Annotated in this window: 51 protein-coding genes (1 of these 51 cut by a window edge); 10 read left to right on the top strand and 41 right to left on the bottom strand. The window is 72.3% G+C overall.

Features of this window, described 5'->3' with window-relative positions; genetic code table 11:
* The 14 genes from ACQKM2_RS24500 to ACQKM2_RS24435 form a co-directional block, all read right to left on the bottom strand.
* Positions 1–2,168, bottom strand: partial view of an AAA family ATPase gene (locus ACQKM2_RS24500; protein WP_427713206.1) — the 5' portion only. Its footprint begins 739 nt before the window's first position; the window shows 2,168 of its 2,907 coding nt (coding positions 1–2,168); the start codon lies at positions 2,166–2,168; its stop codon lies off the left edge, out of view.
* A gap of 148 nt (positions 2,169–2,316) precedes the next feature.
* Positions 2,317–2,634 carry a DUF3311 domain-containing protein gene (locus ACQKM2_RS24495; RefSeq protein WP_427713203.1) on the bottom strand — a complete coding sequence of 106 codons (318 nt, stop codon included), beginning with the start codon at positions 2,632–2,634 and terminating at the stop codon, positions 2,317–2,319.
* Between the two features lie 113 nt (positions 2,635–2,747).
* Positions 2,748–4,004: an MFS transporter gene (locus ACQKM2_RS24490; RefSeq protein WP_427713200.1), complete on the bottom strand. Its 1,257-nt coding sequence runs from the start codon at positions 4,002–4,004 to the stop codon at positions 2,748–2,750.
* Between the two features lie 69 nt (positions 4,005–4,073).
* Positions 4,074–5,183, bottom strand: a complete 1,110-nt coding sequence (locus ACQKM2_RS24485) for a GNAT family N-acetyltransferase (RefSeq protein ID WP_427713198.1) — start codon at positions 5,181–5,183, stop codon at positions 4,074–4,076.
* A gap of 96 nt (positions 5,184–5,279) precedes the next feature.
* Positions 5,280–5,978 carry an aspartyl/asparaginyl beta-hydroxylase domain-containing protein gene (locus ACQKM2_RS24480; protein ID WP_427713197.1) on the bottom strand — a complete coding sequence of 233 codons (699 nt, stop codon included), beginning with the start codon at positions 5,976–5,978 and terminating at the stop codon, positions 5,280–5,282.
* A 105-nt stretch (positions 5,979–6,083) separates the two neighbouring features.
* Complete coding sequence (locus ACQKM2_RS24475; RefSeq protein ID WP_427713194.1) at positions 6,084–7,355, bottom strand: ATP-grasp domain-containing protein; 1,272 nt, start codon at positions 7,353–7,355, stop codon at positions 6,084–6,086.
* On the bottom strand, positions 7,352–8,626 hold the full coding sequence (locus ACQKM2_RS24470) for an ATP-grasp domain-containing protein (protein WP_427713192.1): 1,275 nt from the start codon (positions 8,624–8,626) through the stop codon (positions 7,352–7,354). The genes ACQKM2_RS24475 and ACQKM2_RS24470 overlap by 4 nt, the downstream gene beginning before the upstream one ends.
* Before the next feature lie 48 nt (positions 8,627–8,674).
* The gene (locus tag ACQKM2_RS24465; RefSeq protein WP_427713190.1) at positions 8,675–9,448 is read right to left on the bottom strand and encodes an SDR family NAD(P)-dependent oxidoreductase; all 774 of its coding nucleotides are present in this window, start codon (positions 9,446–9,448) and stop codon (positions 8,675–8,677) included.
* A gap of 6 nt (positions 9,449–9,454) precedes the next feature.
* On the bottom strand, positions 9,455–10,225 hold the full coding sequence (locus ACQKM2_RS24460) for an SDR family oxidoreductase (RefSeq protein WP_427713188.1): 771 nt from the start codon (positions 10,223–10,225) through the stop codon (positions 9,455–9,457).
* A 9-nt stretch (positions 10,226–10,234) separates the two neighbouring features.
* Positions 10,235–14,536 (bottom strand): amino acid adenylation domain-containing protein, encoded by a 4,302-nt coding sequence (locus tag ACQKM2_RS24455; RefSeq protein WP_427713185.1) that lies wholly within the window; start codon positions 14,534–14,536, stop codon positions 10,235–10,237.
* A 55-nt stretch (positions 14,537–14,591) separates the two neighbouring features.
* Positions 14,592–15,401, bottom strand: coding sequence for a 2OG-Fe(II) oxygenase (locus ACQKM2_RS24450; RefSeq protein ID WP_427713183.1), 810 nt, complete (start codon positions 15,399–15,401; stop codon positions 14,592–14,594).
* A gap of 812 nt (positions 15,402–16,213) precedes the next feature.
* Positions 16,214–16,405, bottom strand: coding sequence for a hypothetical protein (locus ACQKM2_RS24445; RefSeq protein ID WP_427713181.1), 192 nt, complete (start codon positions 16,403–16,405; stop codon positions 16,214–16,216).
* 5 nt (positions 16,406–16,410) lie between these two features.
* A complete protein-coding gene (locus ACQKM2_RS24440; protein ID WP_427713277.1) occupies positions 16,411–18,546 on the bottom strand; it encodes a carbon starvation CstA family protein in 2,136 nt (711 codons plus the stop codon).
* A gap of 15 nt (positions 18,547–18,561) precedes the next feature.
* Entirely contained in the window at positions 18,562–18,759 is a 198-nt protein-coding gene (locus tag ACQKM2_RS24435) for a hypothetical protein (RefSeq protein WP_427713179.1), read from the bottom strand.
* A 587-nt stretch (positions 18,760–19,346) separates the two neighbouring features.
* Between ACQKM2_RS24435 and ACQKM2_RS24430 the strand changes: the two genes are divergently transcribed.
* Genes ACQKM2_RS24430 through ACQKM2_RS24420 form a run of 3 tightly spaced genes read left to right on the top strand, consistent with a single transcriptional unit; the run spans position 19,347 to position 21,784 of the window.
* Complete coding sequence (locus tag ACQKM2_RS24430; RefSeq protein ID WP_427713176.1) at positions 19,347–20,867, top strand: sodium:solute symporter family protein; 1,521 nt, start codon at positions 19,347–19,349, stop codon at positions 20,865–20,867.
* Between the two features lie 15 nt (positions 20,868–20,882).
* Positions 20,883–21,515, top strand: coding sequence for an RNA polymerase sigma factor (locus ACQKM2_RS24425; RefSeq protein ID WP_427713174.1), 633 nt, complete (start codon positions 20,883–20,885; stop codon positions 21,513–21,515).
* Positions 21,512–21,784: a hypothetical protein gene (locus ACQKM2_RS24420; RefSeq protein WP_427713172.1), complete on the top strand. Its 273-nt coding sequence runs from the start codon at positions 21,512–21,514 to the stop codon at positions 21,782–21,784. The genes ACQKM2_RS24425 and ACQKM2_RS24420 overlap by 4 nt, the downstream gene beginning before the upstream one ends.
* Here the strand turns inward: ACQKM2_RS24420 and ACQKM2_RS24415 are convergent.
* From ACQKM2_RS24415 to ACQKM2_RS24405, 3 genes are read right to left on the bottom strand one after another with little or no spacing between them, the layout of a single operon-like run.
* Positions 21,765–22,778 (bottom strand): TIGR03842 family LLM class F420-dependent oxidoreductase, encoded by a 1,014-nt coding sequence (locus ACQKM2_RS24415; protein WP_427713170.1) that lies wholly within the window; start codon positions 22,776–22,778, stop codon positions 21,765–21,767. The two genes, ACQKM2_RS24420 and ACQKM2_RS24415, sit on opposite strands and share 20 nt — an antisense overlap.
* 24 nt (positions 22,779–22,802) lie before the next feature.
* Entirely contained in the window at positions 22,803–24,203 is a 1,401-nt protein-coding gene (hydA, locus tag ACQKM2_RS24410) for a dihydropyrimidinase (RefSeq protein WP_427713168.1), read from the bottom strand.
* 10 nt (positions 24,204–24,213) lie between these two features.
* Complete coding sequence (locus tag ACQKM2_RS24405; RefSeq protein ID WP_427713165.1) at positions 24,214–25,509, bottom strand: aspartate aminotransferase family protein; 1,296 nt, start codon at positions 25,507–25,509, stop codon at positions 24,214–24,216.
* A gap of 143 nt (positions 25,510–25,652) precedes the next feature.
* Between ACQKM2_RS24405 and ACQKM2_RS24400 the strand changes: the two genes are divergently transcribed.
* Positions 25,653–26,936 (top strand): RNA-guided endonuclease InsQ/TnpB family protein, encoded by a 1,284-nt coding sequence (locus tag ACQKM2_RS24400; RefSeq protein ID WP_427713162.1) that lies wholly within the window; start codon positions 25,653–25,655, stop codon positions 26,934–26,936.
* Here ACQKM2_RS24400 and ACQKM2_RS24395 read toward each other — a convergent pair.
* The 4 genes from ACQKM2_RS24395 to ACQKM2_RS24380 form a co-directional block, all read right to left on the bottom strand.
* The gene (locus tag ACQKM2_RS24395) at positions 26,912–27,754 is read right to left on the bottom strand and encodes a nitrilase-related carbon-nitrogen hydrolase (RefSeq protein WP_405977840.1); all 843 of its coding nucleotides are present in this window, start codon (positions 27,752–27,754) and stop codon (positions 26,912–26,914) included. The two genes, ACQKM2_RS24400 and ACQKM2_RS24395, sit on opposite strands and share 25 nt — an antisense overlap.
* 167 nt (positions 27,755–27,921) lie before the next feature.
* Positions 27,922–29,469 (bottom strand): hypothetical protein, encoded by a 1,548-nt coding sequence (locus ACQKM2_RS24390; RefSeq protein WP_427713159.1) that lies wholly within the window; start codon positions 29,467–29,469, stop codon positions 27,922–27,924.
* A 23-nt stretch (positions 29,470–29,492) separates the two neighbouring features.
* A complete protein-coding gene (locus tag ACQKM2_RS24385; protein ID WP_427713157.1) occupies positions 29,493–29,693 on the bottom strand; it encodes a hypothetical protein in 201 nt (66 codons plus the stop codon).
* Positions 29,694–29,832: 139 nt separating this feature from the next.
* A complete protein-coding gene (locus ACQKM2_RS24380; RefSeq protein WP_427713155.1) occupies positions 29,833–30,084 on the bottom strand; it encodes a helix-turn-helix domain-containing protein in 252 nt (83 codons plus the stop codon).
* 64 nt (positions 30,085–30,148) lie between these two features.
* Between ACQKM2_RS24380 and map the strand changes: the two genes are divergently transcribed.
* The gene (gene map / locus ACQKM2_RS24375) at positions 30,149–30,916 is read left to right on the top strand and encodes a type I methionyl aminopeptidase (RefSeq protein ID WP_427713152.1); all 768 of its coding nucleotides are present in this window, start codon (positions 30,149–30,151) and stop codon (positions 30,914–30,916) included.
* Positions 30,917–30,922: 6 nt separating this feature from the next.
* Here the strand turns inward: map and ggt are convergent, their stop codons facing one another.
* The gene (gene ggt / locus ACQKM2_RS24370) at positions 30,923–32,722 is read right to left on the bottom strand and encodes a gamma-glutamyltransferase (RefSeq protein ID WP_427713149.1); all 1,800 of its coding nucleotides are present in this window, start codon (positions 32,720–32,722) and stop codon (positions 30,923–30,925) included.
* A gap of 101 nt (positions 32,723–32,823) precedes the next feature.
* Between ggt and ACQKM2_RS24365 the strand changes: the two genes are divergently transcribed.
* On the top strand, positions 32,824–33,549 hold the full coding sequence (locus ACQKM2_RS24365; protein WP_427713147.1) for a hypothetical protein: 726 nt from the start codon (positions 32,824–32,826) through the stop codon (positions 33,547–33,549).
* Here ACQKM2_RS24365 and ACQKM2_RS24360 read toward each other — a convergent pair.
* The 5 genes from ACQKM2_RS24360 to murJ all read right to left on the bottom strand — a co-directional run bounded on the left by ACQKM2_RS24360 (position 33,509) and on the right by murJ (position 39,226).
* Positions 33,509–34,777, bottom strand: coding sequence for a cytochrome P450 (locus ACQKM2_RS24360; RefSeq protein WP_427713145.1), 1,269 nt, complete (start codon positions 34,775–34,777; stop codon positions 33,509–33,511). The two genes, ACQKM2_RS24365 and ACQKM2_RS24360, sit on opposite strands and share 41 nt — an antisense overlap.
* Positions 34,778–34,846: 69 nt before the next feature.
* Positions 34,847–35,365 (bottom strand): hypothetical protein, encoded by a 519-nt coding sequence (locus tag ACQKM2_RS24355; protein WP_427713142.1) that lies wholly within the window; start codon positions 35,363–35,365, stop codon positions 34,847–34,849.
* A complete protein-coding gene (locus ACQKM2_RS24350; RefSeq protein WP_427713140.1) occupies positions 35,362–36,807 on the bottom strand; it encodes an ATP-binding protein in 1,446 nt (481 codons plus the stop codon). The genes ACQKM2_RS24355 and ACQKM2_RS24350 overlap by 4 nt, the downstream gene beginning before the upstream one ends.
* A 3-nt stretch (positions 36,808–36,810) precedes the next feature.
* Positions 36,811–37,491: a response regulator gene (locus tag ACQKM2_RS24345; RefSeq protein ID WP_427713138.1), complete on the bottom strand. Its 681-nt coding sequence runs from the start codon at positions 37,489–37,491 to the stop codon at positions 36,811–36,813.
* A 40-nt stretch (positions 37,492–37,531) separates the two neighbouring features.
* Entirely contained in the window at positions 37,532–39,226 is a 1,695-nt protein-coding gene (murJ, locus tag ACQKM2_RS24340; protein ID WP_427713136.1) for a murein biosynthesis integral membrane protein MurJ, read from the bottom strand.
* A 312-nt stretch (positions 39,227–39,538) separates the two neighbouring features.
* Here murJ and ACQKM2_RS24335 point away from each other — a divergent pair, with 312 nt between their 5' ends.
* Both ACQKM2_RS24335 and ACQKM2_RS24330 read left to right on the top strand, forming a co-directional pair.
* Positions 39,539–40,771: an Ig-like domain-containing protein gene (locus ACQKM2_RS24335; RefSeq protein ID WP_427713135.1), complete on the top strand. Its 1,233-nt coding sequence runs from the start codon at positions 39,539–39,541 to the stop codon at positions 40,769–40,771.
* A 129-nt stretch (positions 40,772–40,900) separates the two neighbouring features.
* Complete coding sequence (locus tag ACQKM2_RS24330; RefSeq protein WP_427713132.1) at positions 40,901–42,487, top strand: CocE/NonD family hydrolase; 1,587 nt, start codon at positions 40,901–40,903, stop codon at positions 42,485–42,487.
* Between the two features lie 25 nt (positions 42,488–42,512).
* Here ACQKM2_RS24330 and ACQKM2_RS24325 read toward each other — a convergent pair whose 3' ends face one another.
* The 12 genes from ACQKM2_RS24325 to ACQKM2_RS24270 form a co-directional block, all read right to left on the bottom strand.
* On the bottom strand, positions 42,513–43,391 hold the full coding sequence (locus ACQKM2_RS24325) for an amino acid ABC transporter permease (protein ID WP_427713130.1): 879 nt from the start codon (positions 43,389–43,391) through the stop codon (positions 42,513–42,515).
* Positions 43,388–44,032, bottom strand: coding sequence for an amino acid ABC transporter permease (locus ACQKM2_RS24320; protein WP_427713128.1), 645 nt, complete (start codon positions 44,030–44,032; stop codon positions 43,388–43,390). Before ACQKM2_RS24320 ends, ACQKM2_RS24325 begins: the two co-directional genes overlap by 4 nt.
* 14 nt (positions 44,033–44,046) lie before the next feature.
* Positions 44,047–44,952, bottom strand: a complete 906-nt coding sequence (locus ACQKM2_RS24315) for a glutamate ABC transporter substrate-binding protein (RefSeq protein ID WP_427713125.1) — start codon at positions 44,950–44,952, stop codon at positions 44,047–44,049.
* Positions 44,953–44,963: 11 nt separating this feature from the next.
* Positions 44,964–45,707 carry an amino acid ABC transporter ATP-binding protein gene (locus tag ACQKM2_RS24310; protein ID WP_427713123.1) on the bottom strand — a complete coding sequence of 248 codons (744 nt, stop codon included), beginning with the start codon at positions 45,705–45,707 and terminating at the stop codon, positions 44,964–44,966.
* A 122-nt stretch (positions 45,708–45,829) separates the two neighbouring features.
* Positions 45,830–46,270, bottom strand: coding sequence for a DUF6278 family protein (locus ACQKM2_RS24305; protein ID WP_427713121.1), 441 nt, complete (start codon positions 46,268–46,270; stop codon positions 45,830–45,832).
* A gap of 63 nt (positions 46,271–46,333) precedes the next feature.
* On the bottom strand, positions 46,334–47,113 hold the full coding sequence (locus ACQKM2_RS24300) for an exodeoxyribonuclease III (RefSeq protein ID WP_427713118.1): 780 nt from the start codon (positions 47,111–47,113) through the stop codon (positions 46,334–46,336).
* Between the two features lie 30 nt (positions 47,114–47,143).
* Positions 47,144–47,776 (bottom strand): MBL fold metallo-hydrolase, encoded by a 633-nt coding sequence (locus tag ACQKM2_RS24295; protein WP_427713116.1) that lies wholly within the window; start codon positions 47,774–47,776, stop codon positions 47,144–47,146.
* 25 nt (positions 47,777–47,801) lie between these two features.
* Positions 47,802–48,401 carry a hypothetical protein gene (locus tag ACQKM2_RS24290; RefSeq protein ID WP_427713114.1) on the bottom strand — a complete coding sequence of 200 codons (600 nt, stop codon included), beginning with the start codon at positions 48,399–48,401 and terminating at the stop codon, positions 47,802–47,804.
* A complete protein-coding gene (locus tag ACQKM2_RS24285) occupies positions 48,398–49,567 on the bottom strand; it encodes an ROK family glucokinase (protein WP_427713111.1) in 1,170 nt (389 codons plus the stop codon). Before ACQKM2_RS24285 ends, ACQKM2_RS24290 begins: the two co-directional genes overlap by 4 nt.
* Positions 49,564–50,400 (bottom strand): ATP-binding cassette domain-containing protein, encoded by an 837-nt coding sequence (locus tag ACQKM2_RS24280; RefSeq protein ID WP_427713108.1) that lies wholly within the window; start codon positions 50,398–50,400, stop codon positions 49,564–49,566. The genes ACQKM2_RS24285 and ACQKM2_RS24280 overlap by 4 nt, the downstream gene beginning before the upstream one ends.
* Positions 50,397–51,434, bottom strand: coding sequence for an ABC transporter permease (locus ACQKM2_RS24275; RefSeq protein WP_427713106.1), 1,038 nt, complete (start codon positions 51,432–51,434; stop codon positions 50,397–50,399). Before ACQKM2_RS24275 ends, ACQKM2_RS24280 begins: the two co-directional genes overlap by 4 nt.
* A complete protein-coding gene (locus ACQKM2_RS24270; protein WP_427713103.1) occupies positions 51,431–52,441 on the bottom strand; it encodes a sugar ABC transporter substrate-binding protein in 1,011 nt (336 codons plus the stop codon). The genes ACQKM2_RS24275 and ACQKM2_RS24270 overlap by 4 nt, the downstream gene beginning before the upstream one ends.
* 142 nt (positions 52,442–52,583) lie before the next feature.
* On the opposite strand from ACQKM2_RS24270, the gene ACQKM2_RS24265 reads away from it, so the two are divergent.
* Entirely contained in the window at positions 52,584–53,588 is a 1,005-nt protein-coding gene (locus ACQKM2_RS24265; protein ID WP_427713101.1) for a Gfo/Idh/MocA family protein, read from the top strand.
* Between the two features lie 105 nt (positions 53,589–53,693).
* On the opposite strand, the gene ACQKM2_RS24260 is transcribed toward ACQKM2_RS24265, so the two are convergent.
* The gene (locus ACQKM2_RS24260; protein ID WP_427713098.1) at positions 53,694–54,608 is read right to left on the bottom strand and encodes a DMT family transporter; all 915 of its coding nucleotides are present in this window, start codon (positions 54,606–54,608) and stop codon (positions 53,694–53,696) included.
* A gap of 159 nt (positions 54,609–54,767) precedes the next feature.
* Positions 54,768–55,385 carry a dihydrofolate reductase family protein gene (locus ACQKM2_RS24255; RefSeq protein ID WP_427713096.1) on the bottom strand — a complete coding sequence of 206 codons (618 nt, stop codon included), beginning with the start codon at positions 55,383–55,385 and terminating at the stop codon, positions 54,768–54,770.
* A gap of 174 nt (positions 55,386–55,559) precedes the next feature.
* On the opposite strand from ACQKM2_RS24255, the gene ACQKM2_RS24250 reads away from it, so the two are divergent.
* Positions 55,560–56,294 carry an SDR family NAD(P)-dependent oxidoreductase gene (locus ACQKM2_RS24250; protein ID WP_427713093.1) on the top strand — a complete coding sequence of 245 codons (735 nt, stop codon included), beginning with the start codon at positions 55,560–55,562 and terminating at the stop codon, positions 56,292–56,294.
* Positions 56,295–56,358: the final 64 nt, after the last annotated feature.

The following is a 56,358-nucleotide window of genomic DNA, read 5'->3' as shown; positions in this document are numbered from 1 at the left end:
GTGGTGACGATCAGGTCGGTGAGGTCGCGGATCTCCGTCTTGATGTCCTCCAGACCGACCATGGCCGAGAGTTCGCCGAGGATGGTGTCCAGCTGCCCGGAGTCCCTGGCCTCCGCGAACCGTGCGCCCAGTCCGCGGTCGACTACTCCGTCGAGGTCCTCGGGCAGGAGCAGGACCAGTTCCTCGGCCGACGGGGTGTCCTCGCGGTCGGCCAGCCTGAGCGCCTGCTGTTCGAGGGCCGCCTCGAAGATCCGCCGGGCCTCCCGTCCGTTGCCGAAGGTCTCGGTGCGCCGGGCCTGCTGGAAGTGGGCCGCCAGGGCGGTCCGGGTCGGTTCGGCGAGCAGGAAGCCGTACTGCCCCGCCAGCCGCTCGAAGATGGCGACCAGTTCGTCCGGGCTGTAGTCCTCGAACTCGATGGTCCGGGAGATCCGCGACTGCAGGCCCGGGTTGGCGGACAGGAACTCGCGCATCTCGGCCGAGTAGCCCGCGAAGACGACGACGACCTCGTCCCGGTGGTCCTCCAGCAGCTTGACCAGCGTGTCGATCGCCTCCTGGCCGAAGTCGGCTCCGCTGCCGAACCGGCGGGAGAGGGTGTAGGCCTCGTCGATGAACAGCACCCCGCCGCGGGCCCTGTTGAAGACCGCGGTGGTCATCGCGGTCGTCTCGCCGAGGTGCGACCCGACCAGGTCGGCGCGCGAGACCTCGGTGAAGTGGCCGCCGGAGACCACGCCCAGCGCGGCGAGCAGCCGGCCGTAGACGCGGGCGACGGTGGTCTTGCCGGTACCCGGGGAGCCCGAGAACACCATGTGCCGTCCGATCACCGGCCCTTCGGGCAGCCCTGCCGCCCGGCGCTGTTCGGCGACCCGCAGGAACTTGACCAGCTTCCGGATCTCGTCCTTGACCTCCCGCAGCCCGACCATGGCGTCCAGCTCGGCCAGCAGGGCGTCCACCTCCCCGGCCGTCGCGGGCGTCACCGGCGTCGCGGGCGTCTCCGCACCGGCGGGCCCGGCCGGTGCGGGCGCCGCGGTCCCCGCCTCCGCGGTCCCCGCCTCCGAGTCCTGCACCGGCGCGTCCGTCCCCGCGGGCGGGACGTCCCGCTGGTCTTCGGCCTTGTTCCCCTCCGCCACCAGGTCCCGGATCTCGACGTGGGAGCCCTGTGCGGTGAGGATCCCCGGGCCGTCCGTATCCGTGATCCTGCAGCCCTGCAGCACCACCCGCGCCCCGGCGTCGACGGCGATGCCGAACCGGCCGCTGCGCGCCACCAGGGATCCGTTCATGATCAGGGAGCCGTCGCCGGTGACGCCCACCCCGATGTCGGACTCGGAGACCGCCCCCCTGACCAGGGCAGCCCGGCCCCCGTCCGCGGCCAGGATCCCGTACGCGCCGGCCCGCACGACGTCGCAGTCGGTGAGGGTGGCCGTCGCCCCCTCGTCCACCGAGGCACCGTTGCTCCTCGCGTCCCTGACGGTCATCCGCGTGGCGCTCAGGGTGCCGGAGCTCGTGCACCAGACGCCGTCGACCGCCGCGTCCGCGACGAGGAGGCCTTGGACATCGGCCTGCCCGCTGTCGCGGACCACCAGGCCGCACTGGGTCGAACGGTGGACCTCGCTGGCCCGGACCGCGGCCTGGGCATGCTCCTGGACCATGATCCCGGCCATTCCGGTCTCCTCGACCCGGCACTGTTCGATCAGCGCGTTCACTCCCGCGGCCACGAGGATGCCGTGTTCCGCGGCGCCCTGCACCCGGGTGTTGCGGACGCTGACCCGGCTGCCGTTCTGCAGCGTGACACCGCACAGGGAGGAGCCGATCACCTCGCTCCCCTCGACCAGGCCGGCGGCGTCGGAGTAGACGACGGCCCCCTCCCGTACGGTGCTGCGCTGGAGGAAGAGTTCGGACCCGCCCCAGGCGGTGACGGCGTGGCCGGACTTGGCGAGGAACTCGCAGTCCTCCACCACCGCCGTGCCGCCCACCACGCCCAGCGCCCGCCCGGTCTTGTGCCAGTTGCGCAGGACCAGGCCCCGCAGCGTCATATGGCCTTCGGCCTGGAAGTTGTACTCGGCGGCCCCGTCGATGACGACCGATCCGCGTCCGCCGAGCGCGGTGATGACGACCGTGCCCCAACAGCGGATCGCGTCGGTCCGGTAGTGGCCCGGTGCGACGTCGATCATGACCGGTCCGGGCGGCGTCTGCGCCTCAAGCGCGTCGGCGATCGTACGCAGACCCCTCGGATCCGTTTGCGACACCAGCAACCTGAACATCAGCACCCCGTTTACGCGACGACCCGCGCTCCTGATCGTATGTCAGGAAGGGGACTCCCTAGCCGCCGGTCCCGTGCGGCGGGAGGTCGCAGCCGCCGTCGTCCCGACGCGGCCCGGTGCCGGCTCCGGTCCTGCGGGAACGCTGGTCGCGTTGCCACAGCTTGTAGGCGATGAGGGTCAACGCACTGGAGATCAGGACCCAGGTCATCTGGTACCAGTAGAAGAACGGGATTCCTCCCAGCATGGGTTCGACCTTCGCGTACGAACCCACCCAGAACATCGCCGCGAACGGCGCGAACAGGCACAGGGCGATGACCGCGCGGACAGGTGTCACTGCCGGTGGCTTCGTCTCAGGTGCCCCTGAGTCCGTTGCCATGGGCGTGCCTCCGTCCCCCGCCTGATCCCGCTGATCAGCTCTCTCCGTGGGGGCAGTTTAGTGCTCGGGCCTCCGCACCGGCCAACGGGTTCGTGAAGGGATCGCCCCGGAGCTCACCCGTCGACGTCACCGGTGCGGGCAGTGGCCCGCTCCCGTGTGCGCGGGACCGTCAGTGCCAGGAGCGCCGCCACCGCGCTTCCGGCCGCCAGGACCCACCACAGCACCAGGGGGAAGCCGGCCATCAACGTGGCCACCAGCAGCGGGGCGAGGGCCGTGGCACCACCCGCGAACAGCTGGTTGAACGCCAGGTAGGCCCCCTGCTCCCGCCGGGGCGGCAGGCTCGTCAGCATCACCATGGCGGCCTGGGAGACGGCCAGCTCCCCCAGGGTGTAGAGGGCCATGCCGGCGACCAGCAGGGCGACCTGTCCCCCGCGGGGGGCGCCCCCGGCCGACAGCGCGGACGCGTACAGCGCCACGTACGCCGTTCCCCCGACCGCCAGCACGGACCCGGGCCGGAACTTCTCCAGCACCCGGCTCAGGGGCAGCTGGAGCACGGTGAGCAGCACGGTGTTGACCGCGAACAGCACGCCCACGGTCCACGACGGCATCCGCAGCTCGCGCAGGACGAACACGGGCAGGGCGCTTTCCACTGCGAGGGCGGCCGTCAGGAGCACGGCGTTCGCACCCGCCGCCCGCAGGAACGGCAGGTCGCGCCAGGGTGCGGCGTGCCCGGCGCGCAGGCCCCGGCGCGGCGCGGGTTCGGTCGGCCGTCCCGGCGGAACCCGGAGGTAGAGCAGGGCCGTGAGGGCGAACCCGGCGGCGTTGACGACGCCCAGCACCACGAATCCGGAGGCCGTGTCCACGACGAACAGGCTGGCCAGGAGGGCCCCTGCCCCGATCCCCGCGTTGAAGGCGACCCGGGTCAGTGCGAGCCACTGGCCGCTCTGCCCCTCCGGGGCCAACCGGATGGCGAGCAGCGGACTCGCGGCCTGTTCGGCCCGGTTGCCGAGGGCCAGCAGCAGGGTGCACAGCACCAGCGGGACCAGGCCCCGGAAGGAGGCGATGCCCGCGAAGCACGCGACGCGCGCCAGTGCCGCCGCGATGAGCACGGGCTTCGGGCCGACCCGGTCCACCAGGCGGCCGACCGCGAAGAGCCCCGGCAGCACGGCGAGCGCCGTGGCGGTCAGGACCAGACCGACCGAGCGCAGGGACTGTCCCGAGAGCTCGGTGAAGAACAGCAGGGAGAAGGGGTAGAAGAAGCCCGTGCCCAGGGCCTTGACCAGTTCCGACAGGCCGAACCAGACGACACCCGGCCCGCGCGGGAGCACCGGAGCGGGCCCGCTCGCGTCCTTCACAGCAGTGGATGTCATGTCACGGAGTCCTTCGGGTGCCTGCGGCGCCGGGTCGGTGGGGTGGGGTGGCGTGGCGTGGGCGGAGGGTCACAGCCGGAGCACGTGGCAGCGCTGCTCCGTGGCCGTGCAGCCCCGGGAGCGCTTGGCCTGCTCGCTCCCGAGCCCGTAGTGCAGCGTGGTGGCCCCGGCGGCGGCGGCTTCTTCGAGCAGGCGGTAGTAGAGGACCTCGAAGTACAGGGGCAGCCCGCTGCGTTCCTGGTAGGCGTAGTCGTAGCCGGTCTGGCGTGCGTACCAGTGGTCGCCGTGGCGCAGGATCAGGCCGTAGCCCCGGACCTCGCCGTCGCCGTGCGCCGTGATGGCGAACGCGTCGTCGCCGAAGCAGTCGCGGACCTGCCGGATCTGGGCGAGGACCTGGTCGGGGCGGATGTCGATGCCGTACTTGGCGAGCAGGGCGGACTCCAGCTCCGCGCAGCGGGGCAGGTCCACCGTGGCCAGCGGCTCGACCGCGATCCGCGCCTGCGACTCCCGTACGCGGCGGCGTTCGGCCGCGATGGACACCCGGCGCTTGCGCGGCAGGGAGGCGAGGTAGCCGTCGAAGCCGTCCTCCGGGACCCGCAGGGTGCTGTAGCGGCCGGTCGTGTACGACAGGTAGCCGCGGGTGTCCAGGGTCGCCGCGACGTCCGCGTCCTGTTCGTCGAGGTAGAGGAAGCACACGGAGGCGAGCCCGGCCTCCCGGGCCAGGGTCTCGGCGGCCGCGACCAGGGCCCCGACGTCCTGCGCGGTGGCGTCGGGGGAGCGCAGGAGGCGCGTGCTGCCGACGTGGCGGCCTCCTGCCACCAGTGCGGGCATCAGGGCCCGCGACGGGTCCGCCCCGAGGCCGGTCAGCAGCGCACCGGCGCCGGGCAGTCCGGCCTCGGCGCTGTTGCGCAGGACGACGTCGGGTCTGCCGAGGGCCCACGGCACGGACGTGGTGGCGGTCGCGGTGGCCAGGCCGGCGACGGGCCGGCCGTCGCGCTCGGTCCACAGGTAGGTCATGGGGACCCCGGCGGTCGCCTCGACGACGTCGAGCCAGCGGCAGGTGAGGAAGATGTCGGACGGTCCCGCAAGGGCGTCCCAGCCCTCCCTGGGCAGGTCGGCGGCCCGCTCGACGGCGTGGACCCCGCCGGGCAGCCGTGGGGTCGTCGTGGGGGTGGGCACGGGGCGTCCTCCTGGGATCGCTGGGTCAAGGACATCGGCCGGGGGGTCGGCGGCCGCGGGGGCCGGGGCGTCGGCGCCCCGGCCCGGCAGTGCGCGTCAGTGCATGACGTCGTACTTGGCCGCCTCGATGAACTGCGGCGCGAACTTGCGCTTCTGCCACAGGCAGTAGCGGTTGAGCAGGCCGGCGAGCGGGCCCATGGGGCGGCGGAAGTCGATGATCACGATCACCCGCGGTTCACTGCTGTCGTTCACGACCTCGTGCTCCAGGGAGACGTCGAGGACGACGCCCTCGCCCTCCTTCCACTGGTGGTACTCGTCTGCGAGGCGGATGCGCGGCGGGTTGTCCGTGGGGATCCGGATGCCCAGGTGGTAGCGGAGGATGCCCGCGTACGGGTCCTGGTGCGGGGGCAGCGTGACGCCCGGCTCCAGGATGGAGACGAAGGCGTTGACCACGTTCGGGGTGGACTGGGCGAACGACAGCAGGGTCGGGAGGTCCTGCTTGGCGAGTTCGTTGGTGTTCCCGAACATGTACGCGTAGTAGAGCTTCCACTCCTCGGACACCTGGGCCGCGCGCTCCGGGTCGAAGGTGTCGTACGTCGGGATGCTGCGGCTCGCGAGCAGCGCGTCGACCTCGGCCTGGAGCTCCGGGAACCGCCGCTCCAGCTCCCAGACCTCGGGGAAGACGGCGTGCGAGGGGATGATGCGGCGGCGGTTCCTGCCGCCCGCCTTGCGCAGGAAGATCCAGTTGTTGAGGGCCCGCACGCGCGGGTTGTTGAGGTAGGGGGAACCCTTCAAGGCGTACTCCTGGTCGTGTCGGATGCGGGTGTGCGGTGGAGTCGGTGGAGTCGGTGGGGTCGGCGGGGTCGGCGGGGTCGGCGGGGTCGGCGGGGTCGGCGGCGTCTACCCGATGCGCCTCATCGCGCCGCGGCGCGCCTGCCAGGCGCTCGTACGGCCGTCGGGCTCCGTGAAGGTGAGCCTCAGATGGGCGAGCGCCCGGTCGATGGTCTCCAGCATCGCGCCGTGGTCGGGGGCGCTCCCGAGCAGGATGTCCATGAAGAAGGAGGTCGCGGGGGGAGGGAGTTCCCCGCCCACGGCCAGGCGCTGCCAGTGCCCGACGACGCCGGGTTCCTTGAGCATCACCTCGATGCCGTCCACCCGGTCCAGGACGCCGCCGCCGGGCAGCGGGGAGAGGCCGAAGTACTGGAACTCCACCGAGGCCACCACGGGTTCGGCCACGTCCACCGGGAGGCCGCAGGCCGCCCGGATGCCCAGTTCGTGGAGGTCGATGCCCATGGCGCGGCGGTACATGTCGGCCAGGAACCCGCCCAGGCGGCCGTTGACCTCGATGATCCTCGGGCCCTGGGGGGTGAGCTTGATCTCGGTGTGGACCAGGCCCTGCCGGATGCCGAGGGCGAGCGCGGCGTCGTTGGCGAGCCGGGCGACGCCCGCGTGTTCGGCCGGCCCCAGGTGAGAGGGCACGAACCCGCCGTGCTCGCGGAACGGCGGCATCAGCGGGAACTTGCCGGTGACGCCGAGGGTGTGGGCGGTGCCGTCGACGACCAGGGACTCGACCGAGACGTAGTCCCCGAACTCCCCCTCGTCGCGTCCGGCGAGGAACTCCTCGACTACGAAAGGCCGCTCCGGGGTCGGTGTGAGGTCGGCGGGGAAGTCGGCCGCGCTCGCCACGAAGTGGGTGTCGATGCTGCTCTGACCGCGTACCGGCTTGACCACGGCGGGGCCCGGCCACTCTCCCAGGAGCGCCAGGGCCTCGGCGCGGCTGGTCACCGCGGCCGACCGGACGGCGTCCACACCCCGCTCGGCGAGGCACTGCCGCTGGGCACGCTTGTCGGTGAGCCGGACCACGGTGTCCTGGTCGTGGTAGGGCAGGCGGAGCAGGTGGGCGAGCCGGGCGGTGAACGGCACCAGGCCCTCGCTGAACGTCGTCACGCCGGACGGGGCGTGGGCGCTCAGCGCCGCTGCCGCGAGCTCCGGTGCGTGCTCGTCGGACTCGATGACGGGGCCGAGCGCCGCGTACTCGGCGTGCTCCCGCTCGTCGAGGGCGCCGGTCAGCGCCACGTACACGGGGGAGAGCCCGCACGCGCGGGCCGCTCCGGCGATGTCGTGCGGCCGTACCCCCGAGTTGGGGAACACCACGACGGCGACCGTGCTCATTTCCCACCCGCATCCGTGTCGCGGAGCCGGTAGATCCGGTCCTTGATCTCTTCGATCCGCCGGCGGTCGCGGTCGATCCGATCCATCGAGGTCGCCGACATGAAGATCCGCAGCGTGCTCGAATACAGGTCGACGGTCGGGCGGACGGTGCCGCCGGGCTCGATCTTCAGGTCGAACCGGTCCACGGTCTCCAGGGCGGAGAGCTCGGCCACGGCGTCCTGGTCGATGCTCTCGACGGTCCCGGACCGCGTCGTCGAGGTGGTGCAGCAGACGGCCTCGCGGACCTTGTCGTAGCGCCGCCCCCCGTAGCGCTCGACGAAGCGCGCCGGCTCCAGGTAGGCGAGCGCGGTGAGCGCGGCCTGGTTGCCGCCCGCGCAGGCGTCGTGGAACCCGGGGTGCATGTTCCCGGCGATGCGCGTGCCGACCTCGACCAGGGCCGGACCCTGCGGGGTGACGATGACCTCGGCGTGGGTGGGCCCGAAGCGGACGCCGAGGGCGTCCAGGGCCTTCTCCACGTAGGCCGTCAGCTCGGGCGCCGGCCCCTCGTCGGCGGCCAGCAGGCGCTCGCGGTCGTAGATGTTGCGCCCCGAGGGCAGCAGGCGCTTCTCGTACTCCCAGACACCGCAGACGTACCGCCGGCCTCCGTAGGACACCATGTCGACCACGTACTCGGTCCCCTGGAGGTAGGACTGGGCGAGCGCCTCGGTGTTCGTGTCACCGTAGATCGTCTCCGTGCCCAGGATCCCTTCGGCCGCGGCCCGCACCGCTTCGGCGTCGGTGCATATGAACACCCCGTCGCCGGCGGCCGAGTTGAGCGGCTTGACGACCACCGGGTACCTGCCGGCCTCCTCGGCCCACCGTACGAGGGCGTCCGCGTCGCGGCTCTTGAGCTGTTCCGCGCAGTGCAGGCCGGCGGCCCGCAGCGCCTCGCCCATGAGGTACTTGTCGCGCCGCGCCTCGGACAGGGTCGTGCCGTTCGTCGGCAGGCCGAGCCGCTCCGCGAGCCGGTCGGCGAGGACCACGCCCGGCTCCTGCCCGGCCAGCACGCACAGCGGCGCGTACTCCTCCAGCCGGACCAGCGTCTTCTCCAGGTCCTCGTGCACCAGCGCGGCGCGGTAGACGCCCAGGTCGGGGGCGGGCATCGAGCTCATGAACTCGGGGGTGCTCTGGACGTGCACCAGATCCGCGCCCAGGGCGGCGAACTCCGGGGGCAGGTACTTCCCCGACGTGTACGCGTCGACCAAGACGACGACCGGTCTGTTCCGGGACAACGGGACTCCTCATCTGGTGGGTGCTGCGGTTGCGGCCGGCGGGGCCGGTCAGGTGGACGAGAAGCCGCCGTCGACGAAGAGCGTCTGGCCCGTCACGTAGGCGGAGGCGTCGCCGGCCAGGAAGACGGCGACCCCGGCGAAGTCCTCCAGGAGGCCGTTGCGGCCGGTCATCGTGCGGCGGGCCATGGCACCGGTCCGCACCGGGTCGCGGAAGACCGCTTCGTTGAGCGGGGTGTGGACGAATCCCGGGGCGATGGCGTTGGCGCACACCCCGCGCGCGGACCAGGCCTCCGCCTGGGAGCGGGTCAGGGCGGACAGGCCCGCCTTGGAGACGCCGTAGGCGCCGCTGTTGCCGAAGGCGCGGACCGACTGCTGGGAGGCGATGTTGACGATGCGGCCCCAGCCCTTCGCCGCCATCTTCGGGCCCAGGCGCTGGCCGAGCACGAACGGGGCGTCGAGGTTGGTGCGCAGCGTGCGGTCCCAGTCCTCCTCGGTCAGCTCGTCCATCGGCGGCCGGATGTTCACTCCGGCCGAGTTGACCAGGATGTCCGTCGTGCCGTGGCGTTCCTCCAGCCGGTCGGCGAGCCGGTGCACGGCGTCGCGGTCGCCGAGGTCGGCGCTGAGCCACGAGGCCGTGCCGCCCCCGGTCGGCATGGCGGCGACGGTCTCGCGCAGCGCCTCGGGCCGGCGTGCGACGACCACGACGTCGGCGCCCGCACGGCACAGGGCCTCGGCGATCGCCCGGCCGATGCCCGAACTCCCGCCGGTCACCACGGCCCTGCGGCCGCGCAGGGTGAACAGCGAGGTGAGGTAGTCGTCCACGGGGCCTCAGGCCTTCTGGCGGGTGGGGCGCAGCCGGATGTCGTCCAGGTGCACGTGGGCCGGCCGGCCGACGACGAACCCGATCACGTCCGCCACGTCGTCGGGCACCAGGAGCGGCCCGTTCTGCTCGGCCACGGACTCGAACCACGCGGTGTCGTAGCCCGCCGCCTCCTGGAAGCCGGAACGCACGAAACCGGGTTCGATCAGCGTCACCCGGATGTTGTGCGCGCACACTTCTTGGCGCAGCGCCTCGACCAGTGAGTGCACCGCGAACTTCGTGGAGCCGTAGACCGGGTTGGCCGCCGACACCTGGCGTCCGACGGTGGAGCCGATGACGACGAGGTCGCGCACCCTGCGGCCGCCGTCCGCCTCTGCCTGCTTCACGAACTCCGCTGCCGCCGCGCGCAGTTGGCGGAGGACGGCGAGGTAGTTCGTCTCGACCAGCTCCTGCCACCGGCTCGGGTCCGAGTTGAGGACGGTGCCGGGCAGGCCCTGCCCCGCGGAAGCCACGAAGATGTCGGCGGGGGCGAATTCCCGCTCGGCCGCGGCCAGCAGCTCCTCGGTGTACGCGGGCCGGTTCACGTCCCCGGGGAACGGGTGCACGGAGCCGGGCAGGCCGGCCGTCTCGGCCTGCAGGGCGGCCAGCCGGTCGGCCTTGCGCCCGGCGGCCACCACGTCGATGCCCGTCCGGGCGAAGGCGGCTGCGACCGCCCGGCCGATCCCCGAGGTAGCCCCGGTGACGACGGCGACCCGTCCTTCGGTGATTGCGCCTGTCATGTCGAACCCCTAGTCCTCGTGCGTGTCGTGCGGGTGGTCGGCCGGGGCGAGCTCACCCTGCTGGATGAGTCCGGCGAAGTACGTGCGCAGCCAGGCCCGGTCCTGGGGCGCGAACTCCACGCCGAGGTGGGCGAGCAGCCGCCGGGTGCGCGTGTGGTCGTAGCGCACGTTGCGCTGCGGACGGCCCGCCCAGAAGCGGGCGAGCGAGATCTGCTCGTCGCCGGTGCCGGCGTAGGGGCCGAAGAGCGTCGCGAAGTCGGGCGCCCCGTCCTCCCGGAGGTCGCAGCCCAGTTCCCGCAGGGCCGCGAAGACCTCGTGGTAGGTCACCTCGTGGTGGGTGTCGACGTGGAAGGTGCCGCCGCGCACCCGGGTGCTGCGTGAAATCTCCAGGATGCCCTCGGCGACGGTGTCGACGGGACTGAGCGCGAGGGTCTGGGAGCCGACGCGTGGCACCCGCCCCAGGCGTACGCAGGCCCGCAGGAGCTGGACGAGGCGGTTGTCGCCGCCGTTGCGCTGGAACCTGCCGGTGAGCGAGTGGCCGGTGACGTTGCCCGACCGGTAGATGAACCCGCTGCCGCCCCCCGCCGCGAACTCGTGGACGAGGCGTTCCGCGTCGTACTTGCTGCGCTCGTACTCGTTGAGGAAGCGCTGGCCGATGTTGAGGCTGTCCTCCGAGAAGACCGCCGGCTCGCCCTCCGTGCCCGTGCCGCAGACGGCGAGGGTGGAAACGTAGTGGAGGTCCTTGGGGCGTCCGGTCTCCGCCAGGCGGATCATGGCGCGCACCGGTTCGGTGTTGTGCCGGTCGAAGGAGTCCCGATCGCCGACCAGCCGCGTGTCACTGGCCAGGTGGTAGACCGCCTCGACCTCGCGGGCCAGCGTCGCCTGGGCCTCGTCGGAGAGCCCGAAGCCCGGTTCGGCCAGGTCGCAGGCGTGGACGGTGACGCGGTCGCCCCAGCCCGCCAGGTCTTCGTCCGGCCGGTACCAGGCGTACGCCTCCCGCAGCCGCTCGAAGGCCGGCCGGTCCGGGTGCTCGCGCACCAGGCAGTGGACGTGCCCGGTGGTACGGGTCAGCAGCAGGTGCAGGAGGTGGGCTCCGATGAACCCGGTGGCGCCGGTGAGCAGGACGGCCCCGTACTCGCGGGTGGCCCGGGCGGGCGGTTCGCAGTGCAGGGCGCGCGGCACCTGCGCGAGCAGGCCGGTGCTCGACCCCTGCTGGTCGACGAACTGGCCCTCGGAGCGGGGCAGTCGGGCGGACGCGAGGAGGTGGGCGCGGGTGGCGCGGGCCACCTGGAGCATCCGCTCCGGGGTGTGGCGGCGCGGTGTGTAGGAGAGGTCGGCGACGAGCTGTCCGTCGTGGAGGCGGGCGGTGAGCTTGAGGCCGTAGCCGCGGTCGTTGCCGGCGCCGCGCACCGGACCGACGGCGTGCCGTGAGAGCGAGGGACGCAGGTCGTCGCCGTAGGGCAGGGAGAACGCGCCCAGGTAGTTGAAGCAGACGTCCGCACGCTGCGGCTCGTCGTGGAGACCGTAGGCGATCCCCAGGTGGGGCACCTCGTGCAGGGCCTTGGCCGCCGACTTGCCGGTGGCCGCCACGTCGCCGTCGACGACGGCGACGCGGACGGGGAAGGTGGAGGTGAACCAGCCCACGGCGCGGGAGACGTCGAACTCGTCGCCGAACGGTTCGCGCCCGTGGCTCTCCACGTCGGCCACCAGCTCGTCCAGACCGTCGGCCTCGCCGAGCGCCTGTGCGAAGGCCGCGAGGAGGGCGGCGTGGGGCGGCGTGCCGGTGCTGGCCGCGTCCGCACGGGCGAGGCCCTCCGTTTCGGCCCGGCTGATCCGGAACCACACGGACCGCGCGTCGCCCTCGCGGTTCGCGTCGTCGCCGGGCACGGGGGCCAGGTGGCTCAGCTCGCCCCAGTGGCCGAGGTCCGCGCGCAGGGCACCCGCCTGGTCCCGGAGGTGGGTGGCCCACTCGCCGAACCCGGTGGTGCTGGCTGCGGTCGTGGGCGTGCGGCCCTTCAGCCGCTCGGTGTAGCAGCGGCTGAGGTCGTTGACGGCGATCCGCCAGGAGACGGCGTCGACCGAGAGGTGGTGGCAGATCAGCAGGAGGTGGGCCTGGTCGGCGCCGTGGAAGAGGTGCGCCTTGAAGACGGTCCCGTCGGCGACGGAGATCTCGGCCTGCCGGGCGGCCGCCACGTCCCGGATGTGCCGGGCGGCGGCAGCGTCGTCGGCGGGCAGTTCCGAGCTGGTGAAGGCGCGGCCCGGGTGCACGACGTGGCGCCGGTGGCCCGTGCCCTCGCGGCGGAAGGCGGTGTGCAGCAGCGGGTGCAGCGCGACCAGGTCGGTGACGGCGGCTTCCAGGGCGTCGGCCCGCACCGCGGGGTCGATGTCCAGCAGCAGCGCCTGGTTCCACTGGTCGGGCTGGGCGAACTCGTTCCGGAAGAACCACCGCTGCGCCGGGGAGAGCGCCGTTTCGTCCTCGACGACCGTGCCGTTCCGGGCCCCGGGAGGGGAGGTCCGTTCGGTGCCCGCGCCCTCGCCGATGCGGGCCGCGAGCGCCGCGACGGTGGGTTCCGCGAAGAACGCGGCGGCCGACACCTGGTGGCCCTTGGCCTGGAGGTCGGCGACGACCTGGATGGCGTCGATCGAGTTGCCGCCGGCGAGGAAGAAGTCGTCGTGGACCCCGAAGTCGCCGTGGCCCAGGTGGCGGCGCCAGGCGGCGAGGACGCCGGTGAGGACCGGGTCGTCCCGGTCGACGTCGTGCGTGCGCTCGGCCCGGTCGCCCAGGCGGTCCTCGACGAGCGCGCGCAGTGCGGCCTGGTCGGTCTTCCCGTTGGCGTTGCGCGGGAAGCCGTCGAAGACCTCGATGCGGTCCGGGACCATGTAGGAGGGCAGGGTGTCGCGCAACCGCTCGCGCATCAGGGCGGGTCGGACCTCCTCGGCCGTGCCCGCGGCGGTGACGGCCGCGACGAGCGCCGGCCGCTCCCCGGTCAGGTGGAGGGCGAGGGCGTCGGTGACCGCGGGCAGCCGGCGGAGGCCCGCCTCCACGTGCCCGAGCTCCACGCGGTAGCCGCCGACCTTGACCTGGCGGTCGCCGCGGCCGAGGAACTCCAGGACGCCCCGGCCGTCGGCCCGCACCGTGTCACCGGTGCGGTAGGCGGTGCCCAGTCCCGGGAAGGCCTCGTCGAGGTCGCCGGTGAACGCCTTGGCGGTGGCCCCGGCGTCGTTCCGGTAGCCGCGGGTGACCGAGGGCCCGGCGACGTAGAGCTCGCCGACCGCGTCGCGCTGGTGGAAGCGCCCGTCCTCGGTACGCACGAACAGGCGGGTCTCGCCGAACGCGGTGCCGATGGGTACGGACGCGGCCTCGCCGATCCCGTCCAGGGCCGCCTCGTCGCGCAGGACCTGTACCGCGACGCCCACCGTGGTCTCGGTGGGGCCGTAGTGGTTGACGAGGGCGCGGGTGACACCCGAGGCGAGGACGCGGCGTGCCAGGGACACCGGCATCAGCTCGCCGCCGAGCAGCAGGACCCGCAGCTCGGGCCGGGTCGTCGGGTCCTGGCCGAAGGCCCGGAAGAGGACTCCCCAGTGCGAGGGCGTCGTCTTGAGCACGTCGACGCGCTCGGTGTGCAGATGACGCAGCAGGCCGACGGGGTCGCGGCGCGTGGCGTCGTCGACGAGGTGCAGGGTGCCGCCGGTCCACAGCGCCAGGAAGAGGCAGGTGTTGCCGAGGTCCGCCGCCAGCGTGGTGACGTGTGCGTAGGAGAGCGGCCCGGTGATGTCGAGCCGGTCCAGCAGTGAGGCGGTGTAGTGCCGGATGTTGGCGTGGGTGACCATGACCCCCTTGGGGACGCCGGTCGAACCCGAGGTGTGGAGGACGTACGCGACGTCGTGGGGGTCCGGCTCGGCGAGCGGTGCCGGGGTGACGGTGCCGGTGTCGGCCCCCTCCCCGCCCACCACCAGGACGTCGAGCCCCGCCCGGGTGAGCTCGTCCTGGTGGTGCCGGGAGCCGAGCACGAGGCGGGGGTCCGCGGCGGCGAGCCTGCCGGCCCCCTCCCCCACCGGTTCGGTGGGCTCGACGACCGTGTAGGCCGCACCCGATCCGAGCACGGCGAGGAGCGCCACCACCGCGTCCGGGGAGCGGTCGAGGTGGACGCCCACGAGAGAGCCACGGCCGACGCCCCGGCCGCGCAGCCGGTGGATCAGCCGGGACACCTGGTCGTCGAGCTGCGCGTAGGTCAGGCGTTGCTGACCCACGGCGACGGCGGTTCGGTTCGGATGGGCCGTCGCGTGCGTGCGAACCAGAGCCGGGAGCATGCCGTAGTCCTCTACGTGTGGGCGGTCGGTCGGAGGGGGTGCCGGTGGGCCGGGATCAGCTCCAGAAGACGAGCGGCTCCTGCGGGCCCTTGGTCGCGATGAACGCGGCCGCGCCGACGCGGTGCTTGCCGTGTCCGGCGGTCACGGCGTGCAGCATCCGGGGGCTGAAGATGATGAGGTCGCCGGCTTCGGGGTGGATCGTGTGCACGGGCTCCTCGACCGAGTCCGGCTCCAGGCCCTCGACGTCGAGGATGGTCCTGGTCTCGTCCTCGGTGGGCTCGCGGAGCCAGAGCTGCAGGTTGCCGCCCTCGTCCGGTACCTGGAGGTAGATGTTGGCGACGAGCTGGTTGAGCACGCCCTCGATCTCGGGGGCGTCGCTCTCCTGGTCGATCGCGTCGTTGTGCGGGTAGAACTCGGAGGTCGAGGGCTGGAAGACCCGGAAGGCGCCGACGAAGCAGGCCCGCCCGCGCAGGCGCATCAGGTTCGCGCCCGCGGGCCACAGCTCCTGCAGCTCCAGGCGGACCCGGTCCACCGGGGAGAGGTAGGGGTGGAACATCGAGCGGACGTCCTGGATGGCCGGCAGGGCCTGCTCGTGGTACTGGTTCGTCAGCTCCGCGTCCCACTTGGTGTCGATGTGCGGCATGTAGACGCGCCCGACGCTGCTGGTGTGCTGCTTGTGGTAGTTGCCGAGCGCCTGGTGGTTGATGGCCTTCTGCGCGACGTCCTGGGCGATGTCCACGGGGTAGTAGCCCCGGACGTGGATCGCGCCGATCTCGCGGTTGGCCAGCTTGAGCAGCGTCTCGGTGGTGAGCTCGGTGGCGATTTCGTCCGTCAGGGACCTGACGACGTGCGTGGTAACGCTCACGAAGGGGCTCCTCGGGTTGAGAGGGGGCAGGAGTGCTCGGACTCGACTCACTGCACGGGTGAACCTGCACCGGTTCGGAGAATTCTCGAAGACGGAATCCGAATTCCGCCAGGGGGAAAGCTAGGCGACTCGACCGCCGGGGTCAAGGCGGTAATTCATTCCTGGAATTGACCCGAAAATGGGCATGCCGAACCGGCCCTCCGATTGGACGGAGGGCTGGAATTACCCTGGAAGAACGACCCCTGGCCTCACGCGCCGAGGCCTTGCCGGGCGAGCCGGCCGATCGCCGGACCTGCCGCCGATAGGACCCTCAGACCCTGAACGCAATGAAGCAGTGGCAGGCAATTTCACGGAGGTGCGGGAATTCCGCGGCCGTCGTGCGTGAATTCGCGTGACGGCGGTTCACCGGAAATCTGGTGCGAAGGCAGCCGGAAAGGGTTCCGGAGGTGTTCGGATCAATACGAGACGCACCACGGAAAGGCGCGCCCCCCGGAGCTCCGGCGACATCGGCGGCATCGGCCGCGACCACCGTGCCCGCCGCGTCCGCCGGAAGGGCGCGCGAGGACCGCTGACGGACCCCCACCCACCCCCGGCACCTTCACGAGCCGCACGGAACCCCCCTCGACCGGTACTCCGCGCGGGTCGCGGGCCGGCGGCCCGCGCGGAGTGCGTGTACGTCTTCCCGGAGGCTCTCCGGAACCGTGTCCGGCAACCCCCTCACCCACACAGTTGCCCGGCGGGGCCGCCAGGGTTACGCGTGGCCGCGGAAACTTGATGTGACCTGGGCCACGCCCCGGCCGTGCGGCGGTCCGTCAGCAGCACCGGCTCGTCGTGCGGGCCGTGCGCCGCGCATGGGTGCGCCACAGGCTCCGGCGCTCCCTCGCCGTCAGCCGCCCCCCTCCGGGACCGGCGTGCGCATCGCACACCCGCCGGAACTCGGCCTGCCCCGAGACCTCGTCGAGGTAGCGCAGGACCCGGGCCCACAGCCGGAGCACACCCGTCACGGCGTTCAACCCGCCCGCCCGGCCACGACCCGCGTCTCCTCGGCGGGCAGGGCGCGCGGCTGCGGAGGGGTCTCCGAGGTGGGCAGCGGCACCGGGGAGCGCAGGGCCTTGCCCCAGACCCTCACCACATCGGCCATGACGACGAGGACGAGGAGGACGAACACCGCCGCGAGCGTGCCGTCCACGGTGGAGTTGGTGACGATCTGGCGCATCTCCTCCGCGAAGTGGGCGGGTGCCAGCACCTTGCCCTGCTCCAGAGCGTCGGCGTAGCGCTCGCGCTGGGCGAAGAAGCCGACCCTGGGGTCGTCGGAGAAGATCTTCTGCCAGCCGGCGGTCAGCGTCACCGCGACGTCCCAGAGCAGCGGGACGCCGGTCACCCAGGCCCACCGCAGCCGCCCCTGCTTGACCAGCACGGTGGTGCACAGTGCCAGTGCGAGGGCGGCGAGCAGCTGGTTGGCGATGCCGAAGAGCGGGAAGAGCTGGTTGATCCCGCCGAGCGGGTCGGTCACTCCCGCCAGTAGGAAGTAGCCCCAGCCCGCCACCATGAGCGCGCTGCACAGCCAGATGCCCGGCTTCCAGCCCACGTCGCGCATCGGCTTCCAGACGTTGCCGATCGCGTCCTGGAGCATGAACCGGCCGACCCGGGTGCCCGCGTCGACGGTCGTGAGGATGAACAGGGCCTCGAACATGATCGCGAAGTGGTACCAGAAGGCGCGCATCGCCTCGCCGCCGACGGCTTCGGACAGCATGTGCGAGAGACCGAGGGCGAAAGTGGGCGCGCCGCCCGTACGGGACTGCACGGACTCTTCGCCGATGGCTGCCGCGACCTGGCGCAGGGCGTCCGGGGTGATCGTGAAACCGAGCTCGCGCACGGCCTGGGCCGCGGATTCCGCCGTCGGACCGAGCAGCCCGGCGGGCGAGTTGACGGCGTAGTAGAGGCCGGGCTCCAGGACGCACGCCGCGATGAGGGCCATGACGGCGACGAAGGACTCCGTCAGCATGCCGCCGTAGCCGATGAGCCGGATGTGCGACTCGCGCTGGATCAGCTTGGGGGTGGTGCCGGAGGAGATCAGGGCGTGGAAGCCGGAGAGGGCGCCGCAGGCGACGGTGATGAACAGGAAGGGGAAGAGGCTTCCGGAGAAGACGGGCCCGGCGTCCCCGCCCGCGAACCGCGTCACCGCGTCCGCCTTCACGGCGGGGAGGGCGACGACGATGGAGACCGCCATCAGGGAGATCACGCCCACCTTCATGAAGGTGGACAGGTAGTCGCGCGGGGCCAGCAGCAGCCACACCGGCAGGACGCTCGCGAGGAACCCGTAGCCGATCAGCAGCCAGCTCAGCGTGGTCGGTGAGAGCGTGAAGGCGGCGGCCCACGCGGGCGAGTCGGCCACCCAGCTGCCGCCCACCACCGAGAGCACCAGCAGGACGGCACCGATGACGCTGGTCTCCACGACCCGGCCGGGGCGCACCACGCGCAGCCACAGGCCCATGAACAGGGCTATGGGCACGGTCATCGCGATGGAGAAGGTGCCCCACGGCGAGCCCGCGAGGGCGTTGACGACCACGAGCGCCAGCACGGCCAGCAGGATGACCATGATGGCGAGCACGGCGACGATGGCGGCGACCCCGCCGATGGGGCCGATCTCGTCCCGGGCCATCTGGCCCAGGCTCCGCCCGTCGCGTCGGGTGGACAGGAACAGGGTCGTCATGTCCTGTACCGCGCCGGCGAGGACCGCGCCGACGACGATCCACAGCACGCCGGGCAGATAGCCCATCTGGGCGGCGAGCACGGGCCCGACGAGGGGGCCGGCGCCCGCGATGGCCGCGAAGTGGTGGCCGAACAGCACGCCCTTGCTCGTCGGCACGTAGTCGACGCCGTCCTGGAGGCGTTCGGCGGGCGTCGTGCGGGAGTCGTCCGTGCGCAGCACGCGGCGGGCGATCCACCGTGCGTAGAAGCGGTAGGCGACGGCGTACGAGCACAGGGCGGCGACCAGCAGCCAGACGGCGCTGATCTCCTCCCCGCGGACCAGCGCGAGCACGGCCCACGCCGCGGTCGCCGCGAGGACCACCGCGCCCCACGCGGCGGTGCGCAGCGCGCGGCTGCCCGTCCGGGACCCTGAATCGGGGGCCGGGGGATTCATTGGTTCCATGGAGAACTACCTTTCGGCGGCGCGCAGGTCGAGCGGCTCGTCGGTGGTCGTGTCGAAGCGCTGCAGCAGCGCGGCCGCGCCCGCGCTCAGCAGGCAGACGGCGAAGTGGAGTACGTAGAACAGGGGAATGCCGAGCAGCCGGGGCCGGTCGGGCGGCAGTGCGAGCGTCGCCGGGGCGGCGGCCACCGGCAGGAGCAGCAGCACCCACCGGGCCGCGCGCCGCGATGGACTCCGTGCGCTCCGGGCCGACCCGCCCCCCGCGGCGTTCAGTGACAAGACGGCGACCCTCCGTGTCGTTGGCGGTGCCGGCGCCCCGCGGTCCGAGGCGGACGAGGCGGGGCCGGCGGGGAAGGCGGGAGTGCGCGAAGGCGGTCCGGCACAGGGCGGCGCGTGGGTGCGGACTCCCGCGGAGCAGGACGGCGGGAGCGTCCGAGCTCTCCGGCCGCCGGCTACGGGTGTTGGTTGCGCACCCCGGGCGGAGGGTTTACGCGGCGGCCGGTTCCACTGGGTGACGTGGGTCACGCCGCGGGTCGACGAAGCAGATATTTCATGAGGTAGGAGGCGCGCCCGAGCAAGCGGGACCTTTCGGGGCGGCCCCTCGATCATTCCTTGACCCCCGCTGGAGGGCGACCTAAGGTACCGCTCAGCAGAATTTAGTTTCCGGAATACGGAAAAGGGTGGGCAGGGGGAGCCTCACCGAGCGACTTCGGGCACGCAGCCGACCGGCCGGCGCGGTCTCCCGTAGATCCCTCGCCCTGAACCGGGGGGTCATCATCAGCCACGCCATCGCTGTGGGCTTCGTTCTCGTCATCGGCTGCGCCCTGCTGGCCGGGGTACGCCGCCCGTCCCGCGACGAACTGCCGCACCCCGCCGGCTGGGCGCTCGGCGGCCGCGGTCTGGGCACCGCCGCCACCTGCCTGCTGCTCGGCGGCACCATCTACACGTCGTACACCTACATCGCCGTGCCCGGCCTCATGTTCGGCACCGGCGGACTGGCGCTGTACGCCCTCGTCTACACCATGCTGCTCTCACCGCTGATCATGATCCTGCTGCCCCGGCTGCGCGACATCGGCGAGAAGCACGGCCTGATCACCGCGGCCGACTACGTCCGCGTCCGGCACGGCTCCCATCCGCTGGCACTCGCGACGGCCCTCACGGGCATGCTGGCCACCATGCCCTACCTGGGACTCCAGGTCGTGGGCACGGCAGCCGTGCTGCGTTCCATCGGCCTGCCCCCGGACGGGGCCGCGGGCTGCGCCGCCCTCGTCCTGCTGTTCCTGGCCTTCGCCCTGGTGACCCGGCCCGGGGGCCTGCGCGCGTGCGCCCGGATCTCCCTGGTCAAGGCCGTGCTGATCGGCGCCGCCGTCGTGGTGCTGCTCGCACTGACCGTCACCCGCCTCGGCACACCGGGGCACATCTTCGAACTGGCCGACGGGCGCGGCACGGGGATGGGCCAGTCCTTCGGCGTCCCGCCGCAGAACTTCACCGCGTACGCCACGCTCGCCCTCGGGTCCGCGCTCGCCCAGCTCATGTACCCCCAGGTCCTCCTGGTCGCCATGGCCAGCAGGTCCAAGGACACCCTGCGCGCCGCCACCACGTTCCTGCCCGCGTGGAGCATGACGCTCGGAGTCTGGGCCTTCTTCGGGATCGCCGCACTCGCCGCGGGGGTGCGGACCACCGCCGGGCACGGCGAGCTGGCCGTGCCCACCCTCGTCCGCGAACTGGCCCCCGAATGGCTGGCCGGACTGCTCTTCGGCGCGCTCGCCGTGGCCGGACTGCTGCCCGCCGTCGTCATGGCGATGAGCATGGCCATGCTGTTCGTACGCAACGTCTACGTCGAGTACCTCAACCCCACCGCCACCCCCAAGCACGAAGTCCGGGTCGCCCGCGGCCCCGCGCTCGCCATCATGGCCGGGGCCATCGTCTTCGCGCTGCTCATGCAGCCGCAGGACGCCGTCAACCTCCACCTGCTCGGCGGCGTCTGGATCCTCCAGGTCCTGCCCGCCGTCGCGGTGTCTCTGTTCACCCGCTGGTTCCACCGGCGCGCGCTGTTCCTCGGCTGGGCCGTCGGCATGGTCTCCGGAACCGGCCTGCTGGGGCTGCGCGGCTTCTCCACCGTGGTCGACGTCGGCGTCGGACCGGTCCACGCACCGGTCTACGTCGCGCTGATCGCCCTCGCGCTCAACCTCGCCATCGCCGCCCTGCTCACGCCGCTGCTCGACGCACTCGGCGTGCCCCGGGGCACGGACGGAACGGCCGGCGCAGGGGCGTTCGAACGCCGCGGATCCAAATACGCCTTCGTCGTCGAATGAGTGAGGAACCCACCCGTGAAACCCCTCCTGCCACGACATAGCGACCGCCTCCGGTACCCGTCGGCTCCGGTCCCGCCGCCCCTCGACGGCACGGCCCCGCCCCTCGCCCCTCCGGAGGCGCTCGATGAGGAAGCCACGCTCGACCTGCGCGACGCCGACCGCGATGTGGCGATCGCCCACCTCTTCGACCAGCACTACGCCCGGCTGCTGCGCCTCGCGGTCCTGCTCGGCGCCGAACAGGACGCGGAGGACCTCGTCTCCGAGGCCTTCTACCAACTCCACCGGCGGTGGGCGAAGCTGAAGACCCCCGAGGTCGCCGCGAGCTACCTGCGCTCCATCGTCTGCAACCTGGCCCGGATGCGCATACGCCGCATCAGGGTCGCCCGCCGCCACACCTACCCGGTGCCGGAAGACCTCGTCCGCTCCGCCGAGCAGCAAGTACTCCTCAACCAGGAGCAGCGTGAACTCGTCGCCGCATTGCGTACGCTGTCGTCCCGGCAGCGGCAGGTCCTGGTGCTGAAGTACTGGCTGGACCTCAAGGAGGCCGAGATCGCCGAGACGATGAAGATCTCCGTCGGAGCCGTGAAGTCCCACACGGCCAGGGGCATGGCGAAGCTGACGGGTCTCATGAAGGGAGTAGCCAGGTGAGCACGGAGACCGAGGAGACCGAGGACCTGCTGCGCAGCGTCCTGGTCGGCCTCGCCGCGGCGGTACCGGACGGATCGGCGACGTCGTACCGCAAGGAGCAGGCCCGCTGGCGCCGGCGCGAGTACCGGCGCCGGTGCGTCGTCGCGGTCCTGGTCCTCCTCATCGTCGCCGTCGTCTGCGCCATCGGTCTGATGACCCTCTCCAACGCGTCACCGGACACGCACGTGATCTTCGACAACGCCATCGGCGTCAGTCGAACGCCGGAATGACCGTCGAGCCGTACGCGTCGATGGTCGCCTCCCTCGCGTCGTGCATGTCGTAGACGGCGAACTGGTCGACACCGAGGGCCTTCAGGTTCCTCAGCTTCTCGATGTGGGCGTCGGCCGGGCCCAGCAGGCAGAAGCGGTCGACGATCTCGTCCGGGACGAAGTCGGTGGACGGGTTTCCGGCGCGGCCGTGGTGGCTGTAGTCGTAGCCCTGGCGGGCCTTGATGTACTCCGTGAGTTCGTCGGGGACCATGCCCGAGTGCTCCCCGTAGCGGGAGACCAGGTCGGCGACGTGGTTGCCGACCATGCCGCCGAACCAGCGGCACTGGTCGCGGGCGTGGGCGAGGGCGGCCGGTGAGTCGTCGGCCGTGACGTAGGCGGGGGCCGCCACGCAGATGGTGATGGACGACGGGTCGCGGCCGGCCTCCGATGCGGCGTCGCGGACCGCCTTGACCATCCACTCCGTGAGGAACGGGTCGGCGAGCTGGAGGATGAAGCCGTCGGCCTTCTGGCCGGTCAGGGCGAGCGCCTTCGGCCCGTACGCGGCCATCCAGACGGGGAGTCTGCCGTCCTTGATCCACGGGATGCGGACCGGGTTGCCGTCCACGACCGCCTCGCGGCCTTCGGCGAGGTCGCGGATGGCCTCGATGGCCTCGCCGAGGCGGGCCAGGGTGTTGGGGGCCCGGCCGGCGACCCGCATCGCCGAGTCGCCGCGGCCGATGCCGCAGACGGTGCGGTTGCCGTACATGTCGTTGAGGGTGGCGAAGGTGGAGGCGGTGACCTCCCAGGTGCGGGTGCCCGGGTTGGTGACCATGGGGCCGATGTGGAGCTTGCGGGTGTTGGCGAGGATCTGGCTGTAGATGACGAACGGTTCCTGCCACAGCACGGCCGAGTCGAAGGTCCAGCCGTAGCGGAAGCCGTTGCGCTCCGCGCGTTTCATGAGGCTGACGACCTGGGAGGCGGGCGGGTCGGTCTGCAGGACGAGGCCGAAGTCCATGGCGGCTCCTTGCTGCTCGCGGGCTTACAGGTACTGGCAGGTGGAGCGGTGGACGAAGGCGCCGTGGCCGGCCCGGCCGGTGTACTCGCGCCGGTCGACGACGAGCTCACCGCGTGAGAGGACCGTGTCGACGCGTCCGGTGATCCGCCTGCCCTCGTACGCCGAGTAGTCCACGTTCATGTGGTGCGTCTCGGCGGAGATGACCTGCTCGGCGTGCGGATCGTAGAGGACGATGTCGGCGTCGGAGCCCGGCGCGATGGTGCCCTTCTGCGGGTAGACGCCGAACATCCGGGCCGGGGTCGCGCAGGCGATCTCGATCCAGCGGCGGCGGCTGATGTGCCCGTCCAGGACGGCCTGGTGGAGGAGGTCCATGCGGTTCTCCACCCCCGGCAGGCCGTTCGGGATCTTCGAGAAGTCCCCCCGGCCCAGCTCCTTCTGGCCGCGGAAGCAGAACGGGCAGTGGTCGGTGGAGACCACCTGGAGGTCGTTGGTGCGCAGGCCCCGCCACAGGGCGGCCTGGTGCTCCCGGGGGCGCAGCGGCGTGGAGCAGACGTACTTGGCGCCCTGGAAGTCCGGCTCGGCGAGGTTGTCGGTGGACAGGAAGAGGTACTGGGGGCAGGTCTCGCCGAAGACCGGCAGGCCCTTGTCCCGGGCCGCCGCCAGCTCGGCCACGGCCTCCTCCGCCGACACGTGGACCACGTAGAGCGGCGAGCCGGCGACCCGGGCCAGCTGGATCGCGCGGTGCGTGGCCTCCGCCTCCAGCAGCACCTTGCGGACCTCGCCGTGGTGGCGGGGGTCGGTCTCCCCGCGCGCCAGGGCCTGCTCGATGAGCACGTCGATCGCGATGCCGTTCTCCGCGTGCATCATGATCAGCCCGCCATTGGACGACGCCCGCTGCATCGCGCGCAGGATCTGACCGTCGTCCGAATAGAAGACCCCCGGATACGCCATGAACAGTTTGAACGAGCTCACGCCTTCTTCGACGAGGCCGTCCATTTCCTTGAGCGTGTGGTCGTTGACGTCCGACACGATCATGTGGAACGCGTAGTCGATCGCGCATTTGCCGTCCGCCTTGGCGTACCAGGCGTCCAGGCCGGCCCGCAGGGACTGCCCCTGCGACTGGACCGCGAAGTCGATGACCGTCGTCGTACCGCCCCAGGCCGCGGCTCGCGTCCCGGTCTCGAACGTGTCCGACGCGAAGGTGCCGCCGAAGGGCAGCTCCATGTGGGTGTGCGCGTCGACGCCGCCCGGGATCACGTACTTCCCGGTGGCGTCGATCGTGCGGTCGGCCGTCCAGGCCCCGGCGGCCGCCGAGCCGTGCGCGGCGAGGGCCGCCACCCGGCCGTCCTCGATCAGGACGTCCGCGTGGAGCTCGTCGGCGGCGGTGACGACCAGGCCGCCGCTGATCAGCGTACGGATGCTCATGTGCGTCCCCCTACTGGATGCTGCTCAGCGCCTGTTCGAGGATCCCGGCGCCCTCTTCCGCCTCGGCGACGGTGAGGGAGAGCGGCGGCGCGATGCGCAGCACGCTCGTGTTGTGCCCGCCGCCCTTGCCGAGGAGCAGCCCGCGCTCCCGGGCGGCCTCCAGGACGGCGGCGGCCGCCTGCGGGTCGGCCTGGTCGGTGCCCGGCTTCGTCAGCTCGACGCCGGCCATCAGGCCCCGGCCGCGGACCTCGCGTACGGCCGGCACGGAGGCGGTGACGGCGCGCAGCCGCTCCAGGAGGAGGCCGCCGACGCGGCGGGCGTTGCCCTGGAGGTCGTGGTCGAGGAGGTAGGCGAGGTTGGCGAGGCCGGCCGCCATGGTGACCGGGGAGCCGCCGAAGGTGGAGATGGAGTTGGAGTCGAGGCAGTTCATCACCTCGGCGCGGGCCACGACACCGCCGATGGACATGCCGTTGCCGATGCCCTTGGCGAAGGTGAGGATGTCCGGCGGGCCGCTCTGGGCGTGGGCCTGCCAGCCCCAGAAGTTGTCGCCGGTGCGGCCCCAGCCGGTCTGCACCTCGTCGCTGATCCACAGGATGCCGTGGCGGTCGAGGACCTCGCGGAAGGCCCCGTACAGGCCGTCGGGCGGTGAGGTGAACCCGCCGACCCCCTGGACCGGTTCGGCGATGAGCGCGGCCACTCCGCCGCGCGCCTGGCCCAGTACGTCTTCCAGGTCGGCGACGGCCGCGGCGGTGAAGGCGGCGTCGTCGAGGCCGGCGAAGGGGCCGCGGGTGCGGACCGCTCCGTGGACGTAGTACGTCTGGAGCGGGGAGAGGCTGGTCGGGGACCAGCCCCGGTTGCCGGTGATGGAGACGGTGGAGAAGGACCGGCCGTGGTAGCTGTTGCGCATCGCCAGGATCTGGTTGGAGCGGCGGTACGTGGTGGCGAGCAGCAGGGCGGTGTCGTTGGCCTCGGTGCCGGAGGTGGTGAAGAAGACCCGGGCGTCGGGGATGCCGGACAGGGCGGCGACGCGCTCGGCCAGCTCGATCATGGGCCGGTTGAGGTACAGGGTGGAGGAGTGGATGATCCGCCCGGCCTGTTCGGCGACGGCCTTGGTGACCTCGGGCAGCGCGTGGGCGGTCATCGTGGTGAGGATGCCGCCGAAGAAGTCGAGGTAGCGGTTGCCGTCGGCGTCCCAGACGTGGCGGCCCTCGCCGTGGGTGAGCTCGATGGGGCGGTCGTAGTAGAGCGCGAGCCAGTCGGGCAGGACGGTGCGGTGGCGGCTGTGCAGCGGGATGGGGTTGGTCACCGGGCCCCTCCCTGGAAGCCGTGGCCTTCGGATCGGGAAGGGATACGGCCTCGGGCCATGGCCGCGAGGCGGCCCGGTTGTGTACGCATCTGCTCTGACCTTTGCTTTCTTCCGTTGTCAGTGCCGCTTGTTACGTTGCAGTCATGGCGACCGCCGCGAAAGCCCCCGAGGAAGTGTCCGGGCCAGCCCGGTACACCTTCCGGCTGCGCGTTTCGTCTACCGCACTCGCCCTCCTCGAAGGAGAGTGGGCGCGGTGTCGTTGGGTGTGGAACGAGTGCGTGGCGGTGTCCCGCAAGGTCCATGGCCTGACCATGACGGGCTCGGAGAAGCTCACGTGCGGGCCGGCGCAGCTCGACAGAATGCTGACGTCGGCACGGCAGACGATGTACTGGTTGCGTGAGGGTGCGTCGGTGCCGCAGCAGCAGATCATCCGTGACTTCGCGAAGTCCAGGTCGAAGGCGCTGGCGGACATCAAAGCTCGGCTGCCTGTGCCGCAGCGGGCCGGGATGCCGCGCATCAAGCGCAAGCGGGAGGCCCCGCCAAGCCTGAACTACACCGCCCGCGGGTTCCGTATCAAGGACGGCCGCCTGCATTTGGCCGGTGGGATCGTGCTGACCGTGGTGTGGTCGCGGGAGCTGCCCTCGCTTCCGTCGTCGGTGCGCGTGTACCGGGACGGCCTCGGCCACTGGTACGCGTCCTTCGTCGTGTCCGTCCCCGTCCAGCCTCTGCCTGCCACGGGCCGGGTGATCGGGATCGACTGGGGTGTGCGGGAGACCGCCACCACCACCTCCGATGCCCATGACCTGCCCCACACCGGGCGCGGGAAGGCGGCTGCCTCGAAGCTGGCCCGCTACCAGCGGATGATGGCCCGCCGTGCCACTCCGAAGAACCGGCCCGACACCCGCGGGTACAAGGAGGCCCGCAAAGCGTCGGCCAAGGCATCGAAGAAGATCGCCCGGCAGCGGCAGGACGACGCCCGCAAGTGGGCCAAGCGCGTCGTCCGCGACCACGACGCGCTCGCCGTCGAGGACTTCCGACCCAAGTTCTTGGCAAAGACCACCATGGCCCGCAAGGCGGCCGACGCCGCCATCGGCGTGGTCAAGACGTCCCTGGTCGAGATGGCCCGCAAGCACGGCCGGACCGTATACCTGGTCCATCCCGCGCACACCACCATGGAGTGCGCACAGTGCGGAGCGAGAACCAAGCACGCACTCCCCCTCTCCGAACGAACGTACACGTGCACCGCGTGCGGAACTGCGTCCCCCAGGGACAAGAACTCCGCCCGCGTCATGCTCACCCGGGCTGGTCTCAACCCGGCTGGCGCTGATCTCGTAAGACCTGTCACCTGCTGGGTGCCAGGCGAAGTGAGCCAGGAATCCCCTCCTTGCGGGGAGGGGAGGATTCAAGGCTGTACGAGTCCTCCGTAGGCGTCGGGGCGGCGGTCGCGGTAGAAGGCCCACTGGTCGCGGACCTCCTTGATCAGGTCGAAGTCCAGGTCCCGGACGAGGAGTTCCTCCTCCTTGTCGCTGGCGACCTCGCCGACGAACTGGCCGCGCGGGTCGACGAAGTAGCTGGTCCCGTAGAAGTCGTTGTCCCCGTACTCCTCCTGGCCGACGCGGTTGATGGCGGCGACGAAGTACTCGTTGGCCACGGCGGAGGCGGGCTGTTCCAGCTGCCACAGGTACGCCGAGAGGCCGCGGGAGGTGGCGGAGGGGTTGTAGACCAGCTGGGCGCCGCCCAGGCCCAGTTGGCGCCAGCCTTCGGGGAAGTGGCGGTCGTAGCAGATGTAGACGCCGACCTTGCCGACGGCGGTGTCGAAGACGGGCCAGCCGAGGTTGCCGGGGCGGAAGTAGTACTTCTCCCAGAAGCCCTTGACCTGCGGGATGTGGTGCTTGCGGTACTTGCCGAGGTAGCTGCCGTCGGCGTCGATGACGGCCGCGGTGTTGTAGTAGAAGCCCTCGCTCTCCAGCTCGAAGACCGGCACGACGATCACCATGCCGGTCTCGCGGGCCAGCTCCTGCATCCGGCGCACGGTGGGGCCGTCGGGGACGGGCTCGGCCCAGCGGTAGTGCTCGGGTTCCTGGACCTGGCAGAAGTAGGGGGCGTTGAACACTTCCTGGAAGCCGATGATCTGCGCGCCCTGGGCGGCCGCCCGGCGGGCGTGCGCCTCGTGTTTGGCGATCATCGACTCGGTGTCTCCGGTCCAGGTGGCCTGGACGAGTGCGGCGCGGACGACTTGGGCCATGAGCTGCTCCTCGCGACGGGAACGCCGGCTTCTACGCACGTAGACGGTGTGCGTAGGGAGTCGAAGGTAGGCCTCGTCACAGCGTGGGGCAAGACCGCCTTGCGCGATTGGAGTAGTCGATCACGTTACGTCGCCACGTGGGCGTTTGCGGTCAGCAGACGGGCGGTTCAGGCCACCGGGATACCGGCCACCCGCAGGGCGTGCGCCAGGTCGCGGTGCCGGGTGGCGGACAGGTCCCGGGCGGCGCGCAGCAGCCGGGGGGCGAACCAGTGCGGGTCCCGGCGGGCCAGGCCGGCCGCCTCCTCGGCGGTGCGCAGCCGGACGAAGGCGCCGAGCAGGGCCTGGGCCTCGCGGTCCCGGCCGGCCGTGCCGAGGGCGAGGGCGGCTTCGGCGACCTCGGCGGCGGGGCGGGCCACACCCTGGCGCAGCAGGCCGTCGCAGTCGGCCTCCCGGCCGGCCTCGCCGAGGGCGGCGGCGGCCGCGGCGAGCCGGTCGGGCGGGAGCGAGGCCGCCTCCCAGAGCAGGGTGGCCCAGTCGGCGGCGAGTCCCGCGCGGCCGAGCTCGGCGGCGAGGGCGGGCAGTTCGGCGGCGGGCCAGGCGGCGGCCTCGCAGAGCAGGGCGTGCGCCTCGCCGCTGCGGCCCTGGGCGCGCAGCGCGAGCAGCTCGGCGGTGAACCCGCCGCGGGGGCCGGTCGCCGGGGCGTCCCAGACGGAGGGCTCGTCGGAGGCGGCGTGGTCGGCCTCCGGGTCTTCCGGGCGGGGGTAGGCTGCGCCCGGCTCGGCACCGGCGGGGTGCGCGTGGGCCGCACCGGGCGCGCGCCGGTCCGGCGGGGTCCGGTCGCCGGCCGGGCGGAGGTAGCGGGCCCCGCGCGGCGGCGGTACGGGGAGGTCCGGCACGGCCCCGGCGGGTGGGGCGGGCTCCGCGGGCAGCGCGGGTGCCGGCGCGGCGGCAGCCGACGGCGCCCCCGCGTACCGGGCGCCGCCGCCCCGCCGGGCCCCCCGCAGCCACCGTCCGCCCTCCCGCTGCGCGGGCACCGCGGGCAGCGGCCCGGGCTCGGACCGCGGCGCGGCCCCTCCCTCCGGCTCCGGGCGCGGCTGCGGCTGCCGCTGCGGCTGCGGCTGCGGCTGCGGCTGCGGAACCGGCTCCCGCCCCGGCCACGGCTGCGGCCAGGTCTGCGGCCCCGAGCCCTGCTGCGGCCCCGGCCCCGGGATCAGGGCGGTCGGCCCGAGGGCGGCCAGGCGGGATCCCAGGTCCGCGTGCCGGGCGGCGGCGCGGGTCGCGTCGTCGCGGGTCCAGGCCAGTTCCCGGTTCAGGGCGGCCGCCTCCCCCGGGTCCCCGGTGGCGGTGAGCCGGGCGGTCAGGGTGTGCAGCGCCCGGTCCAGGGCGGCCCGCTGGGCGGCGGCGGTGTCGAGCAGGGTCCGCAGCTCCCCCGCGCCGCCCGGCATGGCGTCCCACGCGGCGACCGCGGCCGCCCGCAGCGAGGCCGCGTACGCCGCCTCGCCGGCCGCGCCGCCCGGCTCGCCCGGCAGGTCGCCGAGCAGCGATTCCAGTACGTCCCACGGCGGCACCGCGACCCCGTCGAGGCAGGCGCGCATCCCCTCCGGATCCCGCCGCAGGAACTCCCCGTACCAGCCGGCTCCGGGATCCAGTCTCTGCGTCAACCCCCGCAGGTAGTCCGTGAGTTGCCCGATCACCAGCGCAGTCGGCGTCTCCATGCACGCATTGCATCCCACCCGTGTTACGGGCGGGCTACGGAAATCTCAAACCTTGACGGCGAACCCGCGTCCACAGCGCTCCCGTCCACCGTGAGGACGCCGCCGGCCGGCGCCGGGGTCAGGGCGGCGGTCCGCCCTGCGGGGGTGGAGCAGGCCGCGGCCAGCAGTGCGGCCGCGAGGAGGGCGCCGAGGAGTGCGAGGCCGAGGCGTTTGGCTGCGTTCATCACTGACACGCCTTCACCGCTTCCCGGATCCGCGAATCCGCAACGCCCATTGGTCCGTCCGGCCGCCGGACACGCCCACAAGGGGGGCGGCGGCTACCGCCCTGCGAGGAGCCTCGCATCAGCCGCGGGGGCTGAGCGGTCAGGCCGGGACGAGCGCGCAGCGGCGGATGACCTCGTCCAGGGAGAGCCCGAGGACCTGGGCCAGGGCGGCGACCGTGAAGAAGGCGGGGGTGGGCGCCCGGCCGGTCTCGATCTTGCGGAGGGTCTCGGCGGAGAGGCCGGCGCCGGCCGCGACCTCGACCATGCTGCGGCCTGCGCGCGCCTCGCGCAGCAGCGCGCCCAGGCGCTCGCCGCGCTCGCGCTCTTCGGGTGTCAGGGGGGTGCGGACCATGACCCCATCCTACCCCGTCCGCCAATAACTATCCCGGTAAACAAATACCGGTATAGTTATTGGCATGGTTCAACTGAAGACCGACAGGTCGATCGACGAGATGCGCGCCGCGGGCCGGGTGGTGGCGCAGGCCCTGGCCGCCGTACGCGGAGCCGCCCGGGTCGGGGTGTCCCTGCTGGAGCTGGACGCGGCGGCCCGCGCGGTCCTGCGCGAGGCCGGCGCCACCTCCCCCTTCCTCGGCTACCGGCCGCACTTCGCTCCGGTGCCCTTCCCGGCCGTGGTCTGCGCCTCGGTCAACGACGCGATCGTCCACGGCATCCCGGACGGCTACCGGCTCCGCGACGGGGACCTGGTCAGCATCGACTGCGGGGCGAAGCTGCGCGGCTGGTGCGGGGACTCGGCCGTCAGCTTCACCGTCGGCCGGCCGCACCCCGAGGACCTGCGCCTCGTGGAGACCGCCGAGCGGGCCCTCGCCGCCGGCATCGCCGCCGCCGTCCCCGGGAACCGGATCGGCGACATCGCCCACGCCATCGGCACCGTCTGCCGCTCCGCCGGCTACGGCATCCCCGACGGATTCGGCGGCCACGGCATCGGCCGCAGCATGCACGAGGACCCGGGCGTCCCCAACGAGGGACCGCCGGGGCGCGGCATGAAGCTGCGCCCCGGCATGGTCATCGCGATCGAGCCGATGCTGATCGCGGGAGGTACGGACGACTACGCCTGCGACCCCGACGGCTGGACCCTGCGCACCACCGACGGCTCCCGCGCCGCCCACGCCGAGCACACCGTCGCCGTCACCGCGGGCGGCCCGAGGATCCTCACCGCCCTGTAGGAGCGGTCACGGCTTGCCCTGCGGCCGTACGACCATCGCCGAGCCGCCGCCCCTGCGGGTGGTCTCGGCCGCCGCCAGCCAGCGGCCGTCGGGCAGCCGCTGGACGCCGGTCGCGGCACCGATCTCGGGGTTCTGCCGGAAGGCCTGGCCCAGGCCCTCCAGTTCGGCGCGCAGCGGGCTGTTCCACAGGCCCGGCTCCAGCTCGGTGGTGGTCTGGTTGCGCTGGCTGGCGCGCGGGGCCGCGATGGCGTCCACCAGCGGCAGGCCCCGGTCCAGGTGGCCGGTCAGGGTCTGCAGGACGGTGGTGATGATGGTGGCGCCGCCCGGGGAGCCGACCGCGAGGACCGGACGGCCGTGGTCCAGGACGATGGTCGGGGACATGGACGAGCGCGGGCGCTTGCCGGGGCCGGGCAGGTTGGGGTCGGGCACGCCGGGGGCCGCCGGGGCGAAGGAGAAGTCGGTCAGCTCGTTGTTGAGCAGGAAGCCCCGCCCGGGGACGGTGATGGCGCTGCCGCCGGTGGACTCGATGGTCAGGGTGTAGGAGACCACGTTGCCCCAGCGGTCGGCGACCGTCAGGTGCGTGGTGTTCTCCCCCTCGTAGGTGGTGGGGGCGGTCTCGCCCGTGGTGGCGCAGGGGACCGGATTGCGGGGGTCGCCGGGGGCCAGCGGGCTGGTCAGCGTCCGGTCGGGCTTGATCAGGCAGGCGCGGCTGTCGGCGAACCGCTGCGAGAGCAGCTCCCGCGTGGGCACGGACTCGGCGGCCGGGTCGCCGACCCAGCGCCCCCGGTCGGCGAAGGCGATCCGGGAGGCCTCGATGTAGCGGTGCAGGTACTGCGCCTGGGACAGCCCGGACAGGTCGGTGCGCTCCAGGATGTTCAGCGCCTCGCCGACGGTGGTGCCGCCGGAGGAGGACGGCGCCATGCTGTAGACGTCCAGGCCCCGGTACGCGATCTGCGTCGGGGCCTGCCGCTTGGTCGCGTAGGCGCGCAGGTCGGCGGTGGTCAGGTCGCCGGGGCGGACGTTGCGGGTGGCGGCCGGGTCGACGGGGGGCTTGCGGACGGTGTTGACGATGTCCTCGGCGATCGGGCCCCGGTAGAGCGCGCCGGTGCCCTTGCGGGCGAGTTCGGCGTAGGTGGCGGCGAGGTCCGGGTTCTTGAAGGTGGAGCCGACGACGGGCAGTTGCCCGCCCGGCAGGAACAGCTCGCGGGTGGCGGGGAAGTCCCTGAAGCGGTCCTGGTTGGCCTCGGTCTGGGCGCGGAAGGTGCTGTCGACCGTGAAGCCGTCGCGGGCCAGTTTCTCGGCGGGGCGCAGGAGCTGGGCGAGCGGGCGGCTGCCCCAGGCGTCGAGGGCGCTCTTCCAGGTGGCGGGGGTGCCGGGGACGCCGACCGAGCGCCCGCTGGTCTGGCCCTCGGCGAAGGGGATGGGGACGCCGTTCTCCTGGAAGAGGGTGGCGGTGGCCGTGGCGGGGGCGGTCTCGCGGCCGTCGATGGTGTGCACCCGGCGGGAGGAGGCGTCGTAGTAGACGAAGTAGCCGCCCCCGCCGATCCCGGCGGAGTACGGCTCGGTGACCCCGAGCGCGGCGGCGACGGCGACGGCGGCGTCCACGGCGTTGCCGCCGGCCCGCAGTACCGCGATGCCGGCGGCGGAGGCGTCGGCGTCGACGCTGGCGACGGCGCCGCCGTAGCCGGCGGCGACCGGCACCTTGGGCGGGGCGGGGGCCTGCTGGGGCGGGGCGGCGGCCCCGGTGGAGACGAGCGCCCCGGCGAGGGCTGCGAACGCTAACTGACGTGCGGCGGAAGCGCGCATCCGGTTCCTCCAGTCGACTGCCTGTCAGACCTAGGGTCGGCAGCCTAACTTCACGGGGCGGGCCGCGTCATGACGGCGGCGTGACGGCTACCATCCGCCGCATGAACGACGACGTGCGCAACATAGTGCTCGGGTTGGTGGCCACCGCCGTCAGCGGTGGCTTCGGCTGGTTCACGCGGACGTACCTGTGGCGTCGGGCGCTCCGCCGCAAACAGGCCTTCTTCGGACTGCCGGCCGGGGCGGACTGCCTGTTCGTGGTGAACCGGAAGCCGGACGCCGACGCGTGGTCGGTCCACCGCAACGACGCGTTCGCCCTGCTGGAGACATCCGCCCTGATCAAGGACTGCGGTGCGACCCTTCAGCTCGTCTCGCACGACGGAGTCCGCCAAGGCATCGGCGAGCGTTCGGAGTTCTGCGTGGGCGGCCCCTCCTCGAACACGCGGACGGTGGCCCACCTGGCCTCCATGCTGCCCGGCGTGCGGGTCGGCGCCTTCGACGGGCCGGCACCGGACCGCCTGGCGATCCAGGTGGGCGGGGAGAGCTACCCCTGGCAGAAGGGCCGGGTGGAACACGTGCTGCTGGCCCGGCTGATGACCGGACCGGGAACCCGGCCGGTGTTCCTCATATCCGGGCAGACGGCGGTCAGCAACCAGGCGGGCGCCCGCTACCTGGCCCGCAACCACCGGGAGCTGGCCCGGAAGTACCGGCGGGAGTCGTTCTGCCTGGTGCTGAAGGTGGTCAACTCCGACGCCTACGGCCCGGACGTGACGGAGCTGGTGGCCGACGTCACCGCCGCGGCGCGGACACCCGCAGCGGCAGCCGGGTGATGCCGTTGATGAAGTTGGAGACCAGCCGGCGCGGCTCCCCCGCGAGTTCGGGCGCGGGCATCGCCGTACGCCACTCCTCGTAGAGGGTGCGCAGCTGGAGCCGGGCGAAGTGGGCGCCGAGGCAGACGTGCGGGCCGTCGCCGAAGGAGACGTGCGGGTTCGGGGAGCGGTCGAGGTCGAGCCGGCCGGGGTCGGGGAAGACGCGTTCGTCGTGGTTGGCGGAGGCGTGGAAGACCACGACCTTGTCGCCGGCGCGGATCGTGGTCCCGGCGAGTTCGGTGTCGTGGGCGGCGGTGCGGCGGAAACTGAGCACCGGCGGATGGACGCGCAGGAGTTCCTCGACGGCCCGGTCCGTGCCGGTGGCGCCGTCGGCCAGCCCGCGGTAGGCGTCCGGGTTCCGGGCCAGGGCGAGGAGGCCTCCGGGTGCGGCGCTGCGGACGGTGTCGTTGCCGGCGACGGTGAGCAGGAAGAAGAACATCTCCAGCTCGGCGGGGTCCAGTCCGGCCTGGGCGAGGGCGGTCATCACGTCGTCCCCGGGGTGGGCGCGCTTGTGCGCGGCGAGTTCCCGGGCGTAGCCGAACATCTCGCCGAGCAGGGCCGGGGAGCGCGGGTTCAGCGGCTTGCCGTCGGGGCCGAGGAGGGGTTCGGGGGCGTCCTCGGGGTCCTGGTAGCCGATGACGCGTACGGTCCACTCCAGCAGCAGGCCCCGGTCGGCGGGCGGGACGCCCAGCAGGTCGGTGAGGTTGAGCAGGGCGTACTCGTCGGTGACGGCGCGCACCACGTCGGCGGCGCCGTCCTCGGCGCCGTCGCGGGCGGCGGCCAGCAGGGTGCGGGCGCGCTCGCGGGCCCGGTCCGCGAAGGCGTCGACCCGGGCGGGGGTGAAGGCGCGGGAGACCAGGCGGCGCAGCCGGCCGTGCCCGGGAGGGTCCTGGTTGAGCATGGTGCTGCGCAGGAACGGCAGGTCGGCGGGGTCGGGGTCGCGGATCTGGGTGGCGCCGAGCCAGGAGGAGTACGCGGTGTGGTCGCGCAGGACGCGGACGACGTCGGCGTGCCGGGTGACGGCCCAGAAGCCGGGCCCGGCGGGCCAGCCCTGGACTTCGGGCTCCTCCTGCCAGGCGACCGGGTGCCGCTCGCGCAGCAGCCGGTAGCGCTCGTGCGGGACGCCTTCGGCGTAGAGGCGGGGGTCGAAGACGTCGGGGATGCCGGCGGTCCGGGCGGCGCGTTCCATGGTCCACACGGTGGCGGGACGGCGGGGGCGGCCGCAAGGGCCCGTGGCCCCTGGGCCGTGTCTTTCGGATCAGGCCGTGCCCCCGAGTTCGCAGCGGGCCGGCTCCAGCGCGGTGTCGGTGCCGCGCAGCACCACCTCGAAGGCCGGGGCGAGGGTGGACAGGGCGCTGCACACGAGCTGGCGGCGGGCGATCGGGTCCAGGTCGGCGACGGGGAAGGGGAGCCGTGTCTCCACCCGGTCGCGGGCGGTGAAGCCGACGCCGATCTGCTCCAGCCCCGCCGCGTCGACCGGGGGGAGCCGGGTGCCGAGCCCTGCTTCCAGTTCCGCGGCTCCGGGGCCGGCGAGGAGTCCCGTCAGGCTGCCGCGGGGGCCGTCGCCGGTGTGCTCGGGCTGCGGTGCGGGGGCGAGCCTTCCCTCGGGGGTGACGAAGTAGGCCATCGAGGTGCGGGCGGGCGCGGCGACGGCCACCTTGGCGGCCGCGCCGCTCTCGATGACCCCGGTCGGTTTGATCCCGCAGCCGGTGAGCAGCAGCGCCTGGCCGAGCAGGGCGGCGGCGCAGGCCGCGCGGGTCCGCGTACGGCTGCTCATGCGGTGGCCTCCAGGGGCATGTCGAGGGTGAACACGGCGCCCCCTTCCGGTCCGTTGGCGGCGCTCAGGGTGCCGCCGTGGAGCCGGACGTTCTCCAGGGTGATGGCGAGTCCGAGACCGCTGCCGGCGGAGCGGGCGCGGGCGGCGTCGGCCTTGTAGAACCGGTCGAAGATGTGCGGGAGCACCTCCTCCGCGATGCCGGGTCCGCTGTCGGCGACCTCCAGCAGCAGGCGTGGTCCGCCGGGGTGCTCCTGGGTGCGCACGGCGACCCGTACGGGGGCCTCGCCGTGCCGCAGGGCGTTGCCGACGAGGTTGGCGAGGACCACGTCGAAGCGGCGCGGGTCCAGCCGGGCGCGGATCCCTTCGGGGAGGTCGGTGGTGACCCGGTCGTCGTCCCAGCGGCGGCGCTCCAGGGTCTTGCCGACGGCCTCGGCGACGTCCACGTCGTCGAGGTTGAGTCCGGCGGCGCGGGCGTCGAAGCGGGAGATCTCCATCAGGTCCTCGACGAGTACGGCGAGCTTGCCCGTCTCGGCGCTGATCAGCCGCAGCGCCTTGGCGGTGTCGGGGTCGAGGCCGGCCGCGTCCTCGTCGAGGACCTCGGTGACGGCGAGCATCCCGGCGAGCGGGGTGCGCAGTTCGTGGGAGACGTCGGCGGCGAAGCGGCGGGCCCGGGCCTCCGCCTCCCGCAGCTCGGTGACGGACTCCTCCAGGGCGCCGGCGGTCTCGTTGAAGGTGCGGGCGAGGCCGGCGAGTTCGTCGGCGCCCCGGACGGTGATGCGGGTGTCGAGGCGGCCCCGGCCCAGGTTCTGGGCGGCGCGGCGCATGTCGCGGACGGGGCGCAGGACGCTGCGCGCGGCGAGCAGGGCGGGTACGAGGGAGATGGCCAGGCCCGGTACGGCGCCCTGTTTGGCGGCTTCGACCATGGCGTCGACGGTCTGCTGTTCGCTGGTGAGCGGCATGACGGCGTAGACGGTGACGCCGGTGGGCTCGCGGTTGCCGTTGCGGGTGAAGACGGCGGGCATGCCGATGGTGAGGTAGGGCTCGCCGCGGCCGTCCTGCACCCGCTGGAAGGCGCCGTGCGGGTTGGCCGCGACCTGCTCGCGCAGCTTCTCGGTGAGGACGGCGGAGGTGGTGGGGGTGCCGTTGGAGGAGGCGCGCAGGGTGCCGTACTCGCCGTAGACCACCCAGGAGTGGGGTTTTCCGCGTTTGCCCAGGTCGTTGACGAGGCGCTGGAGCTGCTGGCGGTCCATGGGCAGGCTCATGCCCTGGCCCTCCAGCTGGTCGCGCAGGGTGCTGACGGCGGTGTCCTGGCTCTGGGTCAGTACGGCCCTGCGGGCCTGCCGGTAGGTGAGGGCGGCGGTGCTGACGGCGCAGATGGTGGCGACGAGCAGGAACGCGGCGATCAGCCGGGTGCGCAGGCCGAGCGGCGGGAGGCGGCGCACGGCCTAGAGGGGGCCGAAGCGGTAGCCGAAGCCCCGCACGGTCTGTATGTAGCGGGGGTGGCCTTCGGGGTCCTCGACCTTGTTGCGCAGCCGGCGTACGCAGGCGTCCACGAGCCGGGCGTCGGCGTGGTAGCTGTGCTCCCACACGTACTCCAGCAGCTGCTGCCGGGAGAAGACCTGTTCGGGTGAGGCCGAAAGGTGGAGCAGGAGCTTGAGCTCACTGGGTGCGAGGGCGACGCGCTCGCCGTTCTTGGCGACGGTCAGTCCGGCGCGGTCGACGGCGAGTTCGCCGTGGTGTTCCACGCCGGGCAGGCCGCCGGGGCCCTTGAGGCGGCGCAGCACGGCCTTGATCCGGGCCTCGATGATCTCGGTGCGGGCGGGTTTGACGATGTAGTCGTCGGCTCCGGCCTCCAGGCCGACGACGATGTCGAAGTCGTCGCCGCGTGCGGTGAGCATGATGATGGGGACCTGGCTGGTCTCGCGGATCCGGCGGCAGACCTGTACGCCGTTGATGCCGGGCAGCATGAGGTCCAGCAGGACGAGCTCGGGGCGGAAGCCGCCGATGAGGGCGAGTCCTTCCTCGCCGGTGGCGGCGGCGCTCACCTCGTGGCCGCGGCGGCGCAGGCCGAGGCCGACTCCTTCCCTGATGGAAGGGTCGTCCTCGATCAGCAGTACGCGTGGCATCCGGTCAGTATTCCAGGGTGGTTCATGTGGTTTCCTCCCGCTATCGGCCGACCTTCCGGCGCAGGGAGTCCAGCAGGTCGGTGATCTCGGCCAGCCGCAGCGGCCGGGCGAGGAGTACGACGACCAGGGCGAGCGCGGCGGTTCCCGCTCCGGCGGCGGCGAAGGAGCCGAGGCCGGCGGCGGCGCGGGCGGCCGCGTAGGCGGCGGCAGCGGCGGGCAGGCAGGCGGCGAGCAGCCGCAGGTGGGTGGTGACGGCGGTGGTGCGGGCCTTCGCGCGCGGGCCGAGCCTCCGGGAGAGGGCGTACGCGGTGACGGCGGCGCCCGCGATGAAGGCGAGGGAGGTGGCGGCGGCCATGCCGGTGACGGCCCAGCGGACCGGCAACAGCAGGTAGGCGGCGTAGGACAGGCCGGCGTTGAGGGCGACGATGACCAGGTTGAGGAAGAAGGGGGTGCGGGTGTCGGAGAGGGCGTAGAAGCCGCGCGCGAGGGCGTACTGGGCGGAGTAGGCGATCAGGCCGGGGGCGAAGGCGGCGAGCATGCCGGCCATGGCCGCGACCTCGGCGGGGGTGACCTTGCCGTATCCGGAGACGCAGTCCATCACCCAGGGGGCCAGCGCGGCGAAGAGGGCGGCGGCGGGGACCACGAGGGCGGCGCTGGAGCGCAGGGCGTAGGAGACGTCCTCGCGGAGGGCGGTGAGGTCGCCGTCGGCGGCGGCCGAGCTCATCCGGGGCATGAGGGCGGTGACCAGGGAGACGGTGATGATGCCCTGGGGGACGATCCACAGCTGGTAGGCGCTGGTGTAGGCGGCGTAGCCGTAGCCGGGGGCCCGGTCGCCGATGGTGGTGGAGAGCTTGGTCACCACCCAGTAGGCGATCTGGTTGCTGAGGACGAGCACGACCAGCCAGCCCGCGTTGCGCAGGGGGCGGGTGAGGCCGCTGCCGCGCCAGTCGAAGCGGGGGCGCCAGCGGAAGCGGGCGGCGCGCAGCGAGGGGACGAGGGCGAGGGCCTGGACGGCGATCCCGGCGGTGGTGCCGATGCCCAGCAGCCGGGTGTCGGCGGCGTCGAGGGCGTCGCGGCCGCCTCCGGAGGCGTACAGGAAGAAGCCGAAGACGCCGATGATCACGACGTTGTTGAGGACCGGGGTCCACATCATCGCGCCGAACCGGCCGCGCGCGTTCAGCACTTGGCCGAGCAGGGTGAACAGCCCGTAGAAGAGGATCTGCGGGAGGCAGAAGCGGGCCAGGGCGATGACGGTGCTCCGCTGGGCGTCCGTGTAGGAGGCGGGGGTGTACGCGTCGACGATCAGCGGGGCGGCGAGGACGGCGGCGGCGGTGAGCGCGAGGAGCGCCGCGGCGCAGGCGGTCAGCAGCCGGTCGGTGTACGCGGCGCCGCCGTCGCGGTGCTCCTTGGCGGCGCGGACCAGCTCGGGGACGAAGACGGCGTTGAGGGCGCCGCCGATGAGCAGCATGTAGATGATGTTCGGGACGGTGTTGGCGACGGTGTAGCCGTCTCCGAGGAATCCGGCGCCCAGCGCGGCGAGGACCACGGCGGAGCGGACGAAGCCGGTGGCGCGGGAGACGACGGAGCCGGCGGCCATCAGCGCGCCGCTGCGCAGCACCGAGGCCTTCTCCGGGGCCCCGGCGGCCGTCGTGACGGCCGCCGCCGTCGTGGGCGCCGGGCCCGCGGGGGCCGCGGGGGCCGCGCCCGGTGCCGCGCTGCTGGTGGATCCGTACATCGGGGTCTTTCCCTTCGCCGAGCCGAAGGTGGGAGGGTAACCCGGCGGCCGGGGCCGGGTTAATTCACGTCCCGGTAGGGTCCTTTGGCCCCCGTCCCGACGCGGAAGGCCCTTTTCCCGCCCCGGAGGCCGCCCGTTGGCCAATTCCGGACGGCCGGATTCCACAAGTCCTCGAATGTGACCGGATGGCAACAGTTCCGCTGCGGCCCATGTCACAACGGCCCTGGGCAAGTTTTTCCGCCGAATGCGCAACCTAATGTGGCCGTGTTCGCTCCTTACCTGAGGACGACCGTTATTCCGGAGGGGTTTTCGTTGAGCCGTACACGCCGCACCGCACTTCCGCGCCGCCGCACCCGTCACGCGGTGCTGGCGGGCACCGCACTGCTGACCCTCGCCCTCAGTGCCTGCGGGGGCGGCGGCTCGGACGGGAAGGCGGGCGGCGACGGCAAGGCGGGCGGCACGGAGAAGGGCCCGGACATGGCGATCTCGGTGAACCTCACCGGTGACCAGGTCAAGGCCGGCGAGCCCGTGAAGGTGACCCTCGCCGACGGCAAGTTCTCCCTGGTCAAGGTGGTGGACGGCAAGGGCGGGGAGCTGGCCGGACAGATATCCGCCGACGGCCGGACCTGGACGTCGGAGCGCAACGCCTCCCCCGGCACCGACTACAAGGTCGATGCGCAGAACACCGCCAGCCAGAGCGCGAGCACCCAGTTCAAGACCTCGCCCGCGGACAAGGTGAACAAGGTCTCCATCAACATCCCGAAGGGCAGCACGGTGGGCGTCGCGATGCCCGTTTCGCTGGTCTTCGACAATCCGGTGAAGAACAAGGCCGAGGTCGAGAAGCAGCTGAAGGTGACCACCTCGAACAACACCGAGGGTTCCTGGGGCTGGTTCAAGGACTATTCCGGGAAGGACCGGGTGGACTGGCGGCCGAAGGACTACTGGAAGTCCGGCACCGACGTGAAGGTCGACATGAAGCTGAGCGGCGTGGACTCCGGTTCCGGCGGCGGGCTCTTCGCGCGGGATTACAACACCGAGTTCAAGATAGGCAAGGACCGCCGGATGGAGGTCAGCCTCGACACCAAGAAGATGACGGTGTCCGAGGACGGCCAGACGGTGAAGACGATCCCGGTCTCGGCGGGCACGCCCGGCGGCCAGAAGGCGTCCTGGTCCGGGAAGATGGTGCTGATGTCGAAGGAGGGCACCATCCGGATGGACTCCCAGACGGTGGGCCTGGGCGACTCCTACGACAAGATGGTCGACTACTCGATGCGGCTGACCTGGTCGGGCATGTACGCGCACGCCGCTCCCTGGAACAGCGCCAACTTCGGCCGGGTCAACTCCAGCTCGGGCTGCGTGGGCATGAGCGACGCCGAGGCCAAGTCCTTCTACGAGCGGGTGCAGGTCGGCGATCCCTTCGAGGTGGTCGGCAGCGGTTCCAAGGGCAACGCCGACCTCGGCAACGGGTATGGCGAGTGGAACCTGTCGTGGGACCAGTGGAAGGCGAAGAGCGCCCTGGCCGGCGGCGGCACCCAGCAGGGCTGACCGTACGGGCGGCCGACTGCCCCCCCTCAATTGTTACCGCTACGTAACTTACTCACGGGTTACCTTGAGTAAGCCCCTCCCGTTACCGTCGGGTCACTTTTGGACACCGGCGCACGCGAGGAGCGATCGATGAGAAGCCGCCCCACCACCGCAGCGGCCGCGGCCGCACTGCTCGCGGCGACCGCCCTGGGCCTGTCCCCCCATCAGGCCCAGGCGGCCCCCGCCGCCGCCACCTCGCAGGCCAACGCGTCCTCGCAGGTGCGCTTCCACGACATCCCCGGCTCGGGCGGCATCACCCTCAAGGGCAACGTCTTCACCCCGGCCGGCGCCGAGCCCGGCCGGAAGTACCCGCTGATCGTGCTCCCCACCAGCTGGGGCATGCCGCAGATCGAATACATCGCCCAGGCCAAGCAGCTCGCCGACTCCGGCTACGTCGTGGTGAGTTACACCTCCCGCGGCTTCTGGCTCTCCGGCGGGCAGATCGAGACCGCCGGGCCGGCGGACATCGCCGACGTCTCCGCCGTCATCGACTGGGCCCTCGCCAACGCCCCCGCCGACCCCGGCCGCATCGGCCTCGGCGGGGTCTCCTACGGGGCCGGCATCAGCCTGCTGGCCTCCGCGCACGATCCCCGCGTCAAGGCCGTGGTGGCCCTCAGCGGCTGGGCCGACCTCATCGAGTCCATCTACTCCGGCCGCACCCAGCACCTCCAGGCCGCCGGCATGCTCGGCGCCGCCGGCATGCTCACCGGGCGCCCCGGACCCGAACTCCAGCAGATCCTCGGTGACTTCCTCGGGTCGAAGCTGGAGAACGAGCAGGCGATGATCGAGTGGGGCAAGAAGCGCTCCGCCTCCGAGCAGGTCGACCGGATCAACGCCAACGGCGCCGCGATCATGCTCGGCAACGCCTGGGGCGACACCATCTTCCCGCCCAACCAGTACGCCGGGTTCTTCGAGAAGCTCACCGGCCCCAAGCGCCTGGAGTTCCGGCCCGGCGACCACGCCACCGCCGAGGCCACCGGACTGCTCGGCCTGCCCAACGACACCTGGACCAACGCCCACCGCTGGTTCGACCGCTACCTCAAGGGCGAGCGCAACGGGGTCGACACCGAGGCCCCCGTACAGCTCAAGTCCCGCAGCACCGACGGGTACGAGGGCTACGCCGACTGGAAGTCGGTCGGCTCCGGCGGCACCGAGAAGCTCCCGCTCGCCGACAGCGAGCACGTCTGGGCGAACGTCGACTCCGGCGCCAACGGCGGGATCCTCTTCCTCTCCAGCGTCCTCGACCAGTTCGCGAAGGCCCCGCCGACCGCCTCGATCCCGCTGCTCCCCCGCGCCTTCGCCGCGGTCTGGCAGTCCCCGCGCTACGAGGAGGAGCGCCGGATCCGCGGCACCGTGCGCCTGCACACCACCGTCACGCCGACCAAGGGCGACGGCACCTTCGTCGCCTACCTCTACGACGTCGGCCCGCTCGGCATCGGCAAGCTCGTCAGCAACGCCCCGTACACCTTCCACGGGAAGGCCCCCGGGCAGTCCTTCGGGGTCGACCTCGACCTCTTCTCCACCGCCTACGACGTCCCCGAGGGCCACCGCCTGGCCCTCGTCGTCGACACGGTCGACCCGCTCTACATCGAGCACAACCCCGCCGGCGCGCAGCTGACCTTCTCCTCGCCGCGCACCGATCCCTCGTACGTCTCGGTGCCGCTGCGCGAACAGTGATCCGCGGCCGCTGCCGGGGGGCCGTCTATCTCCCCGGCAGCAGCGTGGCCGGTTCGGCGGGTGCGACCTCGACGGCCCGGGTCTTCAGGCTCCGCCGCTCGCGCCGCGCGACCCAGGTGGCGAACCAGGACAGCAGCATGCACATGCCGATGTAGATCGGCGAGATGATCATCACTACGGGGATGAAGGGCAGGTCGTAGTCCAGGTTGGAGGCGATCAGCTTGCCCGCGTGCAGGAACTCCTCGTAGGTGATCAGGAAGCCCAGCGAGGTGTCCTTGAGGGCCACCACCAGCTGGCTGATGATCGTGGGCAGCATCGCCCGGACCGCCTGCGGCGCCAGGACGAAGGTCATCACCTGCGTCTTGCGCATGCCGAGCGCGTACGCCGCCTCGCGCTGGCCCTTCTCCACCGCGTTGATGCCCGTACGGAAGACCTCGGCGAGCACCGAGCCGTTGTACAGCGTCAGCCCCGCCACCAGGGCGGGCAGCGGCTGGACCTTCAGCGCCACGAAGATGAAGAAGATCATCACCAGCACCGGCATGGCCCGGAAGAACTCCACGCACAGCGTTGCCGCCCAGCGCACCGGACGGTGTACCGAGAGCCTGCCGGTCGCGAGCACCGCGCCGAGCACGAGCGAGAACACGGAGGCGTACGCGAAGGCCTTCAGGGTGTTGCCGAGCCCCCTGAGCAGCAGCTCCTGGATGCCCTTGTACTCGAAGGGGGTCCACTTGGCGGCGGTGAACTGGTCGGTGTCGAAGAGCAGGTAGAGGATCCACGCCAGCAGGCCGAGGATCACCGCCGTCGAGACGACCCCGTAGAGGAAGTGGCGGCGCCGGGCCCTGGGCCCGGGCAGGTCGTAGAGGGCGGTGGACTCCAGGTCCCCGTGCAGCGCGTGCGCGGTCATCGGGCGACTCCGTAGCGCTTCTCCAGCACGTGGAAGACCGCGCTGATGGACAGGGTGATGATCAGGTAGCCGACGGCGATCCAGACGAAGGTCCAGACGATGCTGTAGCCCAGCTCGTTGAGGGTCTTGTACGTGCCCAGCAGCTCGGTGACGCTGAAGGCGCCGGCGATCGCGGAGTTCTTCGCGAGGGCGATCAGGGTCGAGCCGATGGGCGGGATGACGGAGCGGAAGGCCTGCGGCAGCACCACCGCGCCCAGGGTCTGCCCGAAGGACATGCCCAGGCTGCGCGCGGCCTCGCCCTGCCCCTTGGGCACGGTGTTGATGCCGGAGCGCAGCGCCTCGCAGATGAAGGCCGAGGTGTAGCAGCCGAGCGCGAGGACGGCGAACACCTCGAAGGGCAGGACGATCCCGAAGCGCGGCAGGCCCAGCAGTACGGCGAAGAACAGCAGGGTGAGCGGGGTGTTGCGCAGCACGGTCACCCAGACCGTGCCGAAGACGCGGAAGGAGCCGACGGGCGCGACGCGGAAGGAGGCCATCAGGAAGCCGAGGACCAGGGCGACGATCGAGGAGTAGACGGTGAGTTCGAGGGTGCCGAGGAAGCCCTTGCCGTAGAGCGCGAAGTTCTCGGTGAGTACGTTCACGGGTGCGCTCTCCCTCAGCTCGCCGGGTAGCGGTCGATGGCGGGCGGGGTGGGGGCGGGCTGGCCGGAGAGGCCGAGGGTGGCCTCGTAGGCCTTCTTCCAGTCGCCGTTCTTCTCGTCCGCCTCCAGCGCGTCGTCGAGGGCGAGGCGCAGGGCGTTGTCGCTGCGGGGGACGCCGATGCCGTAGGGCTCCTTGGAGAAGGGCTTGCCGACGACCTTGAGCTCCTCGGGGACCTTGGCGGCGTAGCCGAGGAGGATGGAGTCGTCGGTGGAGACGGCGTCGACCTGGTAGGTCAGCAGGTTGTCCACGCAGACCGAGTAGGTGTCGTAGGCGACGAGCACGGCCTTGGGGAACTCCTTCTGGAGCCGCTGGTAGGGGGTGGAGCCGGCGGCGGAGCAGACCTTCTTCCCGGCGAGGTCCTCGGGGCCCTTGATGTCCTTCTCGTTCCTTCGGACGAGCAGGGACTGGCCGGCCATGAAGTAGGGGCCCGCGAAGCCGACCTGCTTCTTGCGGTTGTCGTTGATCGTGTAGGTGCCCACGTAGTAGTCGATCTGGCCGTTCTGGAGGGCGGTCTCGCGGTTGGCGGAGGCGATGGTCTTGAACTCGATGGTCTTGGGGTCGAAGCCGAGCGAGGCCGCCATCATCTTGGCGATCTCGATGTCGAAGCCGGAGTAGCGGCCGCTCGCGGGGTCCTTCTCCCCCATGTACGGCTGGTCCTCCTTGACGCCGACGACGAGGCGGCCGCGCTTCTTCGCCTTCTCCCAGGTGCGCGAGGCGGGCAGCGAGAAGCCGGTGTCGACCTTGTAGACGGGCAGGTCCTCGGGCTGGGGGCCCTTGACCGGGGGGCTGCCGGACTTGCCGCAGGCGGCGGTCGCGAGGAGGAGTGCGGCCAGGGCGAGGGCGCGCAGGGTGTGCTTCATCGGGCCGCCCCTCAGTGCTTGAGGATCTTGGAGAGGAAGTCCCGGGCGCGGTCGCTCTCGGGGGCGGTGAAGAAGGCCTCCGGGGTGCGGTCCTCGATGATGCGGCCGTCGGCCATGAAGACGACGCGGTTCGCGGCGGAGCGGGCGAAGCCCATCTCGTGGGTGACCACGACCATGGTCATCCCGTCGCGGGCCAGCTGCTGCATGACCTCCAGCACCTCGTTGATCATCTCGGGGTCGAGGGCGGAGGTGGGCTCGTCGAAGAGGAGCGCCTTGGGGTTCATGGCCAGGGCGCGGGCGATGGCCACGCGCTGCTGCTGGCCGCCGGAGAGCTGGGCCGGGTACTTGTCCGCCTGACTGGCGAGGCCCACCCGTTCCAGGAGCTCCCGGGAGCGCTTGTCGGCCTCCTCCCTCTTGCGCCTGCGCACCTTGATCTGGGCGAGCGAGACGTTGGCCAGGACGGTCTTGTGCGCGAAGAGGTTGAAGGACTGGAAGACCATGCCGACTTCGGCGCGCAGACCCGCCAGCTCCTTGCCCTCGTCGGGCAGGGGGCGGCCGTCGAGGGTGATCGTGCCGGACTCGATGGTCTCCAGCCGGTTGATCGTCCGGCAGAGGGTGGACTTCCCGGACCCGGACGGTCCGATGATCACCACCACCTCCCCGCGGCCGACGGTGAGGTTGATGTCCTGGAGGACGTGCAACTCCCCGTAGTGCTTGTTGACGTCCCGCAGCTCGATCAACGGATCGACGGCCATACGCTGCCCTGCCCACTTGTCGGTGTGTCGAGGTCAGCGCAAACTATCCAGCCGTCGGGGGCACTTCACCTCGACACGCCAAAAAGGTACATAAAGTACATTGGCGTACATTGATCCTTCGTTCAGCCCTCGGAGGCCTCGGCGTAGGCCTGGCTCAGCTCCGGGGAGCCGGTCATCGCCCAGGACAGCCCCGACTCGATCACGTTGAGCTCCCGCCCGGACGCGAGCCGGATCACCGGCTGGCCGTTCGGCCAGACCTGCCAGCCGGCCCCCGGCAGGCTCCGCACGATCACGGTCCCGAGGTAGAAGCCCGCGTCGTTGCCCAGCCAGGGCACGGCCTCGGGGTCCCGGCGCCAGCGCGGCATCAACTGGTCCAGGGCCTCCAACGAGGCCGGGGTCTGGTCGAGTTCCAGGCCGGCCGACCTCGCCTGGGAGCGCAGCATCTCGCACTCCGAGAACAGCTCGGCGACGCCCTCGGGATCATCCGCGAGGGCGGCGGCGAGCCCCGCACCCTGTTCCGTTTCGTGCCTGTTCAGCCAGTTGGCCAGGAAAGGGATGTTCATACCGACCAGCCTGGCACCAGGATCCCCGGCTGGCCACAGGGCGCGCCCCGATCCGTGCGTCTTCTAGACGTCCAGGTCGACCACGACCGGGGCGTGGTCGGAGGCGCCCTTCCCCTTGCGCTCCTCGCGGTCCACGTAGGCGTCCTTGACCGCCTTCGCGAAGGGCTCGTTCCCGTACACCAGGTCGATGCGCATGCCCCGGTTCTTGGGGAAGGCGAGCTGGCGGTAGTCCCAGAAGGTGTACGGGCGGTCGTACTTGAGGGCGCGCGGCACGACGTCGGCGAGGCCGGCGGCGCGCAGGGCCTCCAGGGCGGCCCGCTCGGCGGGGGTGACGTGCGTGAGCCCCTCGAAGACGGCCGGGTCGTACACGTCCTCGTCGGTCGGCGCCACGTTGAAGTCGCCCAGGACCGCGAAGGGGCGGGTGCCGGCCGCGTCCTCGGCGATGGCGGTGGTCAGGGCGCCGAACCAGTTCAGCTTGTAGCCGTAGTGGTCGTGCTCGACCTCGCGGCCGTTGGGCACGTACACGGACCAGACGCGCACCCCGCCGCAGGTGGCGGAGATGGCGCGGGGCTCCTGGACGCCCTCGTAGTCGGGGCCGCCGGGCAGCCCCACGACGACGTCCTCCAGGCCGACGCGGGAGAGCAGGGCCACGCCGTTCCACCGGCCGGTGGCGTTGACGACCGACTCGTAGCCCAGCTCGCGCAGCTCGGCGGCGGGGAACTGCTCCGCGGAGCACTTGGTCTCCTGGATGCACAGGACGTCCGTGCCGGAGCTCTCCAGCCAGGCCAGCAGGCGCGGCAGCCGGGCGGTGATCGAGTTGACGTTGTACGTGGCGATACGCATGCACACCAACCTACCGCCCGGCACCGACAGTCAGAGCGCGGCGCTCTCGCCTGCGCCGAGGCGGCTGTGCGGGGCGCCGCCGAAGGTGCCCAGGGCCATGTCGTAGATGGGCCGGGCGATGTCGGCGAGGTAGGCGTCGTGGATGTCGATGGCCCGGGCCGGCTTGACCTCGCGGACGTAGTCGATCACCTCGGCGACCTTGTTCCACGGCGCGTGGACCGGCAGCATCAGCGTCTCCACCGGGACGCCCGGCACGGTCAGCGCGTCCCCGGGGTGGAAGAGGGAGCCCTCCACGAGGTAGCCCACGTTCGTGACCTGCGGGATGTCCGGGTGGATCACGGCGTGCAGCTCGCCGTGGACCTGGACCTCGAAGCCGGCGGCGGTGAAGGCGTCGCCGTGGCCCACGGCGTGCACCCGGCCCGGGTAGGCGGCGGCCATCCGGTCCGCGACGCTGCGCAGGGTCCACAGGGCGGCGGCCGGGTTGGCGTCGAGCGCCGCGCGCAGCCGGCCCTCGTCGAAGTGGTCGGGGTGCTCGTGGGTGACCAGCAGGACGTCCGCCCCGAGGCCCGCGTCCGGTTCGCTGAAGGCGCCCGGATCGATGACGAGCACGCGCCCGTCCTTCTCCAACTGGACGCAGGAGTGCAGCCGTTTGGTGAGCTTCATGATCCCACCATAGGCCGTGGCGGGCCTACGGCACGGTGGTGGAGACCACGTAGACGCGGGGGGCCGACGGGTTGGTGAGGTCGACGGTGACGTCGCGGGTGGGACGCGGGTCCTGGGCCTCCAGGGTGACCCCGGTCCACCGGTGCTTCGGGCTCCAGCTCCAGCCGGCCACCTTGGCGTCCCGGTCGGAGACCGACACGCCGGGGGTCAGGGCCTCCCGGTTCGTGCCCACGCCGGCCAGGAAGGTGTCCAGTTGCGCGGGGGTGACCTGGAACTGCACGTACAGCCGGCTGGTGTGCCAGTTGTTGGTCTCCAGGTAGCCGACGTGGGAGGCCATCAGCGGGATCGGCACCTCGTAGATGCTGCGCTGCACCTTGGAGGGCCAGTCGGTGCGCACCTTGACCGCACCCACCCGGGCGGCCTTGTCCCTGCCGCTCTGGCGGCTCTGCTGCGCCGAGATGAACAGGTACCCCGCCGGGACCCCGATGAGCAGCACGATGATGATCGCGGTGACCCAGCGGCGCCGTACGGTGTGCCGGCGGTCCTCGCGCTCCTCGGGGGTGGGCGGCTGGGTACCGCCCGCTTCGGGGGAGGAGGCCTGGCGGGGCAGGGAGGGCGGAGTCACTGCTGTTCCTGATCCTTGGGGTCCGTGGGGCCCGCGGCGCCGCGCCGGCCCAGCTGCGCGTAGCGCTCGTGCCGCTCGACGCGCCGGCGGGTGGCGCGGCGGAAGCGGCGGGCGACCAGCCGGGCGAGGTCGGCGGCGCCGACCATGCCGGCCTCGGGGCCCAGCTGGGCCTTGGCGATGCGGGCCTCGGGGCGGTAGCCGCGGCCGGTGAGGTGGCGGCGGAAGGCGTCCCGGGCGGGGCCGATGAGCAGGTCGTCGGCGGCGCTGACGCCGCCGCCGATGACGAAGCAGGACGGGTCCAGGGCGGCGGCGAGGTTGGCGATGCCGACGCCGAGCCACTGGCCGATGTCCTGGAGGAGTTCGACGCACATGGCGTCGCCCTCGCGGGCCAGCTCGGTGATGAGGGGGCCGGTGATCTCGTGGACGTTGCCGCCGACCTTGGCGATGATGTTGTACGCGACCGGGGAGTCGGCGGCTGCCAGCTCGCGGGCCTCGCGGACCAGGGCGTTGCCGGAGCTGTACTGCTCCCAGCAGCCGCGGTTGCCGCAGGGGCAGCGGTGTCCGCCGGGGACGACCTGCATGTGGCCGAACTCGCCGGCCACCCCGAAGCGGCCGCGCTTGACCTGGCCGCCCTCCAGGATGGCCCCGCCGATGCCGGTGCCCAGGGTGATCATGACGAGGTGGTCCTCGCCGCGGCCGGCGCCGAAGCGCCATTCGGCCCAGGCGGCGGTGTTGGCGTCGTTGTCCACCATGACCGGGACCGCGAGCCGGGACTGGAGGGCGTCGCGCAGCGGCTCGTCGCGCCAGGCCAGGTGCGGGGCGAACAGGACGCGGGAGCGGTCGGCGTCGACCCAGCCGGCGGCGCCGATGCCCACGGCGTGCACGTCGTGCCGGTCGGACAGGTCGAGCACCAGCTCGACGATGGTGTCCTCGACGACCTTGGGGCTCTTGGACTTGTCCGGGGTCTCGGTGCGGATCTTCTCCAGGATGACCCCGTCGGCGTCGACCACGCCCGCCATGACCTTGGTGCCGCCGATGTCGATGCCGACGGTCGGGACGCGCGGGGCGGTGCGCAGGGAGCGGCGCTCACGGGTCCCGACGGTCCGCAGGACGGTGCCTCGCGCAGCCCCCCGGTGGGCGAGCGTGAAGTCCCGGTACGTGCTCATCGAGTCGTTTCGTCCCTGTCGGTGGCCGGATCGGATGGGGTGGTCGTCCCTGATTCTGCCACCCGCTCCAGCTCGTGGCTCAGCTCCTCCAGCTCCGAGCCGCCCGCCATCTGCCGGGTGAGCTCGTCCAGGGTGATCGAGTCGCGGGTGTGACTGCCCGCCATGGCACCCCGCTTGAGGAGTACGAAGCGGTTCCCGACCAGGTAGGCGTGGTGCGGGTTGTGGGTGATGAGGACCACGCCGAGGCCCGCGTCGCGGGCGGCGGCGACGTACTTGAGGACCACGCCGGACTGCTTGACGCCGAGGGCGGCGGTGGGCTCGTCCAGGACGAGGACCTTCGCGCCGAAGTACACGGCGCGGGCGATGGCCACGCACTGCCGCTCGCCGCCGGAGAGGGTGCCGATGGGCTGGTCGACGTCGCGCAGGTCGATCCCCATGCGCAGCAGCTCGGTGCGGGTGGTCTCGCGCATGAGGTCGACGTCGAGGCGGCGGAAGGGGCCGCGGCCCTTGGTCGGTTCCGAGCCGAGGAAGAAGTTCCGCCACACCGGCATGAGGGGGACGACGGCCAGGTCCTGGTAGACGGTGGCGATGCCGTGGTCGAGGGCGGCGCGCGGGTTGGCCAGTTCGGTCTCGACGCCCTCGATCTCGAAGCTGCCGGCGTCGTGCCGGTGCAGCCCCGCGATGATCTTGATGAGGGTGGACTTGCCGGCGCCGTTGTCGCCGAGCACGCAGGTGATCTCGCCCGCCGACACCTCCAGGGACACGCCCTGGAGGGCGCGGATGTTGCCGTAGTACTTGCTGACGTCCGTCAGCTTCACCAGTGGCGTGCTCATGCCCGCGCCTCCGCCCGCTTGCGGACCCATGCGTTCAGCAGCGTGGCGAGCAGCAGCATGGCGCCCAGGAAGAACTTGAACCAGTCGGGGTTCCACTGCGCGTAGACGATGCCGTTGCTGGTCATGCCGAAGATGAAGGCGCCGACGGCCGAGCCGATCGCCGAGCCGTAGCCGCCCGTCATCAGACAGCCGCCGATGACGGCCGCGATGATGTAGAGGAACTCGTTGCCGACGCCCTCGCCCGACTGGACGACGTCGAAGGAGAAGAGGATGTGCTGCCCGGAGATCCAGGCGCACAGCGCGACGCCCATGTAGAGGCCGATCCGGGTCTTGACCACCGGGACGCCGGTGGCGCGCGCCGCGTCGGCACCGCCGCCGACGGCGAAGATCCAGTTCCCGGCGCGGGTGCGCAGCAGGATCCAGGTGGCGACGGCGACCAGCACCAGCCACCACAGGATCGTGACCTTGAGGGTGACCGAGCCGACGTTCCACTGCGAGGCGAACAGGGCCCGCGCGGAGGAGAAGCCCTCCATGTCGGCGATGGACTTGGTGGAGACCGAGCCGCTGATCAGCTTGGTGAAGCCGAGGTTCAGACCGGTCAGCATCAGGAAGGTGCCCAGCGTGATGATGAAGCTCGGCAGCCTCGTGCGGGTCAGCATGAACCCGTTGAAGAAGCCGATGGCCAGGGTGACCAGCAGCGAGACGAGGACGCCGACCCAGACGTTGGCGGTCATCTGGTAGCTGAACATCGAGCTGAACAGCGCCGACGTGGTCACCATGACGCCGGCGGAGAGGTCGAACTCGCCGCCGATCATCAGCAGGGCCACCGGAACCGCCATGATGCCGATGGTGGAGGCCGAGTACAGGACCGTGCTCAGGCTGGCGGGCTTGAGGAAGCTGTCGGCGGCGAAGCAGAAGAAGACGAAGACGGCGGCGGCGCCGACGACCGCGCCCAGCTCGGGCCGGCCCAGCAGCCGCCGGACGTACGAGGTGGGCGCGAGCCGTTCGTCGGCCGCGGGGGCGGCGGCGCTCATCGGCTGCCCCGCTTGATGTACTCCTCCAGCTTGGCCGCCTCGGCCGCGGTGACGATCTGCGGCCCGGTCAGCACCGGGCGGCCGCCGCCGAGCACGTCCGCGTTGTAGCGGTAGAGCCACAGCAGGTCCACGGCCTCGTACCCCTGCAGGTAGGGCTGCTGGTCCACGGCGAAGCCCAGCGCCCCGGACTTCAGGTCGCGGGCGACGGACTCGTTGAGGTCGAAGGTGTCCACCTCGGCCTTGCTGCCCGCCGCGTCCTTCGCCTTGACGGCGGTGGGGGCGAAGGGCGCGCCGAGGGTCACGACGGAGTCGACGGACGGGTCCGCCTGGAGCTTGGCCTGGATGGCGGCCTGGACGGAGGGCATGTTGGTGCCCTCTACGTACAGGTTCTCCATGCTGCCGCCGAAGGTCTTCTTCGCCCCCGCGCAGCGCTGCTCGTGGCCCACGTTGCCCTGCTCGTGCAGGACGCAGACGGCCTTCTTCTTCCCGCGCCTGGTCAGCTCGGTGCCGACGGCCTCGCCGGCGATCTCCTCGTCCTGCCCGATGTGGGTGAGCGCCCCGTACGCGGCGGACTGGGCGGAGCCGGAGTTGACCGTGACGACGGGGATGCCCGCCTTGACGGCCTTGCCGATGACGTCCTTGAGGGCTTCGGGCTTGGCGAGGCTGACGATGATCCCGTCGACCTTCTGGTCGATGGCGTTCTGCACGAACTGGGCCTGCTGCTGCGCCTGGTCGTCGTGGGAGTAGACGAAGTTGATGTTGTCCTTCGCGGAGGCCTCCTTGGCGCCCTTCTGCACGATGTCCCAGAAGGTGTCGCCGTCGCCCGCGTGGGTGATCATCGCGAAGGTCCAGCGCGGCGTGGACACGGCGGGCCTGCCCGCCTCCGCGGCCTTCGCCCGTTCCTCGGCGCGCTTGCCGCCCGTGCTGCTGCAGCCCGCGAGGGAGGCCCCCAGTACCGCCGCGAGCACGGCGCCGACGACGCGTACCCCTGTCCGAACCCTAGCCACGTCCCCGTGCCCTTCCCTCGTCCGTCATCAATCGGTCATTACGGTTTCAGCCGCCCAGTATCCGCCACAGTGGACCATGAAGGGTCATCGGGGCATGCCCGGGCAGATTGACAGGTCCCCCGTACGGGGCCACGTTGAGTGCATGCGCATCGGGCTGATCGGAACGGGCCGGATCGGCTCCTTCCACGCGGCCGCACTGGCCCGCCACCCGGACGCCGGCTCGCTGCTGCTGGCCGACGCCGACCCCGGGCGGGCCGCGCGGCTCGCGGACCGGCTGGGGGCCACCGCCGCTCCGACGGTCGACCAGGTCTTCACCTGGGGCGTCGACGCCGTGGTGGTGGCCTGCGCGACGGAGGGCCACGCCGACCTCGTGGTACGGGCGGTGCGCGGCGGGCTGCCGGTGTTCTGCGAGAAGCCGCTGGCCCCCGACCTGGCCCGGACCCTGGCTGTGCTGCGCGAGGTCGGAGCGGCCCGGGGGCTGCTCCAGGTCGGCTTCATGCGGCGTTTCGACGCGGGCTGCCGGACCGCCCGCGAGCTGGTCCGTTCGGGTGCCCTGGGGCGGCTGCACACGGTGCGCACGATGACCGCCGACCCGGCCCCGCCGCCGGCCGGGTACCTGGCGTCCTCCGGGGGCCTGTACCGGGACTGCCTGGTGCACGACTTCGACATCGTCCGCTGGGTGACCGGGCGCGAGGTGGCCGAGGTGTACGCGACCGGCGCCGACGGGGGTCCGGCCCGGTTCCGGGAGGCGGGCGACGTCGACACGGCCGCCGCCGTCCTCACCCTGGACGACGGGACGCTGGTCAGCAGCACCGGGACCCGTTGCAACGGCGCCGGGTACGACGTGCGGATGGAACTGGCCGGGGAGCTGGACCAGGTCTCCTCCGGGCTGGACGACCGTACGCCGATCGCCTCGACGGAGCCGCACGGGCCGCCCCCGGCGAGCAAGCCGTGGTCCGGGTTCCTGGAGCGGTTCGCCCCCGCCTACGAGGCCGAGCTGGCGGCGTTCGTACGGCTGGTGCGCGGCGAGGGGGACAACCCCTGCGACGGGATCCAGGCGCTCGCCGCGTTCCGGGTGGCCGAGGCCTGCGAACGCTCCCGGCGGGAGCGCCGGCCCGTACGGCTGGAGGAGCTCCCGGACCTGTAGGGCGCGGGTGCGGGCTCCGGCGGACATGCGGGCCACAGTAAGCCGGGTGATCAAGCCCGCAGGAGCCGTTTACCGGCCAATCGGCGGCCGGCGGGGCCGGGGCCGTCAGCGCGCCGCGCGGCGTCCCCAGGCGGTGCCGGCCAGGACGAGGGCGGCTCCGGTGAGGCCGGCGGCGCCGAGGTGCTCGCCGCCGATCGCGATGCCGGCGGCGGCCGCCCACAGCGGTTCGGTGCCCAGCAGCAGGCTGACGCGGGACGGGGAGGTCCGGCGTACGGCCCACATCTGCACGAAGAAGGCGAAGAGGGTGCAGAAGACGGACAGGAAGGCGAGTCCGGCCCATTCGGCGGGGCCGAAGTCCGCGGCCGCCGCCCGGGGCCCGTCGCCGGTCCCGGGGACGGCCGCGAGCAGGGCGAAGACCAGTACGGCGGCGCCCAGCTGGACGGTGGTCAGGGAGAGCGGGTCGGCGTCCTGGACGGCCTTGATCCGCGCCATCAGCAGGACGTGCAGGGTGCGGGCCAGGGCCGCACCGAGGATCAGCAGGTCGCCGGGGCCGGGGGCGGTGAAGCCGGCGCCCTGGGTGAGCAGCACGACACCGGCGACCGAGACGGCCGCGGCCCCGAGGAAGGCGGCGGAGGGCTTCCTGCGGCGCACGGCGGACTCGGCGAGCGGCGTGAAGATCATGGTGAGGCTGATGATCAGACCGGCGTTGGTGGCGGAGGTGTGCACCACCCCGTAGGTCTCCAGCAGGAAGATCCCGCCGAGTACGAGGCCCAGCGCCGCGGCGCCGCGCAGCTGGGCGGGGCCCAGCGCGCGCAGCCGCCGCCATCCGGCGAGGACCAGCACCGGGAGCACGAGAGCGAAGCGCAGCACGAGGACCGCGATCACGGTGTGCGCGGTGGTGATCCCCTTGGCGGCGAGGTAGCTGCCGCCCCAGACGACGGCGACCAGCAGCACGGGCAGGTCCGCGAGCCAGGCGCGGCGGGGGGCGAGGGCGGGCGCGGGGGCGGCGAGGGTGGACACCGGGCGGCTCCGACGGGGTGGAGGGTGTGGAGACGTCGGCGGCTCGCACGGATGCGGACCCACGGTAACCGAGTGGATCTTCCCGGTCGACCGGATATCCCGCGCGGCCGCGGCGGCCCGTCGGCCCGGTCCGGTCCCGTTCGGCCCCCTCCGCCCCGCTCAGTCCGCGAAGGTGCCGAAGGAGGCGCGGCCGGTGGGGCGGTAGGTGTGGATGGCGGTCCCGCGGCCGGTGGTGCGGGAGGCGGTCAGCTCGAAGGCCGTGGGCAGGCCGCCGGTGGGGAACAGCCGCCGGCCCGCGCCGAGGAAGACGGGGAAGACCAGCAGGTTCAGCTCGTCGACGAGGTCGCGCGCGAGCAGCCACTGGGCCAGCTGCCCGCTGCCGTGCACCTGGAGTTCCCCGTCCATGGCGTCCTTGATCCGGACGATCTCCGACTGGAGCTGCTCCCCGTCCACGACGGTGGCGGGTCCCCAGGCGGGTTCCTTGAGGGTGGTCGAGGCGACGTACTTGTGCAGCCGGTTGAGCTTGTTCGGGATCGGGTCGGCCGGATCGTCGTGCTGCGGCCAGTAGGAGGCGAAGATGTCGTACGTCCGGCGCCCGAGGAGGAAGGCTCCGACCCGGCCGAAGACCTCGTTCATGAACTCCCCCATGCCCTCGTCGTCGAACGGCACGAGCCAGCCGCCGTAGGCGAACCCGCCGCTGGCGTCCTCTTCGGGCCCTCCGGGGGCCTGCATCACTCCGTCGAGGGTCAGGAAGGTGGTGAGGGTCAGCTTGCCCATGGCGCGGCGCTCCTTGTGTCGACTGCTTCTCCTCCTCAGACTCCCGCCGGCGCCCGGACTCATCGGTGCGGCGCGCGTGAACGCCAGGTCGGATTCCCGCCAGCGCCGTCCGCCTCCCAAGGATTTCATTGAACCCGCAACCAAATGCGGGGGAACGGATCGGGGAGGAACGACATGAACGGCAACACGGTGGCCCTGGTGACGGGCGGCAGCCGGGGCATCGGAGCGGCCACCGCGCTGCGGCTGGCCGAGGACGGCTTCGACGTCGCGCTCACGTACGTCAACGGCGCCGGGGCGGCGGCCGAGGTCGTCGGCAAGATCGAGGCGCTGGGCCGCAGGGGCCTGGCGGTGCGGGCCGACGCGGCCTCCGCCGACGGCCCGCGGACGGCGGTGGAGGAGACCGTACGGGCGCTGGGGCGGCTCGACGTCCTGGTCAACAACGCCGGCGCCGGGGTGGTCGGACCGATCGACACGCTCGGCCCCGCCGAGGTGGACCTGGTCCTCGGCGTCAACGTCCGGGGCGCCTTCCTGGCCGCGCAGGCCGCGGCGGCGCACATGGGATCCGGCGGGCGGATCGTCACCGTCGGCAGCTGCATGGTGGGCCGGGTCCCCGGCCCGGGCGGCACGCTGTACGCGATGAGCAAGGCGGCCATGACGGGCCTGACGAAGGCCCTGGCCCGGGAGCTCGGCGGGCGCGGCATCACCGCCAACCTGGTCCACCCGGGGCCCACGGACACCGACATGAACCCGGCCGACGGCCCGTACGCGGACGCGCAGCGCTCGCTGACGGCGCTCGGGCGCTACGGCACCCCCGAGGAGGTGGCCGCCATGGTGTCCTTCCTCGCCGGGCCGGACTCCGCGTACGTCACGGGGGCGGAGTTCTCGGTGGACGGCGGCCACACGGCCTGAGGGAACGCCTGTGGGGCGCACCGCGCGCGGTGCGCCCCACAGGACAGTGCCCGGGGCCCCCGGG

The organism is Streptomyces sp. NPDC004126 (genome assembly GCF_050275515.1).
Taxonomy (GTDB): domain Bacteria; phylum Actinomycetota; class Actinomycetes; order Streptomycetales; family Streptomycetaceae; genus Streptomyces.
Note: the sequence above shows the minus strand (reverse complement) of the source record. Positions and strands in the feature narration are given on the sequence as shown.

Excerpts from the sequence above, each read along its gene's own strand:
- ACQKM2_RS24315 (WP_427713125.1), bottom strand. The coding sequence starts at position 44,952 with ATGAAGCACACCCTGCGCGCCCTCGCCCTGGCCGCACTCCTCCTCGCG.
- ggt (WP_427713149.1), bottom strand. The coding sequence starts at position 32,722 with ATGCGCGCTTCCGCCGCACGTCAGTTAGCGTTCGCAGCCCTCGCCGGG.
- ACQKM2_RS24300 (WP_427713118.1), bottom strand. The coding sequence starts at position 47,113 with ATGCGTATCGCCACGTACAACGTCAACTCGATCACCGCCCGGCTGCCG.
- ACQKM2_RS24380 (WP_427713155.1), bottom strand. The coding sequence starts at position 30,084 with ATGGTCCGCACCCCCCTGACACCCGAAGAGCGCGAGCGCGGCGAGCGC.
- ACQKM2_RS24460 (WP_427713188.1), bottom strand. The coding sequence starts at position 10,225 with ATGACAGGCGCAATCACCGAAGGACGGGTCGCCGTCGTCACCGGGGCT.
- ACQKM2_RS24455 (WP_427713185.1), bottom strand. The coding sequence starts at position 14,536 with ATGCTCCCGGCTCTGGTTCGCACGCACGCGACGGCCCATCCGAACCGA.
- ACQKM2_RS24365 (WP_427713147.1), top strand. The coding sequence starts at position 32,824 with ATGAACGACGACGTGCGCAACATAGTGCTCGGGTTGGTGGCCACCGCC.
- ACQKM2_RS24400 (WP_427713162.1), top strand. The coding sequence starts at position 25,653 with ATGGCGACCGCCGCGAAAGCCCCCGAGGAAGTGTCCGGGCCAGCCCGG.
- ACQKM2_RS24310 (WP_427713123.1), bottom strand. The coding sequence starts at position 45,707 with ATGGCCGTCGATCCGTTGATCGAGCTGCGGGACGTCAACAAGCACTAC.
- ACQKM2_RS24440 (WP_427713277.1), bottom strand. The coding sequence starts at position 18,546 with ATGAATCCCCCGGCCCCCGATTCAGGGTCCCGGACGGGCAGCCGCGCG.
- ACQKM2_RS24490 (WP_427713200.1), bottom strand. The coding sequence starts at position 4,004 with ATGACATCCACTGCTGTGAAGGACGCGAGCGGGCCCGCTCCGGTGCTC.
- murJ (WP_427713136.1), bottom strand. The coding sequence starts at position 39,226 with ATGTACGGATCCACCAGCAGCGCGGCACCGGGCGCGGCCCCCGCGGCC.
- ACQKM2_RS24475 (WP_427713194.1), bottom strand. The coding sequence starts at position 7,355 with ATGAGCACGGTCGCCGTCGTGGTGTTCCCCAACTCGGGGGTACGGCCG.
- ACQKM2_RS24280 (WP_427713108.1), bottom strand. The coding sequence starts at position 50,400 with ATGAGCACGCCACTGGTGAAGCTGACGGACGTCAGCAAGTACTACGGC.
- ACQKM2_RS24390 (WP_427713159.1), bottom strand. The coding sequence starts at position 29,469 with ATGGAGACGCCGACTGCGCTGGTGATCGGGCAACTCACGGACTACCTG.
- ACQKM2_RS24305 (WP_427713121.1), bottom strand. The coding sequence starts at position 46,270 with ATGAACATCCCTTTCCTGGCCAACTGGCTGAACAGGCACGAAACGGAA.
- ACQKM2_RS24360 (WP_427713145.1), bottom strand. The coding sequence starts at position 34,777 with ATGGAACGCGCCGCCCGGACCGCCGGCATCCCCGACGTCTTCGACCCC.
- map (WP_427713152.1), top strand. The coding sequence starts at position 30,149 with ATGGTTCAACTGAAGACCGACAGGTCGATCGACGAGATGCGCGCCGCG.
- ACQKM2_RS24250 (WP_427713093.1), top strand. The coding sequence starts at position 55,560 with ATGAACGGCAACACGGTGGCCCTGGTGACGGGCGGCAGCCGGGGCATC.
- ACQKM2_RS24275 (WP_427713106.1), bottom strand. The coding sequence starts at position 51,434 with ATGAGCGCCGCCGCCCCCGCGGCCGACGAACGGCTCGCGCCCACCTCG.
- ACQKM2_RS24255 (WP_427713096.1), bottom strand. The coding sequence starts at position 55,385 with ATGGGCAAGCTGACCCTCACCACCTTCCTGACCCTCGACGGAGTGATG.
- ACQKM2_RS24395 (WP_405977840.1), bottom strand. The coding sequence starts at position 27,754 with ATGGCCCAAGTCGTCCGCGCCGCACTCGTCCAGGCCACCTGGACCGGA.
- ACQKM2_RS24295 (WP_427713116.1), bottom strand. The coding sequence starts at position 47,776 with ATGAAGCTCACCAAACGGCTGCACTCCTGCGTCCAGTTGGAGAAGGAC.
- ACQKM2_RS24345 (WP_427713138.1), bottom strand. The coding sequence starts at position 37,491 with ATGCCACGCGTACTGCTGATCGAGGACGACCCTTCCATCAGGGAAGGA.
- hydA (WP_427713168.1), bottom strand. The coding sequence starts at position 24,203 with ATGAGCATCCGTACGCTGATCAGCGGCGGCCTGGTCGTCACCGCCGCC.
- ACQKM2_RS24495 (WP_427713203.1), bottom strand. The coding sequence starts at position 2,634 with ATGGCAACGGACTCAGGGGCACCTGAGACGAAGCCACCGGCAGTGACA.
- ACQKM2_RS24355 (WP_427713142.1), bottom strand. The coding sequence starts at position 35,365 with ATGAGCAGCCGTACGCGGACCCGCGCGGCCTGCGCCGCCGCCCTGCTC.
- ACQKM2_RS24385 (WP_427713157.1), bottom strand. The coding sequence starts at position 29,693 with ATGAACGCAGCCAAACGCCTCGGCCTCGCACTCCTCGGCGCCCTCCTC.
- ACQKM2_RS24325 (WP_427713130.1), bottom strand. The coding sequence starts at position 43,391 with ATGACCGCGCACGCGCTGCACGGGGACCTGGAGTCCACCGCCCTCTAC.
- ACQKM2_RS24330 (WP_427713132.1), top strand. The coding sequence starts at position 40,901 with ATGAGAAGCCGCCCCACCACCGCAGCGGCCGCGGCCGCACTGCTCGCG.
- ACQKM2_RS24265 (WP_427713101.1), top strand. The coding sequence starts at position 52,584 with ATGCGCATCGGGCTGATCGGAACGGGCCGGATCGGCTCCTTCCACGCG.
- ACQKM2_RS24285 (WP_427713111.1), bottom strand. The coding sequence starts at position 49,567 with ATGAGCACGTACCGGGACTTCACGCTCGCCCACCGGGGGGCTGCGCGA.
- ACQKM2_RS24415 (WP_427713170.1), bottom strand. The coding sequence starts at position 22,778 with ATGGACTTCGGCCTCGTCCTGCAGACCGACCCGCCCGCCTCCCAGGTC.